Source organism: Pseudooceanicola sp. HF7 (assembly GCF_011806405.1).
Taxonomy (GTDB): Bacteria; Pseudomonadota; Alphaproteobacteria; order Rhodobacterales; family Rhodobacteraceae; genus Pseudooceanicola.
Window position 1 is genome coordinate 1 of sequence record NZ_JAATOW010000039.1, and the last position, 43,499, is coordinate 43,499.

Genomic DNA, 43,499 nt, shown 5'->3' on the forward strand with positions numbered 1-43,499 from the left:
ATCTCACCGAAGACGCTTGCAGTTTCGGCAAGCGTCAGCGGGGTCGAAGACAGCATCTCACCCTGGCCGGCGGCCAGCACCTGGTGCACGCCATGGCCCAGCTCATGGGCCAGGGTCATCACGTCGCGCGGCTTGCCCAGGTAGTTGAGCATCACGTAGGGATGGACCTCTGTCACCGTGGGGTGAGCGAAGGCGCCGGGGGCCTTGCCGGGCTTCACGCCGGCGTCGATCCAACCCTTGTCGAAGAAGGGCTGCGCGATTTCGGCCATGCGGGGGGAGAAGCCGGAATAGGCAGAGAGCACCGTGTCCTTCGCTTCGTCCCAGTCAATCACGCGCTGTTCGCCGCCGGGCAGGGGGGCGTTGCGGTCCCAGACCTGCATCCGGTCAAGGCCCAGCCACTTGCGCTTAAGCTCGTAGTAGCGGTGGCTCAGGCGGGGATAGGCGTTCACCACGGCGTTGCGCAGGGCCTCGACGACTTCCGGCTCCACGTGGTTGGACAGGTGGCGGCCGGTTTGCGGCGTGGGCATCCCGCGCCAGCGGTCCATGACCTCTTTCTCTTTCGCCTGCGTGTTGTGAACGCGGGCAAAGGTGCGCAGGTTGTCGGCCATGACGCGGGCGATTTCGCGCGCGGCGGCTTCCCGCGTGTCGCGGTCGTAATCCTGCAGCAGGGTCAGGGCGGATTCGATGTTAAGCTCTTCCTCACCGACGTAGAAGCTGAGCCCAGCCATGGTCTCATCAAAAAGCTTCTGCCAAGCATCGCCCACCACGCCCAGGTCATGCAGGAATTTCTCAAGCTCATCTGAGAGCTGGTAGGGTTTCATCGCGCGGATACGATCGAAGACCGGCTTGTAACGCGCGAGTTCCGCGTTTTCGGCGAAAAGCCCGTCCAGGTGATCATCCGGCAGGCGGTTCAGTTCCAGAGTGAAGAAAACCAGCGGCGTGGTGAAGGTGGTGATCCGGTCCTGCATGTCAGACATGAACTTGACCCGGTCACCGGCAGTGGTGATCTGGTAATAGCGCAGGCCGGCGTAGGACATGATGCGCCCGGCCACGGTATCGATCCGTTCGTTGCGCTTGACGCAGTCCAGGAAGGCTTCGGCATCCAGATCCGCCAGCTTGCCTTCGTAATCTTCTGCAAAGCTGCGGCAGGCCTCTTCCAGCCAGTCCAGGTCGCGCTTCAGCTCAGGTGCATCCGGCGCGGAATAGAGATCCGTCAGGTCCCATTCGGGCAGGTTGCCGAAGGGCGCGCTGTCATCGGCACCACTTGCATTGGCGTCCCGGACCGGAAAGGGCAGGGCGCGGGTGGTCAGGGTCTTCGGGCTCATGGATCCTCCGATGATAACAATCCGGGTGCTTGACATAGGCCGGTGAAGGCCCTGCAACAAGGGCAAGCTGTGCCGGTTTGTTGCCGGGGTGGCGGTGACGATGCCGGAAGCGCGCTCTTCGCGGGCCGCGATGCTGTTTGCCTGAAAAATTCGCTTAGACGAATGGCCCAACCGATGGCGGCCTAGGCGCTGGAACGCGCGTCCGCCTTGGTCAGGTGCTGATCGAAGAAGGCGCAGCAGCTGTCGAAGGTGCTGGCACGGACGCCCGGACCTTCCATCATGACCTCGTGCCGCGCGCCCTCGACCATCTTGAGGTGGCCGTCCGGCCAGCTGGCCATCCTGTCCCTGACGCGCTGGCGTGAGACGATCCCCTCGGAGGTGCCAAGGAAGGTCAGTGCCGGCACGGGCGGAGCGGCCATGCGGGACAGCGCACGGGTCTCATGCAGCGCCTCGTATAGCCATTTCGTGGTCGGCCCACCGATCATCAGCTCCGGGTGTTCGCGGGCCTGGTGGCGCATGTAATCATACATCTCCAGGTCCGTGGTCAGCTTGTTTTTCTGGAAGTCCTCGAAAAGGACATAGGTTTCTGACCGCGTTCCAGGGGAAAGCGTTTCCGACATCCCCAGCACCTGCGACGCGGAGCTGACAAGCCAGGCGATGGGGCGCAGGATCGCGTGCAACTCGATCCCCCACATGGGGGCGGTGAAGGCGGCGGCGTTGACGGGCAGCCCTTCGTAGAGCGCGCGCAAGCCGATCGCCCCGCCCATGGAATGGCCCAGCAGGAAGAAGGGGCCGGGGATCTCAAGCCCCTCGATCCCGCGCAACAGCGTCTGCACATCGACCTGGTAATCGGAGAATTGCGCAACGTGACCAAGCGCGGGATCCCCCGCCACCCGGTCTGCCAGCCCCTGGCCGCGCCAGTCGATGGCCACGGTGCGGTAACCGCGGGCCTGCAAATCGGCAGCGGCGCGCCCGTATTTCTCTGCGTATTCGGTACGACCGGGGAAGAGCAGCACGGTACCCTTCGCCTCTGCCATGGGCCAATGCGCGAGGCGCAGCTTCAGCCCGTCCGGAGTCGTCAGCCAATAGGCGCAGCCACCATCGGGGCCGTCATCCACATCCGAGAAAAAGGGGGCAGGTTCCATGCGCCGTCCTGACAATGTTTAGCCGCTTCCGGGCCGCTGTGGCTTGGGCGCGCCGCCGGAGTCCACCGGGCCAAGTGCGACGCGCCCGGTTTCAATAGCGCCTCAGGAAAGGATACCGGCCAGGGCCATCGCCTTGGACATGTCGCCATCCACGCTGAGCTTCCCGGTCATGAAAGCCGAGGTCGGGTTAAGATCGCCTGAAAGCATGTCCTCGACCGTGTCGGAATCCGCGGTCAGGGTTACATCGGCTTCTTCCGACTCATCGCAGACCCGCACGTCGGAACCTTCCACCATCACGGCGCCTTCGCCTTCGATCAGGAACTTGGCCGTACCTTCCAGCGTCTCACCGCTGAGTTTTTCCTTCAAAGCGGCAGCTACGGTCGAAATCACGTCACTCATCTTGCGCCTTCCATCAATTATTAGTGTTCTGGGCTCACATTCGATCCCGTATCAGGGTAGATTTCTAAAATATGTTCGCGACACAATCATACCGCAAATCTGCACTCGTGGCATGTATCGCTGCGTCACTCCTCTTGGGGCCAAACCTAGGACGTGCCGATGATTCGACCAGCGCGCTGATGGACGAACTGTCCCAGGCGGATCCGGTGGACGCCAAGAAGATCCAGCGTGAGCTTCAGCTGATCTGGTCACGCTCGGGCTCCCCGACCATGGATTTGCTACTGCGAGAAGGGCGGGACGCGCTGGAAGCCGGTGATCTGAAGGTGGCCTTGGGCCACCTGTCCGCGCTGATCGACCATGCGCCGGATTTTGCCGAAGGCTGGCATCTGCGCGCCCAGGCCTTCTTCCGGGAAGAGGAATTCGGCCTTGCCCTGGCAGATCTGGAGATGGCGCTGGCCCTCAATCCCGATAATTTTCAGGTCGTTTACGGCATGTCGCTGATCCTCGAGCAGGTCGGCCGCCTGAAGGAGGCCTATAGCGGGTATGAGGCGATCCTGGCGGTCTACCCAGCCCACGAAGAGGCGAAAGAAGGACGCGACCGGCTTGCACGACAGGTCGGAGGCAGCGATATCTGACACCGGGCCCGCAATCTGGGCGCAGAAAAGGTGGCAGGCATGTCCCTCCAGGGCAGTAGGGCTCAAGGCAGGATAACGGCGGTCCTCGGGCCGACGAACACGGGCAAGACCCATTACGCGATCGAACGGATGCTGGGCTACCGGACAGGTATCATCGGCCTGCCGCTGCGTCTGCTTGCGCGTGAAGTCTATGACAAGATCGTCGCGGCGCGCGGCCCCTCCGTCGTGGCGTTGGTCACGGGCGAGGAGCGGATCGTGCCGCCACGCGCCCAGTACTGGGTCTGCACGGTCGAGGCCATGCCAGAGGGGATGGGCTGCGACTTCCTGGCAGTGGACGAGATCCAGCTTTGCGCCGATCCCGAACGCGGCCATGTCTTTACCGATCGCCTGCTGCGCTCGCGCGGGACCAATGAAACGCTTTTCCTGGGCGCGGACACCATGCGCGGTGTCATTGCGGAGTTGATCCCGGAAGCGCAATTCGTGCGCCGCGAACGGATGTCGCAGCTGGATTACGCCGGTTCGCGCAAGATTTCACGGATGCCGGCGCGTTCGGCCGTGGTCGGGTTCTCCGTCGATAATATCTACGCCATGGCAGAGCTTATCCGGCGCCAGAAGGGGGGCGCGGCCGTGGTCATGGGGGCGCTCAGCCCGCGCACGCGCAATGCCCAGGTCGAGCTCTACCAGAACGGCGACGTGGACTACCTGGTGGCCACCGATGCCATCGGCATGGGGCTGAACCTGGACGTCAAGCACGTTGCCTTTTCGTCGCTGACCAAGTTCGACGGGCGGCGGATGCGAATGCTGGCCCCCAACGAGCTGGCCCAGATCGCGGGCCGGGCCGGGCGAGGCATGAGTGACGGAACCTTCGGCGTGACCGGCGAGGCGGAGCCGCTGGATGAAGAGGTGGTCGAAGCGATCACGGAGCATCGCTTTACCCCGATCCGCAAGCTGAACTGGCGGAATCACAGGCTGAATTTTGGGGGAATCACGCCCCTTATCGAGTCGCTGGAAGCCGGTCCAACCCACGAAAGGCTGATGAAGGCGCGCGAGGCGGACGACCTCCTGGCGCTTAAATCCATGTCATCGGACGCGGAAGTTCGCGCAAGAGCCAGCAGTCCGACCGCGGTGCGCCTGCTCTGGGACGTGTGCCGGATACCGGATTTCCGGGGAATCAGTCATAATGAACACGCAGGACTTCTGGCGCGGATCTTTGGATTCCTTCATGAAAGCGGCCAGGTGCCCAATGAATGGCTGGCCACCCAGGTCAAGCGGATCGACCGGGTGGACGGGGATATCGATGCCCTGTCGAAACGGCTCGCATTCATCCGCACATGGACTTATGTGGCTCAACGCAAGGGTTGGGTAGGTGACGAAAGTCATTGGCGCGGAGAGACACGCGCGGTAGAAGACCGCTTGTCGGATGCGCTGCACGCGCGTTTGACCCAGAGATTTGTGGACCGGCGCACCAGCGTGTTGATGCGGCGGCTCAAGCAGAAGGAGGCCCTCTTGGCCGAAGTTAGCGAGACCGGAGAGGTCACTGTCGAGGGCGAATTCGTGGGCCGTCTTGAAGGCTTCCGTTTCCGTCAGGATCAGGACGCGAGCGGGCAGGAGGCCAAGACCCTCCGCCAGGCAAGCATCCAGGCACTTGTGCCGCATTTCAACCTGCGCGCGGATCGGTTCTACAACGCCCCCGATACGGAGATCGACTTTACCGAGCAGGGGGGCCTCATGTGGGGCGATCAGGCTGTCGGGAAGCTGGTGGCCGGGGCAGAGCCCATGAAGCCGCAGGTCGTGGCCTTCGTCGATGACGAAGCCGGCCCGGATGTGGCCCAGAAGGTGCAACGCCGCCTGCAGCATTTCATCGACCGTAAGGTTGCGGCGCTCTTCGAGCCGCTGCTGAACCTGTCGCGGGACGAGGCGCTTTCGGGGCTCGCGCGGGGCTTTGCCTTCCGCATGGTCGAAGCGCTTGGCATCCTGCCGCGCGGCGAAGTCGCCGATGACGTGAAGGCCCTGGACCAGGAGGCCCGTGGCGCGCTGCGCAAGCATGGCCTGCGGTTCGGCCAGTACACGATCTTCCTTCCGCTGCTGCTGAAACCGGCGCCCACGCGTCTGCGCCTGGTGCTGTGGTCCCTGTCCAAGGATCTTCAGGAATTCCCCGAAGCGCCGCCGCCGGGCCTGGTCACAGTGCCTGCGCAAAGCGAGATGCCCCAGGGCTATTACGCCATGGCGGGCTACCGTGCTGCCGGCGATCGCGCGATCCGCATCGACATGCTGGAACGGCTTGCGGACATGCTGCGCTCCGAAGACAGCCGCGGTGGCTTCGAGGCCAAGGCGGACATGCTCTCCATCACGGGGATGACGCTGGACCAGTTCGCCGACCTCATGCAGGGTCTTGGCTACAAGGCCGAGAAGGGCGAGCGCCAGAAGGTGAAACCGGAGCCATTGGCCGAGGCAAAAGCACCCGAGGCCGCTCCGGCGGCAGAGGCTGACGCGGCCGATACGCCGGCGACTGCCGAGGGCGCAGAGCCCGTGGAAGCCACAGAGGCCCCCACGGAAGCGCCTGTTGAGACGCCTGCAGAAGCCGAGGCATCGGAGACGGTAGAAGCAGCGGCTGAAACCCCTGATGAAGCGCCCGCCGAAGTGGAGATGGAGACCTTCTTCACCTTCACTTGGGGTGGCCGGGCCGCACGCCAGAACCGGGGCCGTCGCCCCGAGGGCAATCGGGCTCCGCAGGGCAAGGGCAACCCGCAGCTCCGTGGCGACCGCTCCAAGGGTGGCAAACCCCGTGGCAAGCAGGGCGGCAAGCCCGGTGGCAAGCCGCAGGGCAATAAGGCCAAGGTCTTTGAATCGGCTCCGCCGAAGAAGAAAGACCGTATCGACCCCGACAACCCCTTCGCCGCCGCGCTGATGGGACTGAAGGACAAGAGCTGATCTTGTCCGACACGGCCCGCCTGCGCGTGGACAAATGGCTTTGGCAGGCCCGGTTCTTCAAGAGCCGGAGCCTTGCCTCTGCCTGTGTCACCGGGGGCCATCTGCGCATCAACGGACGCCATGCCGCGAAGGCTTCTGCCGGTGTGGGGCCCGGCGATGTGCTAACCTTTCCGCAGGGCAAGGTGGTGCGGGTGGTGAAGATCCTGGCCCTTGGCACCCGCCGTGGACCGGCACCGGAGGCCCAGGGCCTTTACGAAGATCTCACCCCGGCTGAGAACCTTGAGAAACACGTTCCGCCGATTGCCCGGATCGCAGGCAATTCTCGTCCGACCAAGCGTGACCGCAGGAAACTCGATCTTGATCGAGGTGGACCGCTTGAATGATCCGGCGCGCTGGTCTAGCTAGTCGCCTGTCCGACCCAGAAGAGTAAGCCATGACCTACGTCGTCACCGAAAATTGTATCGCCTGCAAATACACCGACTGCGTCGAAGTTTGCCCGGTGGATTGCTTTTACGAAGGCGAAAACACCCTGGTGATCCATCCCGACGAATGCATCGATTGCGGCGTTTGCGAACCCGAATGCCCGGCGGACGCAATCCGCCCCGATACTGAACCGGACATGGACAAATGGGTCGAGTTCAACCGCAAGTATGCGGAACTCTGGCCGGTGATCATCACCAAGAAAGAGCCGCTGCCGGAAGCCACGGACCGTGACGGCGAAGACGGCAAGATGGAGAAGTATTTCTCCGAGGCGCCGGGCGAGGGCGGCTGAGCCTCTTTACCCCATAGTAAAGCCAATTGCGCAGCGGCCTTCCACAAAGGCCGATTCTGTGGTATATATTGTCGTTACATATGACAATGACGACCCTTTCCCGATCCGCGGGCACTGCTGACCGCCGGATCCACATCTGATGAGAGACCGTAACGTGTTTAGTGCCGCTGGCCGGCGCTGGACATTTTCGTGCCCTCTGATTGGAGGGTCTGTGAGGAAGAATCTGTATGACCAAATCGAAGAAGCCTGAGTTTCGCCCGAACGAACACGTTGTCTACCCGGCCCATGGTGTCGGCAAGATCGTATCCATCGAAAGCCAGGAGATCGCCGGCATACAGCTTGAGCTGTTCGTCATCTCCTTCGAGAAGGACAAGATGACCCTGCGGGTACCGACCCACAAGGCGACCGAAGTGGGCATGCGTTCGCTTGCCAGCCCGGAAGAGGTCTCTAAGGCGATGACCACGCTGAAGGGCAAGGCCAAGGTGAAGCGCGCCATGTGGTCGCGCCGCGCGCAGGAATACGAACAGAAGATCAACTCCGGTGATCTGATCGCCATCGCGGAGGTCGTGCGCGACCTGCACCGCAGCGATGATCAGCGTGAGCAATCCTATTCCGAGCGTCAGCTTTACGAAGCCGCGCTTGAGCGCCTGACCCGCGAAGTGGCTGCCGTTGCCGGTGGTGACGAAGTGGCTGCCGCCAAGCAGGTGGACGAAGTGCTTGTGAGCCGCGCCGCCTGATCGGCATCCGGGTTCCGAAAGATCGAAGGCCGTGGCGCAAGCTGCGGCCTTTTTCTGTTTGGGGCTTTCTTTCAGGCAGTCAGGCCCGTCAGCTGATGAGCGAAAACAGCACGGCAATCTCTGCCACTTGCTGCCCGGCACCAAGGATATCGCCGGTTTGCCCGCCAATCTTCTTCATGGCGATCCGCGCCAGCACGCACAGCACCAGACCGCCGGCAAGCAGCGCAGGCAGGGTGTTCCAGCCCGTGAAGACCAGCGCCAGCAGCAGGGCAAGTCCAAGCCCGGCCATCGCCGTGGACAGGGCGACGGTGCCGACGGCGCGTGACAGGCCGTTGTCCCGCGCATGGGGCATCAGCGCCATCATCAGGGGCAGGGCGCCCCGGGACAATGCGCCGGTGGCGATCAGCGCAGGCAGGGCCCAGCCCGCATGAAACAGCGCCGCATAGGCCAGCCAGCGCGCGATCAGGCTGAGGACCAGCGCCATGGTGCCATAGGCGCCGATCCGGCTGTCCTTCATGATCTCGAGCCGCCGCGCGGCTGTCATGCCGCCCCAGAGGCCATCAGCTGTATCTGCCAGCCCATCCTCGTGCAGGGCGCCGCTGAGCGCGACGGATGCGACCAGCGCCAAGAGCGCCGCGCCTTCAGCCGGGACCTGCAGCCATTGCGCAAGAAGCCCGACCAAGCCTGCCAGTGCCCCCAGGATCGCGCCGGCCAGCGGGTAGGCCCAGGCAGATTGCGCGCCACGTCCCTGGTGCGCGGGCAGGGGAAGGCGGCTGAGCAGGCCAAGGCTGGACAGCAGATCGCCCCAGGCTTGCGCCAGCGCCGGGGACAGGCGTTCGGACCAGGACGTTTGCAGGCTCATCTTTCCGGTTGCTCCCTTTCCTGAGGGCCTTAGACACGGGGGGAGATGCAAATGCAATGGATGCCCCATGACCGCGACTTTCTCTTCCCTTGATGAATTCCGGGCGGCGCTTCGGTCCGCGAAAGGCCCCGACGCGGCGGCCCTGGCCGGTGCGGCAGAGCGCAATGGCCAGCTGACCAAGCCTGCGGGATCGCTGGGCCGGCTGGAAGAGCTGGCGATCTGGTACGCCGGGTGGCGCGGACAGGCAAAGCCGGTGCTGGCACATCCCCAGGTGGTGATCTTCGCGGGCAATCACGGGGTCGTGGCCCGGGGCGTCTCGGCCTTTCCGGCGGAGGTGACCGAACAGATGGTGCTGAACTTCCAGCATGGCGGCGCGGCGATCAACCAGCTTTCCCGCGTGGCGGGGGCCACGATGGATGTGCATGCGCTTGATCTGGACCGTCCCACGCAGGATTTTTGCGAAGGTCCGGCGATGAGCGAGGCAGAGCTGCTGAGCGCCCTGAAAACCGGCTGGAATGCCGTGAGTCCCGAGGCCGATCTGCTGGTGACCGGAGAGATGGGGATCGGAAACACGACCCCCGCCGCAGCAATTGCCCTGGCGCTGTTCGGCGGCACGGCCACCGACTGGTCCGGGCGCGGCACCGGGCTGGACGACGCGGGCGTGTTCCGCAAGGCCGAGGTCGTGGCTGAGGGCGTGGCCCTGCATCAACCTGAAACCGGCCTTGAGACCCTGCGCTGCCTGGGCGGGCGGGAGATCGCGGCGATGGCTGGCGCCATAGCGCGGGCCCGGGTGCTGGGCATCCCGGTGCTGCTGGACGGGTTCATCTGCTGTGCGGCCGCCGCCTGCCTGACGGCGGAGGTGCCCGGCGCGTTGGATCACGCCGTCGCGGGCCATGCCAGCGCGGAAGGGGCCCATCCCCGCCTGCTTGAGAAATTGGGGAAAGAGCCACTTCTGACCCTTGGCTTGCGTCTGGGCGAAGGGTCCGGCGCTGCGCTGGCCATTCCGATCCTGCAGGGCGCGGTGGCCTGCCTGTCCGGCATGGCCACCTTTGCCGAGGCCGGCGTGACGGACGGCTAGGCCGCGTCGCCCGGCTTGTTGGTAAACTGCGCCAGAAGCGCGGTTTCCAGGTCCTTCTCAAGCTCGTTGGCCCGCGCGATGTACTCCGGATTGCGCGAGGCCGGCAGGTTCGGATCCCAGAGCTCTGCCAGCTCGCGCACCGTCATGCGGTCATGTCGCGAAAAGATGCGCGCGGCCTCTGCCGCCTCGAAATCCGTCAGCCCGATGTTTTCCAGCACGTAGCGCCCCGCACGCAGGGAGCTGTCGAAGGTTTCGCGCACGATGTCGTCTGCCCCGGCCTGGTACAGCCCGTAGACATGAGTCCGGTCATAGGCGCGGGCGATGATATGCAGGTCCGGCCGTTCAGAGCGGGCATAGGACACCAGCTTGGTCACCGCGTCATTGTTGTCCATGGCGGCCACCAGCACGCGCGCCTTGTCCAGCCCGGCGGCATGCAGGATGTCCGGGCGCGTGGGGTCGCCGAAGTAGCACTTGAAGCCGAAGCGGCGCATGACCTCGATCGTGTTCATGTCGTTGTCCAGGATCACGGTCTTGAAGCCGGAGCTTTGCACTAGCCGGTTCACGATCTGCCCGAAACGGCCGACCCCGGCGATGATCACGATCCCTTCATCCTCGAATTCTTCGTCCTCGGGCGCTTCCGCCGTATCCACCATGCGGCGGGAGATCTGGTCATAGACGATGAAGAACAGCGGCGTGAGCAGCATGGTCAGGGTGATCGACAGCAGCACGGAGTCTGCCAGCCCGGTGTTGAAGACCTCAAGCTGGCGCGAGAAGCTGACCAGCACGAAGCCGAATTCCCCGGCCTGGGCCAGCCCAAGCGTAAACAGGATCAGGTTGCGGTGGCGCAGCTTGAAGATCCAGCCAAGCGCACAGAGGATCGCGCCCTTCAGCAGGATCACTGCCAGCGCGATGCCGACGATGCGCACAGGGTCGTTGAGGAAGATCGAAAAGTCGATGCCCGCGCCTACGGTGATGAAGAAGAGCCCCAGCAAGAGGCCCTTGAAGGGCTGGATGTCGCTTTCCAGCTCATGGCGGAATTCACTGTTGGCCAGCACCACGCCGGCCAGGAAAGTGCCAAGCGCGGGGGACAGCCCCACCAGGTTCATAAGCGAGGCGATCCCGATCAGGATGGCCAGCGCCAGGGCGGTGTACATTTCCGGCAATCGGGCGGAATGGATGAAACGGAAGAGCGGCCGGATCAGGTAGATCCCGGCCAGGATGACGATCCCCACCGCGGCAAGGGTCACCAGGGTGATCCCCCATCCCGGCAGGTTGGAGATCAGCGTCGCCGCGCCTTCGGCCACGGTGACGATCTCAGGCGCGGCGGCGGCGCCTTCGGCCAAGGCCTCGGGGGCGGGCGGCGGCGTCTGCGCGACGGAGGAGAGCGCCAGAAGCGGCAGGAAGGCGATCATCGGGATCACCGCCATGTCCTGCGTCAGAAGCACGGCAAAGGCAGATCGGCCCCCGGGTGTCTGCATCAGACCCTTCTCGGACAGGGTCTGCAGCACGATGGCGGTCGAGGACAGCGAAAAGACCATGCCAAGCGCCAGGGCCGTGTTCCAGGCCATGCCAAAGGCCATGGCGGCACCGGCCACCGCCCCCATGGTCAGCACCACCTGCAAGCCGCCCAGTCCCAGAAGCTTGTGCCGCATGTCCCAGAGCGCACGGGGCTCAAGCTCGAGCCCGATCAGGAACAGCATCATGACCACGCCGAATTCGGCGAAATGCTGCAGGCTGTGGGTTTCATGGCCCACCAGGTGCAGCACCGGCCCGATCAGCATCCCGGCGGCCAGGTAGCCCAGCACCGAGCCCAGCCCAAGCCGAGCGGCCAGCGGGACGGCGATCACTGCCGCGGTCAGGTAGATCGTTGCCTGGTAAAGGAAGCTTTCCATGGGGTCTTGAGTGTCCTTCCTGGCCGCATGCCTGTGCGGCTGGTGTTGCTGGGGCGCGGGCTATGGCGGCTGCGCGGTGGCTGTCACGTGGCCTTGCCGAAGGGCATCTGCCGGGCCGCCCGACCCGTGCCGCAAGCGCGGCGGGTCCGGTCCGCTTCGATGATAGATATCCCTCAGCGGCAGGCAACCGGCTTGCGCAGCTGATCACGCCCGAATGGGGCGGTTCAGGGCATTTCCAGCAGGAGATTCCTGTTGGATTTGACGTATCTTAGCGCATCTTCGCTGATCGCGGCCACCCGGCCGCCATCCAGCCTGTCCCCGACGCCGACCTTGACGATGCGCCCGTTGGGCAGGCGCACCAGGGCTGAGCGGTTCCCGGACGAGCCCATGACACCGATAAGGTTCAGATCGTTGAGGTTGATCGCCCGTTTCGCCGTTGCCAGCCGCGTCACGCCAGATTGTGAGGGCGCTGGCGGGCTTGTGGTTTGCGATGGTTCCACCGCCGGGGCGGCGGCGCGGGCGGCTGCCACCTGTTCGGCAAAGCCCTTTGGCCGGGCATGGGGGCGCAAAGAGAAGATGCGGGGTACGGCCAGCTCTTCGTCGTCTTCCGTGGCTTCGGGTTCGCCATCGGCCAGGTCCTCCGCATCGCTCGATGCGGTGCCGGTATCCTCGATACCGGCGGGGCGGGGGCGGGGGCGGACCAGTCCGGCCAGTTCTTCAGCCAGCGGGCTGGGCTGCGTTTCCGAGTCGGCGTCTTCGGCGGTCTGCGCAGGCTCTGGTGCTTCAACGGGTGTCTCGGCCTCAGAAGCTTCAGTGGCGGCGGTATCAGCGCCAGGCGTCTCCGGACCCGCGGCCTCTTCGGCGGGCGCCTCTTGTGCTGGGTCGGTGCCGGGGCGTTCGGGCGGCACGACGTCAGGGGGACCGCTGTAGACCAGGTGCCCGGCCGGGGTCATCGCGCCCTCTGGCGTGGCAACGACCAACCCGCGGTCATCCAGCTCAAAGCGGGCATCTGGCGCGGGCGGCAGGGGTGGCTCTGAAAACGCGGGGTCGGGCACTGGAGGAAGCACCGGTTGCGGCATGGTTTCAAAGACCGGGGGCAGGCCTTCGACGGGGCTGGCCAAGGCCACCTCGATCGGGGCCAGGACAGAGCCGGGCGGCGCGACGCTGGCCAATGGTGCGCGCTGCCAAATGCCGGTGGCGGCATAGCGGGCTGCGGCCTCTGACGGGGTGGCGGGCGCAGAACGGGGCACCGGCGCGGCCACAGGCACGGATTCGGGCTGATTCGGCGGCGCGCCAGCATCGGAGGGCGCAAGGGCCTGCGGCGCGGCGGCGGCCGGGCGATTGTCTGCGCCGCTGCGTGGCGCGGGCAGGCTGTCCGGTTGCTGGGCTGCGCCGGTCATCTCTTCCGGTGACGTACCGATGAGGGGGCCATTGGTGGCGTCGTCAGGCGCCGCGCTCTCGGGCTCGTTCAGCGCGATCTGCTCCGGCGGCTCCATGCTGCCGGAGAGCGGACCCATGAGGAAGGCCCAGGTCCCGGCACCTGCCAGAAGCACCAGCGCGGCCCCGGCCAGCATCAGCTTGCCCTTGGCGCTGCGCTTCGGCTCATCGCGCGTGCCGAAGACCGTCAGGCGCTCTGCTTCGGTCTGCGCGGCTTGGTCCGGTGCGGGTGCGACCGGCGGGGGGGCCGTTTGCATGGACCCGGCGGGCGGCTTGGGCGCAGGGGGCTGGGGAGCCGGGGGGGGCGAAACTTCTACCGGCGTCACGGATGCAGGAGCTTCGGCGGAGAGGTCAGCCGGGGGCTCTGCCGGTTGAGCGATGTCGGCCGTGCGCACAGGTTCGGGAGCCGCGACCGGTGCCGGAGTTTCGCCAAGGGGCCGAGCCAGTTGGGCCACTTCCGGCGCGGTGAGCGGTTTGGGTGGCTCTGCAGGGGCGGCGGGCGCTGCAACCGGCTCCGCGTTCGGGGCGGCCACGGGGGCCGGGTCCGCAGGGCGTTCTTCAGGACCGAAGTAGGGCTCTTTCGCGAAGACCGCGGGATCGGTGGGTGCGGCGACATAGGCGACGGGGTTGAAGCCCCAGCGGGTGGCGAAACGATCCGCCTCTTCAAGGGTCTCACGGGCGACGGCGGCGATTTGCAGCTCTGCACCGGTGCGATGCCAGTCAAAGCGCAGGTCGGCCACGGCATAGGGCGTCACCCCTTCCAGCGCTGCGGCGACCAGCGGGGCCTCTTCCCCGTGGGGAAGATCCTGGGGCACCGCGATGGTGAGGTAGCGCACCTGGTCCTCGGGAAGCACGATCTGGCTGCGCACGGGCTGACCCAGCTCTGCCTCTGCCCGCGCCAGGATGGAGGCCACCTGGGCGGCGAAATTGTCATCCTCGAACCGAGCACGGCCGACATCGGCCCAAACGCCATCGGCCCGCCGCTGAAGCGAGAGCGCGTGTTCGGTGAATCTCAGGGCAAGGTCAGGACGCATGTATCGTTCAAGTTATGTGATCGCGACATGCCCGCAAGGCCCCGGAGACGGTCAGGTCCGGCGGAAGCCAGCAGTGGGCGCGAATTTGCTCAACACTAACGCAGCGGAGAGTTGCGGCAAAGTAAAACGCCTGTGTGTCGGCGCAAAAGCGCGACAGGTTTCAGCGCATCCAGAAACCTTCGCGGCGCAGGCGGTTGCGGATCGCCTGTTCCTTGCGGGGCAGGTTGTCCTGATCGAAGAGCGCGCGCACCTTGGTTCCGCGGCCCTGGTAGATCATCCGTTTCATCGGCTCGTAGTTCTTGAGTATCTTCTTGATCCGATTGGGTTTCGCGACCTCTTCCAGCACCTGGACGGCCTTGTCGCTTTCACGCGCAAAAAGCAGCGGCAGGTAGCGGTAGTGGCAGCTGACCTCACCATCCAGCAGCCCCTCTGGCAGGGCGTCGCGCCCTCCGCCAAGCGCATGGATCACCAGCGGCAAAGCCACCTGGTCAAGCCAGGGGACAAGCGGCTGGCAGATCAGCTCTGGCGGCGGGGTGTCGCGGATCGCCAGCGCGTACTCAAGGAAAAGCCGCGCGAAGTCCTGGGGGGAGCGGTGGTAGAAGAACCCGGCGTTGAAATAGAGGTAGCGGCGCCAGAATTCATCCGGCCATGCCTTGTCGAGCGAGCTTTCGAAATCCAGCCCGAAGCGGACATAGAGGCTTTTCCAGATCTCCGTGTAGCCGGGCCCGTAAAGCTCCGGCACCGGCCAGGTCCCTTCCCGCCGAAGAGAGGCGCCCGGGCGGTCGAAATCGAAGGGCACCTCTGAAATCTCGTCCAGGATCAGCGTGTCACTGTCAAAGAAGACGAAAGGCTCATCCGGGGGCAAGGCGAAGAGGCATTCGATCTTGTTGCCCTGGGGATAGGAGGCGCCGAAATGCAGGCTGTCGAAGGGCAGCATTTCTGCTCCCAGCCGGGCCAGAAGGTCCAGCACGCCGGCATCCTGGATGCGCGGGTCCTGTGGCCAGAGCGGGCCTGGGCGGGGTTGCGCCACGAAAAGACGGCCCGCGAATTTCGGGCTGCGCGCCCGCAGGGAGGCCGCGAAGAGCGCGGCTTCGTATTGAAGGCGGCCGGACTGACCGACAATGACGATGTTGAAGGTCTCGCGCATTCCCGATTCCCGGCCCTGATCTGTAATGCGGTGAAAAAAATGGATAATTGCAGGGCTAGCATAGTCAAGCCGAGCCGGTTGGGGAAGCGGGCTTTGCTGCGGGATGTCCTGCGGTCGCTGGATTGCAGCAGGGTAGCCTTTGTGATCAGCCTGCACGCCCATTTGTGCGGCGCGATGTCAGCCGGACCGACGTGCCGGGAACATGCGGCCCCTCCGCCTAACGGCCGGTCACCGGCAGGCCACTGGGTACGGAGGCCGGAACGCCAAGGCGTTCTGCCGGGTCTTCCAGGCTTTCGAGGAAGGCGATCAAGGCCGCGACATCGCTATCCGACAGGGCCGTGGGGGCAAGGCTGTTGGCGCGGGCGATGGCCTCCACCTCGGCGGCGGAGCTCTGGATCGGCAGGTCGTTCGCCCCGGGCAGGGACGGCAGGATGGCTTGCGAGATGTCGTAGCTTTGCAGGGAGCCCACCGGATCCAGGTGATGGCGGATGACGCCCTCGAGCGTGGCAAAGGCGCCGTCGTGGCCGTAGGGGGCCGTCAGGGTCACGTTGCGCAGCGATGGCGTGCGGAAGGCGAAGGCGTCAGCCAGATCGCCGGTGACGCGGAAACGACCTTCATCGCGGGAGTGGTTTTCGAAACGCGCCGCCTTGCCCGGTCCGATCTGGGGCATGGCGATGGCGTGGAAGTCATGATCGGTCTGCAGCCATCCCGCGTGGCAGGTGGCGCAATCGGCCTCGCCGTAGAACAGGTCCATCCCGCGTTGGGCATCGGGCGGCAGGCTGGCCTTGCCAGACATGGCGCGGTCGAAGGGGGCGTCGTCCGCACGCCACTCAAAGGCGATGAAATCGGCGATGACATTGGCGATGGCGGCAAAGGTGACCGGCGCGTCGGGCGCGATCTGCGCGAAGCGCTCGGCATAGGCGGGGATGGCCGCAACCCGCGCGGCAATCTTGTCCCAGGCACCGCCGGGCTGCGCCAGCAGCCCCTGGCGCACTGATTGGCTGACTTCGTTCTCGGCGTAATGCCCGGCCATCTCATCGCCCGAAAGCACCGGGAACATGGCCTGCGCGGCGAGCGGAGAGGCAAAGCCCAGGCTCATCTCCGCGCCAAGCGGGGTACGGATGCCATTGGGCTGGCTCTCGTCCAGCTCGAGGCGGCCGTCGTGGAAGAAACGGGTGAATTCCTCGGCACCCAGGTTCCAGAGGCCCGGCGCATTGCGCGGGATGCGCTGCTCGGGCAGATTCTCGGCGTTGATCTTGCGCCTGGTGCCAAGGCCGATGCCGCCATCGCCCAGCCCCAGGGAGACCCCATCGGCAGTGCCCAGGTCGGGATGGTGGCAGGTGGCGCAGCTGACCTCCTGGTTGCCAGAGAGGATCGGATCGTAAAACAGCAACTGCCCCAGCTGGACCCGCGCCATGTCGTGTTCGGGAAAGACGGGGCGGGGGCCAAGGTCGGGTAGGCCGCCGGCCTGCGCATCCTGAGCTGAAACCGCCCCGGCGAAGAGGCAGGCGAGCGCCGTGAGGGCACGCAGTGAGGGCGCGCAGGATCTCCTGGGCAAGAGATGGCTTTCGCCGGTCCTACGCGCCCTGCGGTTCATGGCTTATCCCTTGCCCGTGAGCGCGGGATAGAGCGCGCGGTAGCGGCCATAGGCGTCGTCATAGGCGGCGGTCAGCGCCTTGTCCGGCGCGATCACGTCGCCGGTCTTTGGCGGGCTCATCACCGCATCCGGAGAGGCGCCGGTCACTGCGCAGATGGCAAGCCGGGCGGCCCCCATGGCGGCGCCGAGCTCGCTGCCCGCAGGTAGCGACAGGGGTAGGTCCAGGGTGTTGGCAAGCGTGGTCAGCCAGAAGCGCGACCGTGCGCCGCCGCCGACCGCGAAGAGCGTCTCGAACTGGGCGCCGGTGCCCTTCAGCGCCTCAAGGCTGTCGCGCAGGGCGAAGCTGACGCCCTCCATGACGGCGCGGGTCAGGTCGGTGCGATCCATCGCCACGTCGAGACCGATGAAGGCGCCGCGCACGCGGGAATCGTTGTGCGGGGTGCGTTCGCCCGACAGGTAGGGCAGGAAGGTCAGGCTGGAGGGCCCGCTGGCCGTGTCGGGCAGGGCCGCGGACAGATCCGCCGGGCTTTGGCCAAGGTTGCGCGACAGCCAGTTGAGGCTGTCAGTCGCCGCCAAGATCACGCCCATCTGGTACCAGCGATCCGGCACCGCGTGGCAGAAGCTGTGCACGGCCGAGGCCGCGTCCGGCGCATAGCTGTCGCGCCCGACCATCAGCACGCCCGAGGTGCCCAGAGAGACAAAGCCGCTGCCTTCGCCCAGGGCGCCGATGCCACAGGCCGCCGCCGCGTTGTCACCAGCGCCGCCGGCGACGATGACGGGACCCGTCAGACCCCAGTCCGCGCAGAGCGTCTCGCGCAGGTTGCCGCCGGGGGCGGCGCCTTCGACAAGCTCGGGCATCTGGTCGCGGCGCATGCCCCCCGCCGCCAGCGCGGCCTCTGACCAGTCGCGCGCGCCCACGTCCAGCCAGGCGGTGCCCGCGCTGTCGGACATGTCCGAGATATGCTCTCCGGTCAGCCAGAGGCGCAGGTAGTCCTTGGGCAAAAGCACCTTGGCGACCTTGGCAAAGACCTCTGGCTCGTGCTTTGCGACCCAGGCCAGTTTCGGTGCGGTGAAGCCGGGGAAGACGATATTGCCGGTGATCTCGCGGATGCTATCCGTGGCGTCGAGTGCCGCGGCCTCATCGGTGGAGCGGGTATCGTTCCACAGGATGCAGGGGCGCAGCACCTTGTCATCGGCATCGATCAGCGTCGCGCCATGCATGTGGCCGCTGATCCCGATGCCCTTCATCTGGGCAAAGGCCGCAGGGGCCTTGGCCTTTACCGCCGTGATGGTGGTCTTGCAGGCTTCGACCCAGTCGGCGGGGTCCTGTTCCGACCACCCGGCGTGCGGGTGGTCGACATCGAATGCGGCTTCGGCATCTGCCAGAACCGCGCCATCCTCGTTGATGAGGATGGCGCGCAGGCCAGAGGTTCCGAGGTCGAGACCAAGATACATGTCTTGTCCTTCTTTCAGCAATCAGACGAAGCGATTGACGTAGTTTTCAAGGATCTCCTGACGACCCGACCTGGGCGCGGGGTTGATCCCTTCAGAAAGCACCCGCTCGGTGATGGAGGCAAGGTCGCTGTCCAGCATGGCGCTGGCTTCGGGCGTTTGCCAACCGGCATAGCGGGTGTTCAGAGCCTCTTCCAGGCCACCGTCCTCGATCATGGCGGCGGCGGCCTTCAGTCCACGGGCGCAGATGTCCATGCCGCCGACATGGGCGGCGATCAGGTCTTCGGCCTCCAGCGACTGGCGGCGCAGCTTGGCGTCGAAGTTGGTGCCGCCCTGGGTGAAACCACCGGACTTCAGCACATGGTAATAGGCCAGCGCGACTTCGGGCGTGTTGTTGGGGAACTGGTCGGTATCCCAGCCTGACTGGTAATCGTTGCGGTTCATGTCGATGGAGCCCAGCATCCCCTCGGACGCGGCCAGCGCCAGCTCGTGTTCGAAGCTGTGACCTGCCAGGATGGCGTGGCCCTGTTCGATGTTCAGCTTCACCTCGTTCTCCAGCCCGTACTTGCGCAGGAAGCCGATGCAGGTGGCCACGTCGAAGTCATACTGGTGCTTTGAGGGTTCCTGGGGCTTCGGTTCCACCAGGATCTGGCCCTTGAAGCCGATCTTGTGCTTGTAGTCCACGACCATGTTGAGGAAGCGGCCCATGTGGTCCAGTTCCTGCGTGAGGTCCGTGTTCAGCAGGGTCTCATAGCCTTCGCGGCCGCCCCAGAGCACGTAGTTCGCACCGCCCATCTTATGGGTCGCATCCATGCAGGATTTCACCGTGGCGGCGGCAAAGGCAAAGACATCGGGATCCGGGTTGGTCGAAGCACCTGACATCCAGCGGCGGTGGCTGAACATGTTGGCGGTGCCCCAAAGCAGCTTGGTCTTTGAGCCTTCCATCTTCTCGCCGAGGTAGTCGGTGATTTCCTCAAGCGTGGAGAGGTTGCCGGCAAAGCTGCCCTGGTCGGGGCGCACGTCCGCGTCGTGCCAGCAGAAGAAGGGGGCGTCCAGGATGTCGAACATCTCGAAGGCCACGTCGGCCTTTTGCTTGGCGCGGCCCATGTCGTCCTGCGGATACCAGGGGCGTTCGAAGGTGGCTCCGCCGAAGGGGTCGCCGCCTTCCCAGGCGAAGCTGTGCCAGTAGGCGACGGCAAAGCGCAGGTGATCTTCCATGCGCTTGCCCATGACGACCTCGTTGGGGTTGTAGTGGCGGAAGGCCAGCGGATTGGTGCTGTCCGGCCCCTCGTAGGTGACCTTGGAAATGCCGTCGAAGAATCCTGTGCTCACTGTCTTGGTCCTTGGCAGAGTGGGAGGAGCGCCCCGACCGGGGCCGGGGCGCTTGGGAGAAATTGAAAAAGGTGGTCCGGTCAGGAGGCGTCGGCGGGCTCCGGGCGCTTGCCCAGGATGATCATCGACAGGATGTCCTCGTCCGTGACCTTGTCCACGTCGACCGTGCCGACAAGCTGGCCGTTCTTCATGACCGAGGCACGGTCGCAGAGGTTCATCACCGAATGCACATCGTGTTCGATCAGGAAGATCCCGATGCCCTGCTCCTTGAGCTGTTCGATCAGCTCCGCGACCATCTGGGTTTCCTGCGGCCCAAGCGCGGCGGTGGGTTCGTCCATGACCAGGATGCGGGCGTTGAAATAGACCGCGCGGGCAATGGCGACCGACTGGCGCTGACCGCCCGAGAGCGCTTTCACAGGGGCGTTGAACTTTTTGAAGTTGGGATTGAGCCGCGCCATGATCTTGCGCGTTTCAGCCTCCATACGGGCGTCGTCGACCAGCCCGGTGGGGGTGATCAGTTCCCGGCCCAGGAAGAGGTTGGAGGCCGCATCAAGGTTATCGGCCAGGGCCAGCGTCTGGTAGATCGTCTCGATGTTATGGCCCCGCGCGTCGCGGGGGTTCTGGATGTCGACCAGCTTGCCATCAACGTAGATCTCTCCGGCATCCATCTTGTAGGCGCCGGACAGGCACTTGATCAGCGTCGACTTGCCGGCGCCGTTGTGACCCAGAAGGCCGACGACCTCACCGGGGTAGAGGTCGATGGTGACGTGGTCGACGGCCTTGATCCCGCCGAAGGAGACCGAGACATCGCGCATTTCGACCAGGGGGGTTCCGCTGCGGTCAACCATTACACGTCTCCGGTTCGTTTGCGGTAGATGATATCGACCAGCACCGCCAGCACGAGGACACCGCCGACGACGATGTTCTGGAAGGGTGCGTCGACGCCGACCATCGCCATGCCCGATTGCAGCGACTGCATGATCAGCGCGCCCAGGATGGCGCCGTAGATCGTGCCGATGCCACCCGCCAGCGCAGTGCCACCGATGACGGCCGCCGCGATCACGCGCAGTTCGTCCAGGGTGCCGATGTCATTAGAGTGGAACGACAGGCGGGCCGAGGCGACCATGCCGGCCAGCGCGCAGAGCAGGCCCATGATGGCAAAGACCTTGACCGTCAGAAGCCGGGTGTTGATGCCGGAAAGCTCTGCCGCGTCGGGGTTGCCGCCGGTGGCGAAGATGTAGCGCCCCAGGCGGGTGCGGCGGGCCACGACGGTCATGACGACGGCGATGGCGATCAGGATCAGCACGGAGATCGGGATGCCGTAGCCCTGGGTGAAGCCTTCGGGCATGACCTCTCCGCGGGCCTCGAATTCGCGGGCCAGGACGCGGGTGGGGACCGAATAGGCGTTCAGCGTGGCGACGAACCCAAGGATCAGCACGGCGGACAGGCCCATCAGCGTGGCCTCTGCCCAGACGGGCTTGACCGGGAATTCATGCGCGATACGGGCGCGGCGGGCCTGAAGGATGCCGTAGCAGGCCGCGGCAACCGCGATCACGCCCAGGATCCAGCTTGCGGTGGTGCCCAGCGTGCCGCCGATGCCGCCAAGCTTCTGGAAGGTGTCATCGAGCGGGCCGATGGTCTGACCGCTGGTCAGGTACCAGGCCACGTTGCGCCAGACGAGGAAACCGCCAAGGGTCACGATGAAGGCCGGGATCGCCAGGTAGCCGACCAGCCAGCCGTGGAACGCCCCGATCAGACCCCCTGCCAGCAGGCCGACCAGGATGGCCACGGGGGCCATCAGCGGGCTGCCGTAATCGATCCCGATCCCGGGAAGGATCTGTGTCTGCATGATCGCCATGATGGCCGAGCAGGTCGCCAGAAGGGCACCAACGCTCAGGTCGATGTGCCGCGTCACGATGACGAAGACCATGCCGGTGGCCATGATCGCCACGCTGACCGTCTGGATCGTCAGGTTGAAGATGTTGCGTGGTGTGAGAAACCGACCATCTGTCAGGACGTTGAACACGATGCAGACCAGAACGAATGCGCCCACCATGCCCAGCAGGCGGGTATCGAATTCGAGTGTCTTGAAGATGTTCTTCCGTCCTTGCGACGTGCCGGAGGCGCTGGCGTCTGCCATTGTGACCTCGGTTCTGAATGTTAGGGCTGTGACCCCCGCCGAAGCGGGCGGAGGCCACATCGGGTGTGGACAGGATCAGTTACAGGGGGCGGGGCCTTCGGTGACGCCCTGGCACAGCGCATCCTTTTCGATCCAGCCGGCGTCGACGACAACGGTCAGGTTCTCGGCGGTCACGGGAACCGGCTCAAGGAACTTGGCCGTCAGCGTGGTGCCCGCGGGCGAGGTCCATTCCTGGGCGCCTTCGATGTCACCGGGGGCGGTGCCGCTGGCCAGGGAGATGGCGATCTCGCCCGCTGCCTTGCCGAGCGCGCGGGCGTCCTTCCAGACGGAGACGGTCTGGGTGCCGCGTGCCACGCGGTTCAGGGCGGCATGGTCACCGTCCTGGCCAGAGACCGGCAGCCCCTCGAGGCCCTGGGCGGTCAGCGCGGCCACGACACCACCGGCGGTGCCGTCGTTGGAGGCCACGACCGCATCGACATTGTTGTCGTTGGCGGTCAGGATCTGCTCCATGTTGCGCTGTGCGTTGGCCGGCAGCCAGCCGTCGGTGTAGGCTTCGTCGACAATGGTGATGTCACCGGAGTCGATGGCGGCCTGCAGCACTTCCTGCTGACCACCGCGCAGGAAGTCCGCGTTGGGATCGGTGGGCGAGCCCTTGATCATCACGTAGTTGCCGGTCGGCTGGGCCTCGAACACGGCGCGCGCCTGCATGCGGCCGACTTCCACGTTGTCGAAGGTCAGGTAGAAGGCACGGTCATCTTCGATCAGGCGGTCATAGGCGATGACCGGGATGCCTTCGTTGGCAGCGGCGTTCACGGCGGGGATGATCGCCTGGGGGTCCTGCGCCAAGATCACCAGAACATCGGCGCCCTGTGCGACAAGGCTTTCCACGTCCGACAGCTGCTTGGACGAGGACGACTGCGCGTCAGCCGAGATGTACTCTCCGCCGGCGGCTTCGATGGCGGCCACGATGGCGGCCTCGTCCGTCTTCCAGCGTTCTTCCTGGAAATTCGACCAGCTCACGCCGACGGTTTGCGCGAATGCACCGGTGCCAAGCACCATGGCGATCGCCGTTGTTGCGATAAGTTTCATTGGTATCCTCCCAAATACACGACCGGTTTTTTCGATCGGCAAGCTCGTTGCCCAAGCATGATTCGAACCTCCGCGAATCTCCCTGGCATCGCTATCTTGCACATTTTTTTCAGCGAAAAAATTTAATTTATTTTATCCGCCAAAATAACACTGGAAACGGCGGGGCGTATAATCGAAGGTTGCCCCCATGATGACGGAACGCCCCCAGACCTACGACCTTGATGCCCGTGAATTGACCCGTTTGCGGGCCTTCCAATGCATTCGGGAGGCGGGTCAGATTTCACGCACCGATATTGCCAAAGCGCTAAATAGCAGTCCGGCGACGGTGACCTCGGCCTGTGGTGCGCTGCTGGAGGCGGGGTTGATCCGCGACGTGGAGGCCGAGCGCCCCGATGCCACGCAGCGGGGCCGCCCGCGCGTGATGCTGGAGGTGAACGGAGAGGCGCTTGCCGTGGCCGGGATCAAGGTCGCGCGCCATGCGATCCATGTCACGGTGGTGGATTTCAAGGGGGTGGAGCTTGGCTCTCATCTGGCGCCGCTTGCCGCCTCCTGCATGCCGGCCGAGGCGCTGGTGCTGGCGGTGCGCCGGGCGCTGGATGATGCCTGCGCCGCGCTCGATCTTTCGGTGGATGCAGTGGCGGGCGTGGCGCTTGGCCTGCCGGGGTTCATCAACGGAGAAATCGGCTTCATGCATTGGTCGTCCTCCGTGCGGGAACGCAATGTCGATTTCATGCCCCTGTTCGCCAAGTACCTGCCATGCCCAGCTTTTCTTGAGAATGACGCCAACCTTGTCGCCAAGGCAGAGCAGTTCTTCGGGGCAGGGCGGGGGCTGCGAAATTTCCTGGTGGTGACCATTGAACATGGCGTCGGCATGGGCATTGTGCAGAACGGCCAGCTCTACCGCGGAGAGCGCGGGTGCGGGGCGGAGTTCGGGCACATGAAGGTGCAGTTCGAAGGGGCCGTCTGCCAGTGTGGGCAGCGTGGTTGCCTTGAGGCCTACGTGGGGGATTACGCGCTGATCCGCGATGCCTCTGTCGGGCGGCAGGGGGAGGCCTACAAGAGCCTGACCGACATCATGGAGGCTGCGCGGGCGGGGGACCGGCTGTCCCATGAGGTGCTGGAGCGTGCCTCCAGGATACTGGGCGTGGCCCTGGCCAGCCTGGTGAACCTGTTCGACCCGCAGCACATCGTCATCGCGCGGTTGCGGCCCCGCTTTGACGAGGTTCATTCGCAGGCGATGATGGATGCACTGCAGCGCAACACGGTGCAGGTGGATGCGCCGCTACCGGGGATCACGGTGCGCCACCTGGATGAAACCATGTGGGCGCGTGGGGCGGCGGCCCATGGGATCGAGCGGGTCTCGATCCTCAAGATTCGGGCAAGAGGGGATCAGGATGCTGCGTAAGCTCATGGTATTGATCGCGCTTCCGGGCCTTGCCGTGGCAGAGCCCATGGCGCCGCGTTTCGCCCCCGTCCAGATCGCGCCGCATGTCTATGACGGGGGCTGGGAGCACTTCGTGGGCGGTGGCGTCGCGGCCTTTGATTGCGATGGGGACAGGCTGCCGGAGCTTTACGCCGCCGGGGGCAGCAACCCGGCCACGCTGTTCCGCAACCGCTCTGAAGAGGGTGTCGCGTTTGAGGCGCAAACACCTGAAATCCTTATGATAAAGGGCGTGACAGGGGCCTATCCGCTGGACATCGACGGGGACGGAATCCTTGACCTTGCGGTGTTGCGCGTGGGGCAGGACCGGCTATTGCGCGGGCTGGGGAACTGCGCCTTCGAGGCGTTCGACCCGGCGCTCGGCTTTGCCTCCGGCGATCACTGGACCACCGCCTTTTCAGCGACCTGGGAGGCGGGGCAAAGCCTGCCGACCCTGGCCTTCGGGACCTATGTCGACCGCTCCGATCCGGAGGGGCCGTTCGAGGCCTGCGACGATACCTTGCTTTACCGCCCCACGGGCACTTCCTATGGGCCGGCGATCCGGCTGACGCCGGGGTTCTGCGCCCTGTCGATGCTGTTTTCGGACTGGAACCGCTCTGGCCGGGCGGATCTGCGGGTGTCCAATGACCGGCATTACTATGTCCGGGGCGGCCAGGAGCAGATGTGGGCTATGGAAGAGATGCCGCGCCTCTACGGGCAGGACGAAGGCTGGCAGCCCTATTCGATCTGGGGGATGGGCATTGCGTCGCGCGATGTGACGGGGGATGGCCTGCCGGATGTCTACCTGACCTCCATGGGCGATCAGAAATTCCAGGAATTCGACGCAGAGGCCGGCGGCCCCACCTGGCGCGATGCGACCTATGCGCGGGGCACCACGGCGCACCGCCCGCACCTTGGCAGTGACGGGCGCCCTTCGACCGGGTGGCACGCGGCTTTTGGCGATGTGAACAACGACGGGCTGGACGATATCTTCGTGGCCAAGGGCAATGTCGAACAGATGCCGGATGCGGCGATGGAGGATCCCAATTCGCTGCTCATGCAGGACAGCGAGGGGCAATTCACAGAGCAGGCGGCAGAAGCCGGGGTGGCCTCCATGGCGCGGGCGCGGGGGGCGGCGCTGGTGGATCTGGACAACGATGGCTGGCTTGACCTGGCGGTGGTGAACCGGCGTGCGGCGCTGGAAGTCTATGAGAACACCGGGGGTGAGGGGCAGTCGGTTCTGGTCGAAGTCATTGGGAATGCACCGAATTCCGGCGCGGTGGGAAGCTTTGTCGAGCTGCGCACAGAGAGCGGCGTGCAGACCCGGGAGATCATGATCGGCGGTGGCCATGCCAGCGGGCATGCCGGTTTGCAGCACTTCGGGTTGGGCGATGCAGCGCGGGCCGAGCTGCGGGTGATCTGGCCGGACGGGGAAACCTCTGACTGGCAGGAGGTGGAGGCCGGGGAGATCGTGTCGGTTTCTCGGTAACGGGTTCCGTTTCTCGCGCGAATCAAAGAAATTATAATTAATTCAATGACTTAATGTCATTTTGGCGCGCAGAGACCGAATCCTGCCTGCGAACCCATGCGCTGGGGGCTGCGCTGGGGCGGTGGGTGCCTGGCCGTGAGAGTCTTTTACCACGAGGGCTGTTGCGCAATCGTGACCGGCCCGTTCATGACGCGCGGCCCGCGAATTCTCGGTCAAAGGATCGGCGTGGAGGGGGGATTGCCTGGACGGGTGTCTGCGCCCTAGCGGGGTGTGGCTTTGGAGCCAATCACGGCCCTGCAAAGGCAGGACGTTCGGCGGGCGTGCAAGCGGAGACAACGCAGCGCGCCACCGGCGGCGCAAACCACCAACCCGTTGAAACCTAAATGAAAAGGGGGGATGGTGGGCGACCCTGGAATCGAACCAGGCATGGGTCTCCCCGGCGGAGTTACAGTCCGCTGCCGCACCTTGCAGCTCGTCGCCCTGATCGTCCGGAGCGTTGCTCCCGTCGACCGTGGGGGGGTGATTACCGGGGTGCCGGGGGGGCGTCAACAGGAAATTCGCACTTCCTGAGCTTGCGAGACCATGACGTAGCGCGTAGGAGGCGGGATGTCCCGAAATCGGGTATAATTCACGTCGGTGCCGCGTCTGTAATGCGTCGGTATCACGTCGGTATTACGTCGGTGCGCAGCGCGCAGGTGCTTAACGGAGTGTTCATGAAGAAGCCGAAGTGGGTGATCGAGAAAGAGCAGGCCAAACGCGCCAGCGCGGCGGAGACCGTCTGGCTTTTCGGCCTTCACGCGGTGCGCGATGCGCTGGAGAATCCGGCGCGGGAAAAACTGCGCCTGATCGTGACGCGCAACGCCCATGACAAGCTGGCCGAGTCGATCGCCGCCGCCGGCATCGAGCCCGAGATGAGCGACCCGCGCAAGTTCGCCGCGCCGCTGGATCCGCAATCGGTGCACCAGGGTGCCGCGCTTGAGGTCAAGCCGCTGGACTGGGGCAGCCTGGCAGAGCGCTGCCTGGGCGATGGCACACGCCCGCCGCGCGCGCTGCTGCTGGACCGGGTGACAGATCCCCATAACGTCGGCGCGATCCTGCGCTCTGCCGAGGTCTTCGGCGCCTCTGCGGTCATCGCGCCGCGTCACCATTCGGCGCCCGAAACCGGCGCGCTGGCCAAGACCGCCAGCGGGGCGCTGGAACGCCAGCCTTACCTGCGGGTGCGCAACCTGGCCGATGCCATCGCCGAGCTGCAGAAGATGGGCTACATGGTGCTGGGCCTGGCCGGAGAGGCCGAGCAGACCATCGAAGAGGTCGTGGCCCCGATCCGGGATCGCCCGATTGCCCTGGTGCTGGGCGCGGAAGGGCCGGGCCTGCGTCAGAAGACGCGCGAATCCTGCGATGCGCTGGTGCGGATCGAATTCGCCGGGGCCTTCGGATCGCTGAACGTTTCGAATGCCTCAGCGATTGCGCTTTATGCAACCGTGCGTTGAGCTCGGCGAGAGCTCTTCCTGAACGTACATTTCTTTTAAGAACTCGTTCACAATCTTATTACAGCCTATTCACATCCGATGGGCCTAGACTACCTATCGTTTAGAAGCGCCGGCACGGAACGCCGGTGTTTCCTTTCACTGTCCCTCGTTCCGCACTGGCGCCCAAGACAGCTTGGGCGCCTTTTTTTATCCGCGATGGGGTGGTTTCAATTCCGGTGATTTAAGTCCGCGGCCTGTTTTGAGCAGGTTTTGATTGCGGGTCTGCATCGGGGCGGGGGCGCCTTTGCAGGGATTTGGGATTGCCTGCGCCTGTTAATGGCACATGATTCCCCTCATGGAACATATCGAAGATATCAGCGACTCATTCATGCGGACAGTTCTGGACCGGACCAAGGTCATTGTCCTGGTCGGGGCCTCTGCCAATCCCGAGCGGCCCAGTTACCGCGTCATGGAGTTCCTCTTGTCCCGTGGCTACCGGGTGATCCCGGTCAATCCGGGCCAGGCAGGCAAGGAGATCCTGGGCCAGCCGGTCCTGGAATCGCTTGAGGCCGTGGCGGCGGAATGCGGGGCAGAGGTCCAGATGCTGGACATCTTCCGCAAGTCCGAGGCCGTACCCGCCCTGGTTGAAAATGCCCTTGGCCTCTTTCCGGGGCTGGAGACGGTCTGGATGCAGCTTGGGGTGATCAGCGACGAGGCCGCGATGATGGCGCGGGCCGCAGGCGTGGACGTGGTGATGGACCGCTGCCCCAAGATCGAGATCGAGCGGCTGGCCCTCTGACGGCTGGCTGACTGGGCCTCAGGGTGCCCGTCTTGGGCCGTCTGTCGGGATAATGCGGTCAGGATTTCGGGCGGGCGGCCTTTTCGGTGATGCCCGAGGTGCCTTCGCGCGCTTCCAGCACCTTCAGCACATCCGCGAAGGCCACGTCGCGCGCGGCCAGCATGACCAGCATGTGATACAGCACATCGGCGCATTCGGAGGCAAGCTTGTCCCGGTCGCCCTTCACCGCCTCGATGATGGCTTCCACGGCCTCTTCACCGAATTTCTCGGCGCATTTCTCAGGGCCCTTGGAGAGCAGCTTGGCGGTCCAGGAGGTTTCTGGATCCGCGCCCTTGCGGGAGTCGATCGTAGCGCTGAGCTGGGTCAGGATATCGGTCATGCGAACCTCACGGGGATGCCGGCGGCGGCCATGTGATCCTTGGCCTGGCGGATCGTGTATTCACCGAAGTGGAAGATGGAGGCGGCCAGCACCGCAGAGGCGCCGCCTTCGGTCACGCCTTCGACCAGGTGATCCAGCGTGCCGACGCCGCCGGAGGCGATGACCGGCACGTTGACCGCATCCGAGATCGCGCGGGTGAGCGGCAGGTTGAAGCCCGAGCGCGTGCCGTCGCGGTCCATGGAGGTCAGCAGGATCTCCCCCGCGCCCTTGGCGGCGACCAGGCGGGCGAATTCCACCGCGTCGATGCCGGTGGGCTTGCGCCCGCCATGGGTGAAGATCTCCCACTTGCCGGGGGCGACGGTCTTGGCGTCGATGGCGCAGACGATGCATTGCGATCCGAAGTGGTCGGCGGCGCGCGCGATCACGTCCGGGTCGGCCACGGCGGCGGAGTTGAAGGAGACCTTGTCCGCGCCTGCCAGCAGCAGGGCGCGCACATCGGCCACGGTGCGTACGCCACCGCCCACGGTCAGGGGGATGTAGCATTGCTCTGCCGTGCGGGTGACCACGTCGAACATGGTGCCGCGGTTTTCATGGGTGGCGTGGATGTCGAGGAAGCAGAGCTCATCCGCGCCGGCGGCGTCATAGGCGCGGGCGGCATCCACCGGGTCGCCGGCATCGCGCAGGTCGACGAAGTTGACGCCCTTGACCACGCGGCCGTCGGCCACGTCCAGGCAGGGGATGATGCGGGTCTTGAGCATGGCGATCTCTCTGTCCGGGGTCTTGCTGCGCGCCCCCCGGTTTTCTTACGCAGCGCAGGGGCAGGATGCAATCAACTGGGGCCGGTCAGCGCGGGGCCTTCGGCAAGGCCAGGACGGTGAGCGCCCGGGTCACCACCCAGAGAAGCGCCACGCCGCTGGCAAGGGGCAGCAGGACCAGCGGGCTCCAGGCTGCCAGCAGCTGGGCCAGGGAGGGCTCCGGCCCCTGCGGCAGGAGACGGGCGGCAAGGGCCAGCCCGGCACAGAGCAGCAGCGGCGCGAGGGTGCCCCAGAGCGCGGCGCGGTCGATGGCGCTCATCGCGCGCCCTCGCGGTAGCGGGTAAAGGCCTCGAGCACGATGGCGAGGATCAGCAGGACCGGCCCGATCGAGAGATAGGCCACCACCGAGAAGAGGATGGCGGGCGCCAGGGTGTTGAAGATCTTGACCACGAAGCCCGGGCCCATGCAGGCGGCAAAGCCCGTCATGAGGTCCCCCGCGCAGAGGCTGGCGGCGATGACCGAGAACGCCACGGCAAGCGCGAAGAAGAGCCCGCCCACGCGCAGGATCCAGAAGGCCGCGCGGTTGTGGCAGCGCCCGGCCAGCAGCCAGGCGGCCAGGGGCACGAGGATCATCAGGGAGGAGGTGAGGGCCTGGGACATCAGTCAGCCTTTCGTTTGTGAACCGGAGCGGCGCGCCCGAAAGAGCAGCCTGATGAGGCGCAGCACGCCCCAGAGCATGAGGATACTGAACGAGGTCGGCAGCATCAAAAGCCCGCCCCAGGCCGCGAAGACCCCGCTGGTATAGGCAAATTCCGCCAGTTCCTGTCCGGCGATGACGCAGGAATGGGCAGAGCCTTCGTCGATCTGGCATCCGGCGTAGGACAGGCCCATCGTGATGATGATCGACAGGATCCAGATCAGCACCGGCGCGAGGGCCAGCACGAGGAGGGTCCTGTCAAGGATGCGCCAGAATCGGGCGCGTGCCGCAGTGGCCATGGGTGTGCCTCCCTGTTTCCGGCCCTCAGCCTTTCAGGATCGCGAGGGCGTCTGCAAGGTCGATCGCCCCGTCATAGAGCGCACGGCCCGAGATCGCGCCGTTCAGCGGTGCGCCGCAGTCCTTGAGCGCGCGCAGGTCCGCAAGCGAGGAGACCCCGCCCGAGGCGATCACCGGGATCGAGACCGCGTTGCCCAGTTCTGCCGTGGCGGTGACGTTGGGCCCCTGCATGGCGCCGTCGCGGTTGATGTCGGTGTAGATGATGGCGGCCACGCCGGCGTCCTCGAACGACCGGGCCAGGTCGATCACGCGGACTTCGGTCTCTTCCGCCCAGCCCTTGGTGGCGACAAAGCCGTTGCGCGCGTCGATGCCCACGGCGACCTGGCCGGGGAAAGCGCGGGCGGCCTCTTTCACAAGGGCGGGGTTTTCCACCGCGACGGTGCCGAGGATCACGCGGGCCAGGCCCTTTTCGAGCCAGCGTTCGATGGTGGCCATGTCGCGGATGCCGCCGCCAAGCTGGGCGGGCACCTTGCAGCGTTCCAGGATCGCTTCGACCGGGGCGGCGTTGACCGGTTCACCGGCGAAGGCGCCGTTGAGATCCACTAGGTGCAGCCATTCGCAGCCTGCCTCCACGAACTCCATCGCCTGGGCGGCCGGGTCGTCATTGAAGATGGTGGCCTTGTCCATGTCTCCCTTGAACAGGCGCACGGCCTGTCCGTCCTTCAGGTCGATGGCGGGATAGAGGATCATCTGCGGGCCCTTTCGTCTGGTCGGTAGGCTTTTGCACGGGGGCGGCGCGGAATGCAATGGAGCGGTGACGCAGCGTGCTGCTTGCCAGGTGGCGCGGGGCTGGCCCAGCATTGCGGGCAGGGCGCCCGTGACCGGGGTCGTCGCCTCCGGCGGGAGTTTTCCGGCAAGAAGAAGGGGCGGCGGCGCGCGGTAGCCGGAGGAGGCAGGGCGCCGGCACCATGAAGGAGGAGCGACATGGGTTTCATTGCGAAAGGGATCATTGCGAAAGCCGTCACGGCGGCGGGGATCGCGCTGCTGGCCGGGGGCGCGCTGGCGGACCCGGTGGAGGGGATCTGGCAGACCGAGGTGGATGATGGGGCCTATGCCCATGTCAGGATGGGGCCCTGCGGGCAGAAGATCTGCGGGGTGATCAGCCGGACCTTCGATGCCTCTGGCGAATATGACAGCGAGAACAAGGGCAAGGCCATTGTCTGGGACATGGTGCCGAAGGGGGGCGGCGCCTATGGCGATGGCAATATCTGGCAGCCCTCGACCGGGAAGGTCTATCGATCGAAGATGATGCTGGAAGGGGCGCGGCTGAAGGTCTCTGGCTGTGTCGGGCCCTTCTGCAAGAGCCAGGCCTGGAGCCGGGTGAAGTAAGGGGCATACGAAATTGGAAACCTCCGGGCGGTGGGAGCGCCCGGAGGTTTTTTCATGGAATGGTGGGTCCGTCGCTGGCCTGCGCGGCCGGGGGATCACTCGGCAGGCAGGTATTGCTGGTAAAGCTCGGCCATGACCTGACCGGCGGCGGCATCGGCGGTGCGGCCGGGCATGTTGGTGGTGACCACCACGCCGAGGTCCGCCTGTGGGTCCACCAGGATCTTGGCGAGGTTCATGGAGTTGGAGCCATTGTGGGTCAGCAGCTCCCTGTCCGCCCAGTCGAATTGCACCAGGCCCCAGCCCAGGCCGTAGCCGCCATCGCCGGGCGTGCCGGGGGGCGGGTTTTCACGGTGCGGGGTCTGCACATGGGCCGCGTGGATGTACTCCAGCGTCGCCGGCGTCACCAGGTCCGGGCCGCGCGTGCCTTCGCCCGCGTTCCAGCCCGCCCAGATCGCGAAATCGGTGATCGACATATGCGCATTGCCCGCCGGCCCGATCACCGGGGGAACATCCGAGGCCGGCCCCCAGAGCATGGGCAGCAGCGTGCCGTCTTCCTGGAGGCGGTGGCTGGCCGGGGCATCCATCACCCCGAGGGTGGTCTGGGGGCCGAGGCCCGCGCTTTCCAGACCGAGGGGGGTGAAGAGGCGCTCATGTATCAGCACCTCCCAGGGGGTTTCGGCGGCGGTTTCGATCATCATGCCGGCGATGAGGTAGCCCAAGTTGGAATACTGGAAGGGCGAGCCTTCGGGGAGGACGGGCACGTTCTGCTTCCAGGCCTCCAGCACGCGGCGGCGCTGGTCGGTGATGTTGTAATCGAAGGTGGCGTCGCTGAAGTAGAGATCGACAAGGTCGTCGGTATCGGAGGGGATGCCGCTGGAATGGGACAGGAGCTGTTCCAGGGTGACGGCGGCCAGTTCGGGGGACATGTCGGGGACGGCGTCGGAAAGGACCTCTCCGACGGTGGAGGACCAGCTGAGCTGGCCTTCGTCCACCAGCATGCCCGCCAGGGTCGCTGTCATGGCCTTGGTATCGGAGCCGATGTGGAAGCGGTCGGTGAGCTGCACCGGGATATCCTGGCCCGCGACACGGGTGCCGGTGGCGGCCGCCGCGACGACCTTGCCGTTCAGGACCACGGCGGCGGCGAGCGCGGGCAGGTCATTGGCGGCTCGGATGGTCTCCAGGTAGCTCTTGAGGGGGTCGTCCTGGGCCTGCGCGGGGGAGAGGCCGCTGAGGAAGGCGAGGCCCAGAAGGAGCGAGAGTGCCGGTGTTTTCGAGAGTGCCGGTGTTTTCATGCGAATGGGTCCCTGGTTCCACCCGGCGATGTCCGGGCAGGGGCATTGACCTGCTTTCTTACCGGCGGGTCAATGAAAACCTATCTGCGGGACAGTTGTGATGCCGGGGCGGAGCAGGGCTGCCGGGCCGATGTCGCAGGCTCCGGTGCCCGGGTTCGGGGATCGGTTCAGGGAGCCCAGGTCAGGAAGTTCGCGATCAGGCGCAGGCCGGTGGCCTGGCTCTTTTCGGGGTGGAACTGGGTGCCGATCATGGTGTCGCGCCCGACGATGGCGGTGACGGGTTCGCCGTATTCGGCATAGGCCAGGCGCTGGTCGGGGGTGGCGACCTTCATGTGGTAGGAATGGACGAAATAGGCGTGCTGCCCGGTTTCGATCCCCTCCAGCACCGGGTGGGGGCGTTCCACCACCAGGTCGTTCCAGCCCATGTGCGGCACCTTTAGCGCGGGATCTTCCGGCGTGATGCGGGTCACGTCGCCGTCGATCCAGCCCAGCCCTTCGGTGGTTTCATATTCCTGGCCCGTGCGGGCCATCAGCTGCATGCCCACGCAGATGCCGAGGAAGGGGCGCCCGCGCACCTCTACCGCTTCGCGCAGCGCTTCCAGAACGGAGCCGGCGCCGGCGCCCGCCAGGGCGTTGCAGCAGGCCGGGAAGGCCCCGTCGCCCGGCAGTACGATGCGATCGGCCCGGGCCACGTCTTCGGGGCGTGCAGAGACCAGGACCTCTCCGCCGCCGACCTCTGCCGCCATGCGTTGAAAGGCCTTTTCGGCGGAATGCAGGTTCCCGCTTTCGTAATCAATCAGGACGGTCAGCATTCAGAGCGTGCCCTTGGTCGAGGGGATGGCATCCGCCTTGCGTGGATCGGGCTCCACGGCGACGCGCAGGGCACGGGCCACGGCCTTGAAGGCGGCTTCGGCGATGTGGTGGGAGTTGAACCCGTGCAGCTTGTCCACGTGCAGGGTGATCCCGCCGTGGGTGGAGAGCGCCTGGAAGAACTCGCGCACGAGCTCCGTGTCGAAGGTGCCGATCTTCTGGGTGGGGAAGTCGACGTTCCAGATCAGGAAGGGGCGGGCGGAAAGGTCCAGCGCGGCGCGCACCAGGCTGTCATCCATGGCCAGGTGGCAATCGCCGTAGCGCCGGATGCCGCGCTTGTCGCCCAGCGCCTGGGTCAGGGCCTGGCCCAGCGCGATGCCAACATCCTCTACCGAGTGGTGATCGTCGATATGGGTGTCGCCCTGGCAGCGCACCGTCATGTCGATCAGCGAATGGCGCGAAAGCTGGTCAAGCATGTGGTCGAAGAACCCCACGCCGGTGTCGTTGTCGTAGCTCCCGGTGCCATCGAGGTCGATGGTCACGGAGATTTTGGTTTCCGCGGTGGTCCGGGTGATCTCGGCGCTGCGCATTGGGGTCTCCGAATTGACTGGAGCGCTTATAGGCCGGGTGGTCGGAGAGGCCAAGGGGCAGGGGCTGTGCCGGGACGGGTTGAGGGGAGGCGTGGCCGAGAGGTGACTGGACAGGCCAAGCGCTGGGGGGAGAGGGCGAGGAGGGGCTATTGGCGGGCGTGACCGGGAAGGGTGAAGGTGATCTCTGTTCCCCTTGCGCCCTGACTATCGGCAATGTCGATCGTGCCGCCCAGCCGGGTGACGATCTTGCGCGCGATGGGCAGGCCCATGCCGGAGCCTTCGCAGGTGTCGCGGCTCTTGAGCGTGGAGAGGATGCCAAAGGCCTTTTCCCGCAGGTCGGGGCGAATGCCCGGTCCGTCGTCCCGGATGGAGATCCGGCGCAGTGGCCCCTGGGAGGTGACGCTGACCTCTATCAGCCCGCTGTCGCGGTCATGGTGTTTCACCGCGTTGGACAGCAGCACGGCGAAGAGCTGGCTCAATTCGTTGCGCGGCCCCGTCAGGATCCCCGCACCGGTCAGGGTCAGCCGGAACCCGGGGGGAAGGGGATGGCGCTGGGTGGTCTCTTGCAGCAGGGGGGCGATGGCATGATCGCCCGGGGGATCGGCACAGCGCCCCACGCGGGAGTAATCGCGCAGGTCCACCAGCATCCGGTCACAGCGCTGGGCCATGGTCTTGAGCATCGCGACGTGGCTCTCTAGCAGCTCCTGCTTGCCTTCGGGCAGGGGAGAGAGATCCTCTGCCAGGAAATCGGGGATGATCTGGATCGCACGGAAGGTGCCACGCAGGTCATGGGTGATGACGTAGATCAGATCCTCCACTTCGTCAGAGGCGGTTTTCCCGGAGGTTTCAGGGCCGGGCGGGTCGGTGACGGCATCGCGCGACGCGCCGGGGATATTGCGGGGATCTTTCATGCGCGCAGGATGGGAGCCGATCCGCTAACAATCCCTGAAGGGAAGCACCGCCGGCCAGGCAACGTGCCGCGAACTGGGGAAAAATCGCGGAAAATGCGAAATAGTTGGCAGGCAATCCTTAACTTTTCGGCAAGTGCGCTGGGTGAGGATCCTTCGGGTAGGCGTCCTATCACAGGAGGAACGAAATGGATATCCAAGGCGATAACACTGCCAGGTCCGTCATGCCCATGATGGCGGCGATGCAGGCCGATGCGCTGCCCCCCGAACCGGAGGCAGAGGTGATCGACGTCCTGGTGCTGGATGACAGTCGTTTCGATGCCATGTTCATCCAGCGCGAGTGCCAGCGGACGGACCTGCCCGTGCGCGTCAGCATCGCCCCTGACATGGCCTCTTTCCAGGAGATGCTGGCACGCAATACCTACCAGCTGGTCTTCATCGATTACCTGCTGCCCGATGGGGATGGCCTGGAAGCACGCAGGCTGATGCAGGAGAGCGCCCGCAATGAACAGGCCCCCGTGGTCATGATCAGCGGGGAGGCGCGTCACGATGTGGCGGTCGAGGCCATGCGGGGCGGCTGCATCGACTACAAGGCCCAGGCCGACCTGACGCCGCAGGCCCTGCGCCAGCTGATCCTGCGGGCGCTGGACCTGGGGGCGCAGATCCACCAGAAACAGCTGCACGACGCGCTTGAGACCCAGCGCGACGAGATCGTCACCGCCATGCGGGGCATCCTGCGCGAAGAGCTGGGCGTCATGCGTGGCGGCGAAGAAAGCCGGGTGCGCGAGGTGCTGCAGGGCTACGGGATGCTACCCGAGGACGGGGATACCGACTGGGAAGAGATCTTCCGCAGCCCGACCACGAATTTCATCTTCCGCACGCATTAAGCCGGATCTGCGGGCGCTGGGTGTCAGCTGCCCGCAACGGATCCCTGAAAGGCCCCCTTCGTCCCTGGGCGGAAGGGACTTCTTCCTTTGCTGTCATTGGTCGGGGTCGTGCCTGCCGTGGCTCCTTTGCCGGTGGGCACTCCAGTCTTGGATCTTTGGGGGACGCTCGAAAGCGATTGCGGGGATGATGCTGTCCGGGTCCGGGGTGACGGCGGGCGCTGGGGGGCGCGCGGGCCGGGGCGGTCAGAGGGGCAGGCCGCGGCTGCGGAAGGTCTCCAGGATGATGGCAATCGCCTCGTCATCGATCGGCTTGGTGAAGTAATGCTCTACCACGCCGGTTTCCGCCGAGCGGCGGATGTCGCGTTCATTGTCCGAAGAAGAGAACATGGCAACCACGGGGGGCTGTCCGCCCGATGCGTCCCCCTCTGCCAGCCGGGCCTTGAGCGCTTCGAGCGTCTCGAAACCGTCCAGCTGGGGCATGTTGATGTCCATCAGGATCAGCGCCGGCTGATCGGCGTCGCGGGGGGCTTCCGGATCGAAGAAACGGGCCAGGAAATCCATACCGTCGGTGGCCTCTGTCAGCGGGGCGAAGGCGCCGGATTTCTGCAGCCGCCGCCGGGCGATGTAGCGGTCCGAATGGACGTCATCGACGATATAGGTGGGAATCATGCCCGGCGCTCCATTCCGGGGAAGGTCAGGATGAAGGTGGTGCCTTCCTCGCAACTTGTGACGGCAACGGAGCCGCCCAGGCGGCGGACGTGCTTTTGCACCAGGGCCAGCCCCAGCCCGTCGCCTGCGCTGGCGGAGGAGCGGCGGAAGATGTCGAAGATGCGGGGGATCTCTGACTCCGGTATGCCGGCGCCGTTGTCGGAGACGGCGATGCTGCAGGGGTCCGAATGGGTCCGGATGCGTACCGCGACCCAATGATCCGGTTTGGCCGGGTCCTGGAACTGGCAGGCATTGGTCAGCAGATGTTCCACGGCGGTCATCAGCGTGACGCGTTCTGTCAGCACCTGCGCCGGGCCGTCGATTTCCAGCGTGAAGGCCGGGCGGGGGATGCGCAGCCCGTCCCAGCAGGTGGTGATCGCCTGGGTCAGGTCCACGACCTCGGGCGTGGTGCCCTCTGCCCCCATACGGGCCAGGGTCAGGACGGTTTCCACCTTGCGGATGTTGCGCTGGCTGGTCTGGAGCGCCTCTTCGATATTGGCGCGGCATTCTTCGAATTCACCGTCGTCGAAATCCTCAAGGCAGAGCTCAAGCAGGCCGGAGATCGTGGCGAGCGGCGCGCGCAGGTCATGGCTGGCGGAATAGGCGAATTGCGTCAGCTCATCGCTGAGCGCGGCCAGGCGGTCATTGCGCGCCTTCAGCTCTGCCTCATGGGCGAAGCTCTTGGACATGTCGACCAGGGTGGCCATCACATGGGCGCGGTCATCATCCCCGGTCGGCGAGAGAGAGATCTGCACCGGGGTTTCCTGGCCGGAGGGCTGGCGGAGCCGGATCACGTGGCCGCCGGTGATCGGCTTGGGCACGGGCTGATCGAAGTAGATTTCGCGCAGGTCGTCAAAGCCGGTCCAGGCATCCGGAGAGACATGGCTGTCCAGCGTGGTGCCGATCAGCTGGCGCGGGTCCGCCCCGAGGATGCGGCAGGCCGCGCGATTGAGAAGCTCGATCTCTCCGGCGCGGGTAAGCAGCACCATGGCGGAGGCCGAGGCGTCCAGAGCGGCCAGCAGCCGGTGTTCAGAGGCCTTGCGTTCGGTGATGTCCAGGACAGTGACGAAGATCAGCTCCCGATCGCCGACGTTGACCGGGGCAAGCCCGATCTCTACCGGGATCAGCTTGCCGTCGGCGCGGCAGCCGAAAAGCTCCCGTCCGCGGCCCATGTCGCGTTGGGTGGCATTGGTCCAGTAGGTCTGCATCAGCTGGTCGTGCCGCTTGCGGGCGCTTTCGGGCAGCAGCCTGTGCAGGCTTTGCCCGGCCAGGCTTTCCGGGCCGTGGCCGAACATCTTTTCCAGCGCGGTATTGGCCATCTGGATGCGCCCGTCCTGTCCGACAAGCATGGCCGGCACCGGGTTGAGCTGCACGGCCGTGGCAAAGCCCGCGGCCTGACCCTGCGGCCACAGGGCCGCGGTCATTCCCGCATCGCTGCCATGTGTCGCCGAAGAGGCATAGATCATACCGCGTTCCTTGTCATGGGATCCCGGGGAGCCAGCGCGCTGGCGGTCTGCCTTTCGTGCGAAAGGCTACCCCCGAAGCCCTTGTGTCCTTCAGAAGTAAGAGAGAGGTCTTTCGGCTCTGTTAAGATCGCCCGGCGGAATAGGCGGATTTTAACGATATCCTGCCCGCCGTTTGCCCGCTCTCAGAACGCCGATGGGCCGGGTACCGGGGCCTGAAAAATGACCCCTTTCCGGACAGCTGCACCCGCGCGGCCGGTCAGGGGACGCGCGCAGGGGCCCGATCCGGCACGCGTCATAAATGTTTCAACGAACCGATACATTCCCGTCTCGAACCAGCCCTAGGAGGCCGGGGAGGAATAAGGGGATCTGCGTGCTTACGATTGACAAGCTGACCAAGACTTTTGGCCGCAACACGGCGGTGGACCAGGCCAGCGTGGCCGTCGACCGCTCCATGATGATCGGCGTCATCGGGCGTTCCGGCGCGGGGAAGTCGACCCTGCTGCGGATGCTCAACCGGCTTGAGGATTGCTCTTCCGGGTCGATCCGTTTCGAGGGGCGCGAGGTCTCCGGCCTGACGGGGGGCGACAAGCGCGCCTGGCAGGCGGATTGCGCGATGATCTTCCAGCAGTTCAACCTGGTGCCGCGCATGGACGTGGTCAGCAACGTGCTGCATGGCACGCTGAACCGCCGCTCGACCCTTGCCACGATGTTCAACCTCTACCCGGAGGCGGACATCCACCGCGCCATCGACATCCTGGAGCGCCTGGGGATTGCCGAGCACGCCCCCAAACGGGCCGAGGCCCTGTCGGGCGGGCAGCAGCAGCGCGTGGCGATTGCCCGGGCGCTGATGCAGGACCCCAAGATCATCCTGGCGGATGAGCCCATTGCCAGCCTCGACCCGATGAACGCCCAGGTGGTGATGGAGGCGCTGCGCCGCATCCACGAGGAAGACGGTCGCATGGTCATCGCCAACCTGCACACGCTGGACACGGCGCGGCGCTATTGCGACCGGGTCATCGGGATGCGCGATGGCCGGATCGTCTTTGACGGCACCCCTGATCAACTGACAACCGGCGTCGCCCGCGACATCTACGGCGCCGACGCGCGCTTTTCCGAAGCCGCGACCTCGACAGAGATCGGCAGCCTGGACCGCGCCGCTCTGACCCCCGCTACAGCCTGACATTCATCTCGCCCCGTGCCGTCGCGCGGGGTTTTTCGCAAGGAGCACTCAAGATGAAGAAACTGATCGCGGCCGTCCTGGCCACCACTGCCCTGACCGGTGCCGCCTCCGCACAGGAGATCACCGAATTCCGCCTTGGCATCCTGGGCGGCGAGAACGCACAGGACCGGATGGCCAACAACCAGTGCTATTCCGACAAGATATCAGAAGCGCTCGGCGTGCCGGTGAAGGTCTTCACCCCGGCCGATTACAACGGCGTCATGCAGGGCCTGCTGGGCGGCACCATCGACGCGGCCTGGATGGGCGCCTCCAGCTATGCCGGCACCTATATCGCCGATCCCGAGGCGGTCGAGCCGGTGCTGGTCAAGCAGAACCTGGACGGCTCCATCGGCTATTACTCCATTGGTTTCGCGCGCAAGGACAGCGGCGTGACCGACCTGGCCGGCCTGGAAGGCAAGAAGTTCGGCTTCGGTGATCCGAACTCCACCTCCGGCTACCTGATCCCCTCCGTGGAGATCGCGGAAGCGGGCTACGACATGACCCCGGGCAGCTTCTTCGGGGACGTCGTCTTTACCGGCGGCCACGAGCAGACCATCGTTGCGGTCAACAACGGCGACGTGGATGCCGGCGTGACCTGGGCCGATGGCCAGGGCGACTGGGAAGACGGCTACAACTCCGGCGCGCTGCGCAAGGCCGTTGACGCGGGCCTGGTGGACATGAACGACCTGACCCAGATCTGGCAGTCCAACGTCATCCCCGAGGGCCCCTTCGTGATGCGCAAGGCGCTGCCGCAGGACGTCAAGGATGCCGTGATCGAGCTGACGGCGAACCTTTGGGAAGAAGATGCCGATTGCGCCTATGGCGTGGCCTCGGGCGATGCGAAGGATTTCATCCCCGTCACCCATGAGACCTACAAGTCCATCGTTGCCGCCCGCCTGGCAAAGAGCAACTGATCGACCTTACCCCCCGAAGGGCCCGCACTGCGCGGGCCCTTCGCCTGTTTTACGAAGGCTTTCCCGCATGGCTGACCTGACCGCCTCTGTCCCTGGGGCCCGTTCATCGGCGCAGATCCGCGCCGACTACCTGGAAATCGCGCGCCGCAAGCGGGTCTATTCCGCGATCCTTGTGGCGATCTTCGCTGCCCTGATGATCTCTGGCTTCATGCTGGCGGACAGTCGCAATGCGGGCGGCTTCTGGGACGGGCTGCACCAGATCTTCGATTTCCCGAAACTGGTCATCGCCGAGGCCTGGGAGAAACGCGCCAACCTGCCGGCCAATATCGCCCGCTACCTGCCCGCGCTGATCGAGACGCTGAACATCGCCGCCGTGGCGACGCTGATCGGGGCGATGCTGGGCACGGTGCTGTCGATGCTGTCGACCCGTGGCCTGGCGCGCTGGCCGCGGGCGATCCCGCTGTTCCGCCGCCTCATGGACGTGATGCGCGCCGTTCCGGAGATCGTCATCGCGCTGATCCTGATCTTCGTGCTGGGCGGGGGCCCGGTGCCGGCGATGATCGCCATCGCCTTCCATACCTCTGGCGCGCTTGGCAAGCTCTTCTCCGAGGTGAACGAGAACGCCTCTCTCAAGCCGGTGGAGGGGCTGGCCTCTGTCGGGGCGACCTGGACGCAGCGCATGGTGCTGGGCGTCATGCCGCAGGTCGCGCCCAATTACCTGAGCTACGCGCTGCTGCGCTTCGAGATCAACATCCGCGCCTCTGCCATCCTGGGCTTCGTCGGGGCAGGGGGGATCGGCTACGAGCTGAAGAACTCCATGTCCTGGGGGATCGGCAAGTTCGACGAGGCGGCGGCGATCTTCCTGCTGCTCTTCCTGACGATCGTCGGGGTGGACCAGCTGTCGAGCTACTTCCGCAACCTGCTGACCCATGGCCGCAAGAAAGGTGTCTTCCTGTGAGCATGACCTACGCCCAAGCCGCCCCGGACCTGCACGCGCAGGCCAGTGCATTGTTCAAGCGCAAGCGGGTGTGGTCCTTTGCCATGCCGGGGCTGGTGCTGGCCTACCTGCTTTATGCCTTCGTCGCCTTCGACGTGGCGGGGCTGTTTGCCTCTGCCCGCTGGGACAACGGGCTGCACCTGATCAAGGATACCTACAGCTACAAGACCCATGTCACGCGGGACAACCGCACCGGCGCGGTCAGCTATGCCATCGAGGGTGAGCGCAAGGGCGAATACCCCGAAGGCCAGCATCCCGAATGGGCGGTCACCACGGGGGATGTCACCACCATCGCCCTGACCCATGGCCAGGAGGTGCGCTATTACCCAGATCACGTGGAATACGAGGTGCCGGGCTATGGCATCATCCGCGCCGCGCCGGGGCGCAGCGGCGTCAATGCCACTCTGCCGGCGGGCCCGGTGCCGGACTGGATCAATGCCTCTGCCAACCGCCTGTCCACCAGCAACGAGGCCGGCCGCGTCACGATCACCCGCAACCGGACCGAGGTCTTCCGCTATGCCACCGGTTGGGAGCTGTTCTTCTTCACCCTGGACAGCCCCTACCATGGCCTTGGCCTTGGCGAGGTGGTGACCCTGGCCTGGGCCGGTGAGATGCCCCAGATCTGGGGCGATTTCTGGCAGAACAGGATGTGGCGCCACTCTGACGTGGCCTGGGCCCTGTTCGAGACGGTCTTGATGGCTTTCCTAGGGACTTTCGGCGCGGCCCTGGTGGCGCTGCCGCTGGCCTTCCTGGCGGCGCGGAACTTCACCCCGCTGCTGGTGGTGCGCCAGGCCTGTCGGCGCGTCTTCGACCTGTGCCGCGGCGTGGATGCGCTGATCTGGACCATCGTGCTGTCGCGCGCCTTCGGGCCCGGCCCGCTGACCGGGGCGCTGGCGATCCTGCTGACGGATACCGGGAGCTTCGGCAAGATGTTCTCTGAAACGCTGGAGAACGTGGATGACAAGCAGATCGAGGGCATCCGCTCGACCGGGGCCAACCCGGTGCAGCGCTACCGCTTCGGCGTGCTGCCGCAGGTGACGCCGGTCTTCCTGAGCCAGGTGCTGTATTTCTTCGAAAGCAACACGCGCTCTGCCACGGTCATCGGGGCGATCACGGGGGGCGGGATCGGCCTGCTGCTGACCCAGGCGATGATCACCCAGAAGGACTGGGAAGAGGTGACCTATTACATCATCCTGATCATCCTGACGGTCTTCGTGATGGACAGCCTGTCCGGCTGGTTGCGCCGCAAGCTGATCAAGGGGGATGCAGGCGGTCACTGATCGCCGCGCTCCTACCCCCTTTCCCCTGTTCAAATCCCGCGCGCCGGAGGCATCCTTGCCTTCGGCGCATTTCCATGGAGGTCCCATGCCCCGCTTGAGCGAAGAACCCACCCTGCAGGAAGATGTCAGCCTGACCGAGGTCGAGCTGGGCCGGTACACGGAGATCGGCAAGGGCAGCCGCATCGCCTATTCCACCCTGGGGGATTACTCCTACACGGATCGTTATGCCGATATCGCCAATGCCACTGTGGGCAAGTTCGCCAATATCGCCAGTTTCGTGCGGATCGGGGCGACGGATCATCCACTGGAGACGGCGGCCTGCCACCATTTCCTTTATCGATCTTCCGATTACTGGGAGGATGCGCAGGACGACGCGGCGTTCTTCGCCAGGCGCCGCGCGCGACGGGCGCGGATCGGGCATGACACCTGGATCGGACACAACGCGATGATCAAGCCCGGGGTCACGGTCGGAGATGGCGCCGTGGTGGCCGCCGGTGCCATCGTGACCCGGGATGTCGCGCCCTACACGATCGTTGCCGGCACCCCGGCGAAGGTGCTGCGCCTGCGCCAGCCCGCCGATGTCGCGCGGCGCCTGATCGCGCTGGCCTGGTGGGATTGGGGACATGCGCGCCTGCGCTCAGCGCTCGAGGATTTCCGGGCTCTGACGGCGTTGGAGTTCCTGGAGAAATACGAGGGGGCGTGACCTCTGAACCGGGCGCCGGGGGGCTCT

Annotated in this window: 42 protein-coding genes and 1 tRNA gene; 17 read left to right on the forward strand and 26 right to left on the reverse strand. The window is 65.4% G+C overall.

Annotated elements, in window-relative coordinates; translation table 11 throughout:
* From HCZ97_RS17255 to HCZ97_RS17265, 3 genes are all read right to left on the reverse strand, one after another.
* Positions 1–1,325, reverse strand: a 1,325-nt coding sequence (locus HCZ97_RS17255; RefSeq protein ID WP_167690339.1) for a M3 family oligoendopeptidase, incomplete at its 3' end; no start/stop codon positions are given.
* Positions 1,326–1,507: 182 nt separating this feature from the next.
* Positions 1,508–2,470, reverse strand: coding sequence for an alpha/beta fold hydrolase (locus HCZ97_RS17260; RefSeq protein WP_167690341.1), 963 nt, complete (start codon positions 2,468–2,470; stop codon positions 1,508–1,510).
* 102 nt (positions 2,471–2,572) lie between these two features.
* The gene (locus HCZ97_RS17265; RefSeq protein WP_167690343.1) at positions 2,573–2,869 is read right to left on the reverse strand and encodes an SCP2 sterol-binding domain-containing protein; all 297 of its coding nucleotides are present in this window, start codon (positions 2,867–2,869) and stop codon (positions 2,573–2,575) included.
* Between the two features lie 179 nt (positions 2,870–3,048).
* Between HCZ97_RS17265 and HCZ97_RS17270 the strand changes: the two genes are divergently transcribed.
* From HCZ97_RS17270 to HCZ97_RS17290, 5 genes are all read left to right on the forward strand, one after another.
* Complete coding sequence (locus tag HCZ97_RS17270; RefSeq protein WP_167690344.1) at positions 3,049–3,504, forward strand: tetratricopeptide repeat protein; 456 nt, start codon at positions 3,049–3,051, stop codon at positions 3,502–3,504.
* 39 nt (positions 3,505–3,543) lie between these two features.
* Positions 3,544–6,435, forward strand: coding sequence for a helicase-related protein (locus HCZ97_RS17275; RefSeq protein WP_167690346.1), 2,892 nt, complete (start codon positions 3,544–3,546; stop codon positions 6,433–6,435).
* A gap of 2 nt (positions 6,436–6,437) precedes the next feature.
* Positions 6,438–6,818: an RNA-binding S4 domain-containing protein gene (locus tag HCZ97_RS17280; protein WP_167690347.1), complete on the forward strand. Its 381-nt coding sequence runs from the start codon at positions 6,438–6,440 to the stop codon at positions 6,816–6,818.
* Positions 6,819–6,868: 50 nt separating this feature from the next.
* Positions 6,869–7,207, forward strand: coding sequence for a ferredoxin FdxA (gene fdxA / locus HCZ97_RS17285; RefSeq protein WP_167690349.1), 339 nt, complete (start codon positions 6,869–6,871; stop codon positions 7,205–7,207).
* 227 nt (positions 7,208–7,434) lie between these two features.
* Positions 7,435–7,944, forward strand: coding sequence for a CarD family transcriptional regulator (locus HCZ97_RS17290; RefSeq protein ID WP_167690351.1), 510 nt, complete (start codon positions 7,435–7,437; stop codon positions 7,942–7,944).
* Positions 7,945–8,032: 88 nt separating this feature from the next.
* Here HCZ97_RS17290 and cobS read toward each other — a convergent pair whose 3' ends face one another.
* Positions 8,033–8,806: an adenosylcobinamide-GDP ribazoletransferase gene (cobS, locus tag HCZ97_RS17295; RefSeq protein WP_167690352.1), complete on the reverse strand. Its 774-nt coding sequence runs from the start codon at positions 8,804–8,806 to the stop codon at positions 8,033–8,035.
* 67 nt (positions 8,807–8,873) lie between these two features.
* Here cobS and cobT point away from each other — a divergent pair, with 67 nt between their 5' ends.
* Positions 8,874–9,884, forward strand: a complete 1,011-nt coding sequence (gene cobT, locus HCZ97_RS17300; RefSeq protein ID WP_167690354.1) for a nicotinate-nucleotide--dimethylbenzimidazole phosphoribosyltransferase — start codon at positions 8,874–8,876, stop codon at positions 9,882–9,884.
* Here cobT and HCZ97_RS17305 read toward each other — a convergent pair.
* The 9 genes from HCZ97_RS17305 to xylF all read right to left on the reverse strand — a co-directional run bounded on the left by HCZ97_RS17305 (position 9,881) and on the right by xylF (position 23,004).
* Positions 9,881–11,776 (reverse strand): monovalent cation:proton antiporter-2 (CPA2) family protein, encoded by a 1,896-nt coding sequence (locus HCZ97_RS17305; RefSeq protein WP_167690355.1) that lies wholly within the window; start codon positions 11,774–11,776, stop codon positions 9,881–9,883. The genes cobT and HCZ97_RS17305 overlap by 4 nt on opposite strands.
* A gap of 224 nt (positions 11,777–12,000) precedes the next feature.
* A complete protein-coding gene (locus HCZ97_RS17310; protein WP_167690357.1) occupies positions 12,001–14,247 on the reverse strand; it encodes a hypothetical protein in 2,247 nt (748 codons plus the stop codon).
* 160 nt (positions 14,248–14,407) lie between these two features.
* Complete coding sequence (locus HCZ97_RS17315; protein WP_167690359.1) at positions 14,408–15,394, reverse strand: hypothetical protein; 987 nt, start codon at positions 15,392–15,394, stop codon at positions 14,408–14,410.
* A gap of 217 nt (positions 15,395–15,611) precedes the next feature.
* On the reverse strand, positions 15,612–16,991 hold the full coding sequence (locus HCZ97_RS17320) for a cytochrome-c peroxidase (RefSeq protein ID WP_167690360.1): 1,380 nt from the start codon (positions 16,989–16,991) through the stop codon (positions 15,612–15,614).
* Positions 16,992–16,994: 3 nt separating this feature from the next.
* Positions 16,995–18,446, reverse strand: a complete 1,452-nt coding sequence (gene xylB, locus HCZ97_RS17325) for a xylulokinase (protein WP_167690362.1) — start codon at positions 18,444–18,446, stop codon at positions 16,995–16,997.
* A gap of 21 nt (positions 18,447–18,467) precedes the next feature.
* The gene (gene xylA / locus HCZ97_RS17330) at positions 18,468–19,775 is read right to left on the reverse strand and encodes a xylose isomerase (RefSeq protein ID WP_167690363.1); all 1,308 of its coding nucleotides are present in this window, start codon (positions 19,773–19,775) and stop codon (positions 18,468–18,470) included.
* Between the two features lie 80 nt (positions 19,776–19,855).
* Positions 19,856–20,623 carry an ATP-binding cassette domain-containing protein gene (locus tag HCZ97_RS17335; RefSeq protein ID WP_167690365.1) on the reverse strand — a complete coding sequence of 256 codons (768 nt, stop codon included), beginning with the start codon at positions 20,621–20,623 and terminating at the stop codon, positions 19,856–19,858.
* Positions 20,623–21,915 carry a sugar ABC transporter permease gene (locus HCZ97_RS17340; RefSeq protein ID WP_167690367.1) on the reverse strand — a complete coding sequence of 431 codons (1,293 nt, stop codon included), beginning with the start codon at positions 21,913–21,915 and terminating at the stop codon, positions 20,623–20,625. The genes HCZ97_RS17335 and HCZ97_RS17340 overlap by 1 nt, the downstream gene beginning before the upstream one ends.
* A 75-nt stretch (positions 21,916–21,990) precedes the next feature.
* A complete protein-coding gene (xylF, locus tag HCZ97_RS17345; protein ID WP_167690369.1) occupies positions 21,991–23,004 on the reverse strand; it encodes a D-xylose ABC transporter substrate-binding protein in 1,014 nt (337 codons plus the stop codon).
* Positions 23,005–23,191: 187 nt separating this feature from the next.
* On the opposite strand from xylF, the gene HCZ97_RS17350 reads away from it, so the two are divergent.
* Together HCZ97_RS17350 and HCZ97_RS17355 are read left to right on the forward strand one after the other, a co-directional pair.
* On the forward strand, positions 23,192–24,409 hold the full coding sequence (locus tag HCZ97_RS17350; protein ID WP_167690370.1) for an ROK family transcriptional regulator: 1,218 nt from the start codon (positions 23,192–23,194) through the stop codon (positions 24,407–24,409).
* Positions 24,399–25,913: a CRTAC1 family protein gene (locus HCZ97_RS17355; RefSeq protein WP_167690372.1), complete on the forward strand. Its 1,515-nt coding sequence runs from the start codon at positions 24,399–24,401 to the stop codon at positions 25,911–25,913. Before HCZ97_RS17350 ends, HCZ97_RS17355 begins: the two co-directional genes overlap by 11 nt.
* A 397-nt stretch (positions 25,914–26,310) precedes the next feature.
* Here the strand turns inward: HCZ97_RS17355 and HCZ97_RS17360 are convergent.
* A tRNA-Tyr gene (locus tag HCZ97_RS17360) sits at positions 26,311–26,394 on the reverse strand.
* A 232-nt stretch (positions 26,395–26,626) separates the two neighbouring features.
* Here HCZ97_RS17360 and rlmB point away from each other — a divergent pair.
* Positions 26,627–27,403: a 23S rRNA (guanosine(2251)-2'-O)-methyltransferase RlmB gene (gene rlmB / locus HCZ97_RS17365; RefSeq protein ID WP_167690374.1), complete on the forward strand. Its 777-nt coding sequence runs from the start codon at positions 26,627–26,629 to the stop codon at positions 27,401–27,403.
* Positions 27,404–27,737: 334 nt separating this feature from the next.
* On the forward strand, positions 27,738–28,181 hold the full coding sequence (locus tag HCZ97_RS17370) for a CoA-binding protein (RefSeq protein ID WP_175581765.1): 444 nt from the start codon (positions 27,738–27,740) through the stop codon (positions 28,179–28,181).
* A 58-nt stretch (positions 28,182–28,239) separates the two neighbouring features.
* On the opposite strand, the gene HCZ97_RS17375 is transcribed toward HCZ97_RS17370, so the two are convergent.
* The 6 genes from HCZ97_RS17375 to hisA form a co-directional block, all read right to left on the reverse strand.
* Positions 28,240–28,560, reverse strand: a complete 321-nt coding sequence (locus HCZ97_RS17375) for a phosphoribosyl-ATP diphosphatase (RefSeq protein ID WP_167690375.1) — start codon at positions 28,558–28,560, stop codon at positions 28,240–28,242.
* Positions 28,557–29,318, reverse strand: coding sequence for an imidazole glycerol phosphate synthase subunit HisF (gene hisF / locus HCZ97_RS17380; RefSeq protein ID WP_167690377.1), 762 nt, complete (start codon positions 29,316–29,318; stop codon positions 28,557–28,559). The genes HCZ97_RS17375 and hisF overlap by 4 nt, the downstream gene beginning before the upstream one ends.
* An 85-nt stretch (positions 29,319–29,403) precedes the next feature.
* Positions 29,404–29,634: a hypothetical protein gene (locus tag HCZ97_RS17385; protein ID WP_167690379.1), complete on the reverse strand. Its 231-nt coding sequence runs from the start codon at positions 29,632–29,634 to the stop codon at positions 29,404–29,406.
* On the reverse strand, positions 29,631–29,975 hold the full coding sequence (locus HCZ97_RS17390) for a hypothetical protein (RefSeq protein WP_167690380.1): 345 nt from the start codon (positions 29,973–29,975) through the stop codon (positions 29,631–29,633). Before HCZ97_RS17390 ends, HCZ97_RS17385 begins: the two co-directional genes overlap by 4 nt.
* 3 nt (positions 29,976–29,978) lie before the next feature.
* On the reverse strand, positions 29,979–30,311 hold the full coding sequence (locus HCZ97_RS17395) for a hypothetical protein (protein ID WP_167690382.1): 333 nt from the start codon (positions 30,309–30,311) through the stop codon (positions 29,979–29,981).
* Between the two features lie 25 nt (positions 30,312–30,336).
* Positions 30,337–31,059, reverse strand: coding sequence for a 1-(5-phosphoribosyl)-5-[(5-phosphoribosylamino)methylideneamino]imidazole-4-carboxamide isomerase (hisA, locus tag HCZ97_RS17400; protein ID WP_167690384.1), 723 nt, complete (start codon positions 31,057–31,059; stop codon positions 30,337–30,339).
* Positions 31,060–31,293: 234 nt separating this feature from the next.
* On the opposite strand from hisA, the gene HCZ97_RS17405 reads away from it, so the two are divergent.
* On the forward strand, positions 31,294–31,698 hold the full coding sequence (locus tag HCZ97_RS17405; protein ID WP_167690385.1) for a DUF2147 domain-containing protein: 405 nt from the start codon (positions 31,294–31,296) through the stop codon (positions 31,696–31,698).
* A gap of 95 nt (positions 31,699–31,793) precedes the next feature.
* Here the strand turns inward: HCZ97_RS17405 and HCZ97_RS17410 are convergent, their stop codons facing one another.
* From HCZ97_RS17410 to HCZ97_RS17425, 4 genes are all read right to left on the reverse strand, one after another.
* Entirely contained in the window at positions 31,794–32,990 is a 1,197-nt protein-coding gene (locus HCZ97_RS17410) for a serine hydrolase (protein ID WP_167690386.1), read from the reverse strand.
* A gap of 167 nt (positions 32,991–33,157) precedes the next feature.
* The gene (gene hisH, locus HCZ97_RS17415) at positions 33,158–33,802 is read right to left on the reverse strand and encodes an imidazole glycerol phosphate synthase subunit HisH (protein WP_167690387.1); all 645 of its coding nucleotides are present in this window, start codon (positions 33,800–33,802) and stop codon (positions 33,158–33,160) included.
* A complete protein-coding gene (gene hisB / locus HCZ97_RS17420; RefSeq protein ID WP_167690388.1) occupies positions 33,803–34,390 on the reverse strand; it encodes an imidazoleglycerol-phosphate dehydratase HisB in 588 nt (195 codons plus the stop codon).
* A gap of 146 nt (positions 34,391–34,536) precedes the next feature.
* Positions 34,537–35,301, reverse strand: a complete 765-nt coding sequence (locus HCZ97_RS17425) for an ATP-binding protein (protein ID WP_167690389.1) — start codon at positions 35,299–35,301, stop codon at positions 34,537–34,539.
* A 185-nt stretch (positions 35,302–35,486) separates the two neighbouring features.
* Between HCZ97_RS17425 and HCZ97_RS17430 the strand changes: the two genes are divergently transcribed.
* Positions 35,487–36,185, forward strand: a complete 699-nt coding sequence (locus tag HCZ97_RS17430; RefSeq protein WP_167690390.1) for a response regulator — start codon at positions 35,487–35,489, stop codon at positions 36,183–36,185.
* Positions 36,186–36,428: 243 nt separating this feature from the next.
* On the opposite strand, the gene HCZ97_RS17435 is transcribed toward HCZ97_RS17430, so the two are convergent.
* On the reverse strand, positions 36,429–36,854 hold the full coding sequence (locus HCZ97_RS17435) for a response regulator (protein WP_167690391.1): 426 nt from the start codon (positions 36,852–36,854) through the stop codon (positions 36,429–36,431).
* The gene (locus HCZ97_RS17440; RefSeq protein WP_167690392.1) at positions 36,851–38,359 is read right to left on the reverse strand and encodes a PAS domain S-box protein; all 1,509 of its coding nucleotides are present in this window, start codon (positions 38,357–38,359) and stop codon (positions 36,851–36,853) included. The genes HCZ97_RS17435 and HCZ97_RS17440 overlap by 4 nt, the downstream gene beginning before the upstream one ends.
* A 370-nt stretch (positions 38,360–38,729) precedes the next feature.
* On the opposite strand from HCZ97_RS17440, the gene phnC reads away from it, so the two are divergent.
* The 5 genes from phnC to HCZ97_RS17465 all read left to right on the forward strand — a co-directional run bounded on the left by phnC (position 38,730) and on the right by HCZ97_RS17465 (position 43,472).
* Entirely contained in the window at positions 38,730–39,539 is an 810-nt protein-coding gene (phnC, locus tag HCZ97_RS17445) for a phosphonate ABC transporter ATP-binding protein (RefSeq protein WP_167690393.1), read from the forward strand.
* A gap of 53 nt (positions 39,540–39,592) precedes the next feature.
* Positions 39,593–40,492 (forward strand): phosphonate ABC transporter substrate-binding protein, encoded by a 900-nt coding sequence (phnD, locus tag HCZ97_RS17450; RefSeq protein ID WP_167690394.1) that lies wholly within the window; start codon positions 39,593–39,595, stop codon positions 40,490–40,492.
* Positions 40,493–40,559: 67 nt separating this feature from the next.
* Positions 40,560–41,450 (forward strand): phosphonate ABC transporter, permease protein PhnE, encoded by an 891-nt coding sequence (gene phnE, locus HCZ97_RS17455; protein ID WP_167690395.1) that lies wholly within the window; start codon positions 40,560–40,562, stop codon positions 41,448–41,450.
* A gap of 2 nt (positions 41,451–41,452) precedes the next feature.
* Positions 41,453–42,769, forward strand: coding sequence for a phosphonate ABC transporter, permease protein PhnE (gene phnE, locus HCZ97_RS17460; protein WP_167690396.1), 1,317 nt, complete (start codon positions 41,453–41,455; stop codon positions 42,767–42,769).
* An 85-nt stretch (positions 42,770–42,854) separates the two neighbouring features.
* Complete coding sequence (locus HCZ97_RS17465) at positions 42,855–43,472, forward strand: DapH/DapD/GlmU-related protein (RefSeq protein WP_167690397.1); 618 nt, start codon at positions 42,855–42,857, stop codon at positions 43,470–43,472.
* Positions 43,473–43,499 lie beyond the last annotated feature (27 nt).

Bases quoted from the DNA above. Each gene is read 5' to 3' on its own strand.
- HCZ97_RS17260 (WP_167690341.1), bottom strand. From the start codon at position 2,470: ATGGAACCTGCCCCCTTTTTCTCGGATGTGGATGACGGCCCCGATGGT.
- HCZ97_RS17265 (WP_167690343.1), bottom strand. From the start codon at position 2,869: ATGAGTGACGTGATTTCGACCGTAGCTGCCGCTTTGAAGGAAAAACTC.
- HCZ97_RS17270 (WP_167690344.1), top strand. From the start codon at position 3,049: ATGGACGAACTGTCCCAGGCGGATCCGGTGGACGCCAAGAAGATCCAG.
- HCZ97_RS17275 (WP_167690346.1), top strand. From the start codon at position 3,544: ATGTCCCTCCAGGGCAGTAGGGCTCAAGGCAGGATAACGGCGGTCCTC.
- fdxA (WP_167690349.1), top strand. From the start codon at position 6,869: ATGACCTACGTCGTCACCGAAAATTGTATCGCCTGCAAATACACCGAC.
- HCZ97_RS17290 (WP_167690351.1), top strand. From the start codon at position 7,435: ATGACCAAATCGAAGAAGCCTGAGTTTCGCCCGAACGAACACGTTGTC.
- cobS (WP_167690352.1), bottom strand. From the start codon at position 8,806: ATGAGCCTGCAAACGTCCTGGTCCGAACGCCTGTCCCCGGCGCTGGCG.
- cobT (WP_167690354.1), top strand. From the start codon at position 8,874: ATGACCGCGACTTTCTCTTCCCTTGATGAATTCCGGGCGGCGCTTCGG.
- HCZ97_RS17305 (WP_167690355.1), bottom strand. From the start codon at position 11,776: ATGGAAAGCTTCCTTTACCAGGCAACGATCTACCTGACCGCGGCAGTG.
- HCZ97_RS17310 (WP_167690357.1), bottom strand. From the start codon at position 14,247: ATGCGTCCTGACCTTGCCCTGAGATTCACCGAACACGCGCTCTCGCTT.
- HCZ97_RS17315 (WP_167690359.1), bottom strand. From the start codon at position 15,394: ATGCGCGAGACCTTCAACATCGTCATTGTCGGTCAGTCCGGCCGCCTT.
- HCZ97_RS17320 (WP_167690360.1), bottom strand. From the start codon at position 16,991: ATGAACCGCAGGGCGCGTAGGACCGGCGAAAGCCATCTCTTGCCCAGG.
- xylB (WP_167690362.1), bottom strand. From the start codon at position 18,446: ATGTATCTTGGTCTCGACCTCGGAACCTCTGGCCTGCGCGCCATCCTC.
- HCZ97_RS17335 (WP_167690365.1), bottom strand. From the start codon at position 20,623: ATGGTTGACCGCAGCGGAACCCCCCTGGTCGAAATGCGCGATGTCTCG.
- HCZ97_RS17340 (WP_167690367.1), bottom strand. From the start codon at position 21,915: ATGGCAGACGCCAGCGCCTCCGGCACGTCGCAAGGACGGAAGAACATC.
- xylF (WP_167690369.1), bottom strand. From the start codon at position 23,004: ATGAAACTTATCGCAACAACGGCGATCGCCATGGTGCTTGGCACCGGT.
- HCZ97_RS17350 (WP_167690370.1), top strand. From the start codon at position 23,192: ATGATGACGGAACGCCCCCAGACCTACGACCTTGATGCCCGTGAATTG.
- HCZ97_RS17355 (WP_167690372.1), top strand. From the start codon at position 24,399: ATGCTGCGTAAGCTCATGGTATTGATCGCGCTTCCGGGCCTTGCCGTG.
- rlmB (WP_167690374.1), top strand. From the start codon at position 26,627: ATGAAGAAGCCGAAGTGGGTGATCGAGAAAGAGCAGGCCAAACGCGCC.
- HCZ97_RS17370 (WP_175581765.1), top strand. From the start codon at position 27,738: ATGGAACATATCGAAGATATCAGCGACTCATTCATGCGGACAGTTCTG.
- HCZ97_RS17375 (WP_167690375.1), bottom strand. From the start codon at position 28,560: ATGACCGATATCCTGACCCAGCTCAGCGCTACGATCGACTCCCGCAAG.
- hisF (WP_167690377.1), bottom strand. From the start codon at position 29,318: ATGCTCAAGACCCGCATCATCCCCTGCCTGGACGTGGCCGACGGCCGC.
- HCZ97_RS17385 (WP_167690379.1), bottom strand. From the start codon at position 29,634: ATGAGCGCCATCGACCGCGCCGCGCTCTGGGGCACCCTCGCGCCGCTG.
- HCZ97_RS17390 (WP_167690380.1), bottom strand. From the start codon at position 29,975: ATGTCCCAGGCCCTCACCTCCTCCCTGATGATCCTCGTGCCCCTGGCC.
- HCZ97_RS17395 (WP_167690382.1), bottom strand. From the start codon at position 30,311: ATGGCCACTGCGGCACGCGCCCGATTCTGGCGCATCCTTGACAGGACC.
- hisA (WP_167690384.1), bottom strand. From the start codon at position 31,059: ATGATCCTCTATCCCGCCATCGACCTGAAGGACGGACAGGCCGTGCGC.
- HCZ97_RS17405 (WP_167690385.1), top strand. From the start codon at position 31,294: ATGGGTTTCATTGCGAAAGGGATCATTGCGAAAGCCGTCACGGCGGCG.
- HCZ97_RS17410 (WP_167690386.1), bottom strand. From the start codon at position 32,990: ATGAAAACACCGGCACTCTCGAAAACACCGGCACTCTCGCTCCTTCTG.
- hisH (WP_167690387.1), bottom strand. From the start codon at position 33,802: ATGCTGACCGTCCTGATTGATTACGAAAGCGGGAACCTGCATTCCGCC.
- hisB (WP_167690388.1), bottom strand. From the start codon at position 34,390: ATGCGCAGCGCCGAGATCACCCGGACCACCGCGGAAACCAAAATCTCC.
- HCZ97_RS17425 (WP_167690389.1), bottom strand. From the start codon at position 35,301: ATGAAAGATCCCCGCAATATCCCCGGCGCGTCGCGCGATGCCGTCACC.
- HCZ97_RS17430 (WP_167690390.1), top strand. From the start codon at position 35,487: ATGGATATCCAAGGCGATAACACTGCCAGGTCCGTCATGCCCATGATG.
- HCZ97_RS17435 (WP_167690391.1), bottom strand. From the start codon at position 36,854: ATGATTCCCACCTATATCGTCGATGACGTCCATTCGGACCGCTACATC.
- HCZ97_RS17440 (WP_167690392.1), bottom strand. From the start codon at position 38,359: ATGATCTATGCCTCTTCGGCGACACATGGCAGCGATGCGGGAATGACC.
- phnD (WP_167690394.1), top strand. From the start codon at position 39,593: ATGAAGAAACTGATCGCGGCCGTCCTGGCCACCACTGCCCTGACCGGT.
- phnE (WP_167690395.1), top strand. From the start codon at position 40,560: ATGGCTGACCTGACCGCCTCTGTCCCTGGGGCCCGTTCATCGGCGCAG.
- phnE (WP_167690396.1), top strand. From the start codon at position 41,453: ATGACCTACGCCCAAGCCGCCCCGGACCTGCACGCGCAGGCCAGTGCA.
- HCZ97_RS17465 (WP_167690397.1), top strand. From the start codon at position 42,855: ATGCCCCGCTTGAGCGAAGAACCCACCCTGCAGGAAGATGTCAGCCTG.